Annotated in this window: 48 protein-coding genes, 1 pseudogene and 1 riboswitch; of the genes and pseudogenes, 26 read left to right on the forward strand and 23 right to left on the reverse strand. The window is 64.3% G+C overall.

The window, feature by feature from the left end; all coding sequences use genetic code 11:
• The first annotated feature begins 138 nt into the window (after positions 1 to 138).
• Positions 139 to 828, forward strand: coding sequence for a CBS domain-containing protein (locus tag U5A65_RS39065; RefSeq protein ID WP_321917308.1), 690 nt, complete (start codon positions 139 to 141; stop codon positions 826 to 828).
• A 122-nt stretch (positions 829 to 950) separates the two neighbouring features.
• On the opposite strand, the gene U5A65_RS39070 is transcribed toward U5A65_RS39065, so the two are convergent.
• Complete coding sequence (locus tag U5A65_RS39070; protein WP_321949576.1) at positions 951 to 1,814, reverse strand: universal stress protein; 864 nt, start codon at positions 1,812 to 1,814, stop codon at positions 951 to 953.
• Positions 1,815 to 2,068: 254 nt separating this feature from the next.
• On the opposite strand from U5A65_RS39070, the gene U5A65_RS39075 reads away from it, so the two are divergent.
• The 3 genes from U5A65_RS39075 to U5A65_RS39085 all read left to right on the forward strand — a co-directional run bounded on the left by U5A65_RS39075 (position 2,069) and on the right by U5A65_RS39085 (position 3,227).
• Entirely contained in the window at positions 2,069 to 2,503 is a 435-nt protein-coding gene (locus U5A65_RS39075) for an Hsp20/alpha crystallin family protein (RefSeq protein ID WP_321917312.1), read from the forward strand.
• A gap of 64 nt (positions 2,504 to 2,567) precedes the next feature.
• Entirely contained in the window at positions 2,568 to 2,807 is a 240-nt protein-coding gene (locus U5A65_RS39080; RefSeq protein ID WP_321917314.1) for a UDP-glucose 4-epimerase, read from the forward strand.
• 69 nt (positions 2,808 to 2,876) lie between these two features.
• Entirely contained in the window at positions 2,877 to 3,227 is a 351-nt protein-coding gene (locus U5A65_RS39085) for a hypothetical protein (protein ID WP_321949556.1), read from the forward strand.
• Between the two features lie 35 nt (positions 3,228 to 3,262).
• On the opposite strand, the gene U5A65_RS39090 is transcribed toward U5A65_RS39085, so the two are convergent.
• The 6 genes and pseudogenes from U5A65_RS39090 to U5A65_RS39115 all read right to left on the reverse strand — a co-directional run bounded on the left by U5A65_RS39090 (position 3,263) and on the right by U5A65_RS39115 (position 8,640).
• Positions 3,263 to 3,658, reverse strand: a complete 396-nt coding sequence (locus U5A65_RS39090; RefSeq protein WP_321949557.1) for a c-type cytochrome — start codon at positions 3,656 to 3,658, stop codon at positions 3,263 to 3,265.
• 76 nt (positions 3,659 to 3,734) lie between these two features.
• On the reverse strand, positions 3,735 to 4,508 hold the full coding sequence (locus U5A65_RS39095; RefSeq protein WP_321917319.1) for a helix-turn-helix domain-containing protein: 774 nt from the start codon (positions 4,506 to 4,508) through the stop codon (positions 3,735 to 3,737).
• 13 nt (positions 4,509 to 4,521) lie between these two features.
• Entirely contained in the window at positions 4,522 to 4,929 is a 408-nt protein-coding gene (locus U5A65_RS39100; protein WP_321917320.1) for a response regulator transcription factor, read from the reverse strand.
• Positions 4,930 to 5,054: 125 nt separating this feature from the next.
• Positions 5,055 to 5,708 (reverse strand): response regulator transcription factor, encoded by a 654-nt coding sequence (locus U5A65_RS39105; RefSeq protein WP_321949558.1) that lies wholly within the window; start codon positions 5,706 to 5,708, stop codon positions 5,055 to 5,057.
• Positions 5,705 to 6,931, reverse strand: a pseudogene (locus U5A65_RS39110) (PAS domain S-box protein); the annotation flags it as partial. The pseudogene U5A65_RS39110 and the gene U5A65_RS39105, both read right to left, overlap by 4 nt.
• A 269-nt stretch (positions 6,932 to 7,200) precedes the next feature.
• The gene (locus U5A65_RS39115) at positions 7,201 to 8,640 is read right to left on the reverse strand and encodes an MBL fold metallo-hydrolase (protein WP_321949577.1); all 1,440 of its coding nucleotides are present in this window, start codon (positions 8,638 to 8,640) and stop codon (positions 7,201 to 7,203) included.
• A 241-nt stretch (positions 8,641 to 8,881) separates the two neighbouring features.
• Between U5A65_RS39115 and U5A65_RS39120 the strand changes: the two genes are divergently transcribed.
• Positions 8,882 to 9,319, forward strand: coding sequence for a hypothetical protein (locus tag U5A65_RS39120; protein WP_321949559.1), 438 nt, complete (start codon positions 8,882 to 8,884; stop codon positions 9,317 to 9,319).
• 96 nt (positions 9,320 to 9,415) lie between these two features.
• Here U5A65_RS39120 and U5A65_RS39125 read toward each other — a convergent pair whose 3' ends face one another.
• The 3 genes from U5A65_RS39125 to U5A65_RS39135 form a co-directional block, all read right to left on the reverse strand.
• Positions 9,416 to 10,441 carry an Acg family FMN-binding oxidoreductase gene (locus U5A65_RS39125; protein WP_321949560.1) on the reverse strand — a complete coding sequence of 342 codons (1,026 nt, stop codon included), beginning with the start codon at positions 10,439 to 10,441 and terminating at the stop codon, positions 9,416 to 9,418.
• Positions 10,442 to 10,704: 263 nt separating this feature from the next.
• The gene (locus tag U5A65_RS39130; RefSeq protein WP_321939988.1) at positions 10,705 to 11,598 is read right to left on the reverse strand and encodes an amidohydrolase family protein; all 894 of its coding nucleotides are present in this window, start codon (positions 11,596 to 11,598) and stop codon (positions 10,705 to 10,707) included.
• Positions 11,599 to 11,658: 60 nt separating this feature from the next.
• Positions 11,659 to 12,942 (reverse strand): MFS transporter, encoded by a 1,284-nt coding sequence (locus U5A65_RS39135; protein ID WP_321949561.1) that lies wholly within the window; start codon positions 12,940 to 12,942, stop codon positions 11,659 to 11,661.
• A 140-nt stretch (positions 12,943 to 13,082) separates the two neighbouring features.
• Between U5A65_RS39135 and U5A65_RS39140 the strand changes: the two genes are divergently transcribed.
• From U5A65_RS39140 to U5A65_RS39175, 8 genes are all read left to right on the forward strand, one after another.
• Positions 13,083 to 13,970, forward strand: coding sequence for a LysR family transcriptional regulator (locus U5A65_RS39140; protein ID WP_321939985.1), 888 nt, complete (start codon positions 13,083 to 13,085; stop codon positions 13,968 to 13,970).
• A gap of 516 nt (positions 13,971 to 14,486) precedes the next feature.
• A riboswitch (guanidine-I (ykkC/yxkD leader) is annotated at positions 14,487 to 14,633 on the forward strand.
• Positions 14,634 to 14,689: 56 nt separating this feature from the next.
• Entirely contained in the window at positions 14,690 to 15,469 is a 780-nt protein-coding gene (locus U5A65_RS39145) for an urea amidolyase associated protein UAAP1 (protein WP_321949562.1), read from the forward strand.
• A gap of 16 nt (positions 15,470 to 15,485) precedes the next feature.
• Entirely contained in the window at positions 15,486 to 16,139 is a 654-nt protein-coding gene (locus U5A65_RS39150; RefSeq protein ID WP_321949563.1) for an urea amidolyase associated protein UAAP2, read from the forward strand.
• Between the two features lie 2 nt (positions 16,140 to 16,141).
• Complete coding sequence (uca, locus tag U5A65_RS39155) at positions 16,142 to 19,780, forward strand: urea carboxylase (protein WP_321949564.1); 3,639 nt, start codon at positions 16,142 to 16,144, stop codon at positions 19,778 to 19,780.
• Entirely contained in the window at positions 19,771 to 21,255 is a 1,485-nt protein-coding gene (gene atzF, locus U5A65_RS39160; RefSeq protein WP_321917332.1) for an allophanate hydrolase, read from the forward strand. The genes uca and atzF overlap by 10 nt, the downstream gene beginning before the upstream one ends.
• A gap of 56 nt (positions 21,256 to 21,311) precedes the next feature.
• The gene (locus U5A65_RS39165) at positions 21,312 to 22,370 is read left to right on the forward strand and encodes an ABC transporter substrate-binding protein (protein WP_321917334.1); all 1,059 of its coding nucleotides are present in this window, start codon (positions 21,312 to 21,314) and stop codon (positions 22,368 to 22,370) included.
• Positions 22,371 to 22,451: 81 nt separating this feature from the next.
• Positions 22,452 to 23,423, forward strand: a complete 972-nt coding sequence (locus U5A65_RS39170; protein WP_321949565.1) for an ABC transporter permease — start codon at positions 22,452 to 22,454, stop codon at positions 23,421 to 23,423.
• 77 nt (positions 23,424 to 23,500) lie between these two features.
• On the forward strand, positions 23,501 to 24,415 hold the full coding sequence (locus tag U5A65_RS39175; RefSeq protein WP_321949566.1) for an ABC transporter ATP-binding protein: 915 nt from the start codon (positions 23,501 to 23,503) through the stop codon (positions 24,413 to 24,415).
• Positions 24,416 to 24,477: 62 nt separating this feature from the next.
• Here the strand turns inward: U5A65_RS39175 and U5A65_RS39180 are convergent, their stop codons facing one another.
• The 5 genes from U5A65_RS39180 to U5A65_RS39200 form a co-directional block, all read right to left on the reverse strand.
• Positions 24,478 to 25,371, reverse strand: a complete 894-nt coding sequence (locus tag U5A65_RS39180) for a class I SAM-dependent methyltransferase (protein WP_415766428.1) — start codon at positions 25,369 to 25,371, stop codon at positions 24,478 to 24,480.
• Positions 25,372 to 25,541: 170 nt separating this feature from the next.
• Complete coding sequence (locus U5A65_RS39185; RefSeq protein ID WP_321917342.1) at positions 25,542 to 26,309, reverse strand: class II aldolase/adducin family protein; 768 nt, start codon at positions 26,307 to 26,309, stop codon at positions 25,542 to 25,544.
• 217 nt (positions 26,310 to 26,526) lie between these two features.
• Complete coding sequence (locus U5A65_RS39190) at positions 26,527 to 26,907, reverse strand: BON domain-containing protein (protein WP_321949567.1); 381 nt, start codon at positions 26,905 to 26,907, stop codon at positions 26,527 to 26,529.
• Between the two features lie 63 nt (positions 26,908 to 26,970).
• Positions 26,971 to 28,218 carry a porin gene (locus U5A65_RS39195; RefSeq protein WP_321917346.1) on the reverse strand — a complete coding sequence of 416 codons (1,248 nt, stop codon included), beginning with the start codon at positions 28,216 to 28,218 and terminating at the stop codon, positions 26,971 to 26,973.
• A 101-nt stretch (positions 28,219 to 28,319) separates the two neighbouring features.
• Complete coding sequence (locus U5A65_RS39200; RefSeq protein ID WP_321949568.1) at positions 28,320 to 29,507, reverse strand: M20 aminoacylase family protein; 1,188 nt, start codon at positions 29,505 to 29,507, stop codon at positions 28,320 to 28,322.
• 90 nt (positions 29,508 to 29,597) lie between these two features.
• On the opposite strand from U5A65_RS39200, the gene U5A65_RS39205 reads away from it, so the two are divergent.
• The gene (locus tag U5A65_RS39205) at positions 29,598 to 30,572 is read left to right on the forward strand and encodes a LysR family transcriptional regulator (protein ID WP_321949569.1); all 975 of its coding nucleotides are present in this window, start codon (positions 29,598 to 29,600) and stop codon (positions 30,570 to 30,572) included.
• Positions 30,573 to 30,773: 201 nt separating this feature from the next.
• Here U5A65_RS39205 and U5A65_RS39210 read toward each other — a convergent pair whose 3' ends face one another.
• From U5A65_RS39210 to U5A65_RS39220, 3 genes are read right to left on the reverse strand one after another with little or no spacing between them, the layout of a single operon-like run.
• Positions 30,774 to 31,892, reverse strand: coding sequence for a M14 family metallopeptidase (locus U5A65_RS39210; RefSeq protein WP_321949570.1), 1,119 nt, complete (start codon positions 31,890 to 31,892; stop codon positions 30,774 to 30,776).
• Positions 31,892 to 33,367 carry a CapA family protein gene (locus tag U5A65_RS39215; protein ID WP_321949571.1) on the reverse strand — a complete coding sequence of 492 codons (1,476 nt, stop codon included), beginning with the start codon at positions 33,365 to 33,367 and terminating at the stop codon, positions 31,892 to 31,894. The genes U5A65_RS39210 and U5A65_RS39215 overlap by 1 nt, the downstream gene beginning before the upstream one ends.
• A 16-nt stretch (positions 33,368 to 33,383) precedes the next feature.
• Positions 33,384 to 34,784, reverse strand: coding sequence for an MFS transporter (locus U5A65_RS39220; RefSeq protein ID WP_321949572.1), 1,401 nt, complete (start codon positions 34,782 to 34,784; stop codon positions 33,384 to 33,386).
• A 185-nt stretch (positions 34,785 to 34,969) separates the two neighbouring features.
• Between U5A65_RS39220 and U5A65_RS39225 the strand changes: the two genes are divergently transcribed.
• Positions 34,970 to 35,875, forward strand: coding sequence for a LysR substrate-binding domain-containing protein (locus U5A65_RS39225; RefSeq protein ID WP_321917353.1), 906 nt, complete (start codon positions 34,970 to 34,972; stop codon positions 35,873 to 35,875).
• A 153-nt stretch (positions 35,876 to 36,028) separates the two neighbouring features.
• Here the strand turns inward: U5A65_RS39225 and U5A65_RS39230 are convergent, their stop codons facing one another.
• The 5 genes from U5A65_RS39230 to U5A65_RS39250 form a co-directional block, all read right to left on the reverse strand.
• On the reverse strand, positions 36,029 to 36,535 hold the full coding sequence (locus tag U5A65_RS39230; protein WP_321917354.1) for a glycine zipper domain-containing protein: 507 nt from the start codon (positions 36,533 to 36,535) through the stop codon (positions 36,029 to 36,031).
• A 158-nt stretch (positions 36,536 to 36,693) separates the two neighbouring features.
• Positions 36,694 to 40,005: a hybrid sensor histidine kinase/response regulator gene (locus U5A65_RS39235; RefSeq protein ID WP_321949573.1), complete on the reverse strand. Its 3,312-nt coding sequence runs from the start codon at positions 40,003 to 40,005 to the stop codon at positions 36,694 to 36,696.
• Positions 40,002 to 40,664: a response regulator transcription factor gene (locus U5A65_RS39240; RefSeq protein WP_321949574.1), complete on the reverse strand. Its 663-nt coding sequence runs from the start codon at positions 40,662 to 40,664 to the stop codon at positions 40,002 to 40,004. The genes U5A65_RS39235 and U5A65_RS39240 overlap by 4 nt, the downstream gene beginning before the upstream one ends.
• A complete protein-coding gene (locus U5A65_RS39245) occupies positions 40,665 to 40,871 on the reverse strand; it encodes a hypothetical protein (RefSeq protein WP_321939964.1) in 207 nt (68 codons plus the stop codon). It abuts the gene before it with no gap.
• A 32-nt stretch (positions 40,872 to 40,903) separates the two neighbouring features.
• On the reverse strand, positions 40,904 to 41,752 hold the full coding sequence (locus U5A65_RS39250) for an EAL domain-containing protein (protein WP_321917358.1): 849 nt from the start codon (positions 41,750 to 41,752) through the stop codon (positions 40,904 to 40,906).
• 218 nt (positions 41,753 to 41,970) lie between these two features.
• Here U5A65_RS39250 and U5A65_RS39255 point away from each other — a divergent pair, with 218 nt between their 5' ends.
• The 11 genes from U5A65_RS39255 to U5A65_RS39305 all read left to right on the forward strand — a co-directional run bounded on the left by U5A65_RS39255 (position 41,971) and on the right by U5A65_RS39305 (position 50,909).
• Entirely contained in the window at positions 41,971 to 42,567 is a 597-nt protein-coding gene (locus tag U5A65_RS39255; RefSeq protein WP_321917360.1) for a hypothetical protein, read from the forward strand.
• Positions 42,564 to 43,049 (forward strand): DUF3302 domain-containing protein, encoded by a 486-nt coding sequence (locus tag U5A65_RS39260; protein WP_321917362.1) that lies wholly within the window; start codon positions 42,564 to 42,566, stop codon positions 43,047 to 43,049. The genes U5A65_RS39255 and U5A65_RS39260 overlap by 4 nt, the downstream gene beginning before the upstream one ends.
• Entirely contained in the window at positions 43,050 to 44,228 is a 1,179-nt protein-coding gene (locus U5A65_RS39265; protein WP_321939962.1) for an HlyD family secretion protein, read from the forward strand. It begins immediately after the preceding gene.
• A gap of 67 nt (positions 44,229 to 44,295) precedes the next feature.
• Positions 44,296 to 45,723: a TolC family protein gene (locus U5A65_RS39270; protein WP_321939961.1), complete on the forward strand. Its 1,428-nt coding sequence runs from the start codon at positions 44,296 to 44,298 to the stop codon at positions 45,721 to 45,723.
• A gap of 109 nt (positions 45,724 to 45,832) precedes the next feature.
• On the forward strand, positions 45,833 to 46,765 hold the full coding sequence (locus tag U5A65_RS39275; RefSeq protein WP_321939991.1) for a hypothetical protein: 933 nt from the start codon (positions 45,833 to 45,835) through the stop codon (positions 46,763 to 46,765).
• 181 nt (positions 46,766 to 46,946) lie between these two features.
• Complete coding sequence (locus U5A65_RS39280) at positions 46,947 to 47,303, forward strand: hypothetical protein (protein WP_321917367.1); 357 nt, start codon at positions 46,947 to 46,949, stop codon at positions 47,301 to 47,303.
• Between the two features lie 120 nt (positions 47,304 to 47,423).
• On the forward strand, positions 47,424 to 48,008 hold the full coding sequence (locus tag U5A65_RS39285) for a hypothetical protein (RefSeq protein ID WP_321949575.1): 585 nt from the start codon (positions 47,424 to 47,426) through the stop codon (positions 48,006 to 48,008).
• A gap of 582 nt (positions 48,009 to 48,590) precedes the next feature.
• On the forward strand, positions 48,591 to 48,935 hold the full coding sequence (locus tag U5A65_RS39290) for a hypothetical protein (protein ID WP_321939960.1): 345 nt from the start codon (positions 48,591 to 48,593) through the stop codon (positions 48,933 to 48,935).
• A 401-nt stretch (positions 48,936 to 49,336) separates the two neighbouring features.
• Positions 49,337 to 49,867, forward strand: coding sequence for a DUF4142 domain-containing protein (locus U5A65_RS39295; protein ID WP_321939990.1), 531 nt, complete (start codon positions 49,337 to 49,339; stop codon positions 49,865 to 49,867).
• A 44-nt stretch (positions 49,868 to 49,911) separates the two neighbouring features.
• Positions 49,912 to 50,196: a cupredoxin family copper-binding protein gene (locus U5A65_RS39300; protein ID WP_415766438.1), complete on the forward strand. Its 285-nt coding sequence runs from the start codon at positions 49,912 to 49,914 to the stop codon at positions 50,194 to 50,196.
• Between the two features lie 17 nt (positions 50,197 to 50,213).
• Complete coding sequence (locus U5A65_RS39305) at positions 50,214 to 50,909, forward strand: RNA polymerase sigma factor (protein ID WP_321939959.1); 696 nt, start codon at positions 50,214 to 50,216, stop codon at positions 50,907 to 50,909.
• Positions 50,910 to 50,985 lie beyond the last annotated feature (76 nt).

The raw sequence follows: 50,985 nt of genomic DNA on the forward strand, positions 1-50,985 counted from the left end.
AATGTGATTCGCCACGGGCAACCGCGGGCTTTCCGCTGCCGGATAGCAGGCCGCGCGGCTTGATTCAAGTCAATGCGCGCAGCCCGGCAATCTCTAAATTGAGTCATACCGGGGCGTTGGCCCTTAACGGAGGACCTCATGCAAGCATCAGACATCATGACGACGGACGTCATCACCGTGCGCCCCAATGCGTCGATTTTCGAGGCGGCGACGCTGCTCGCCGACCATCACATCAGCGGCATTCCGGTCGTCGACGATAGCGGAGCCGTTGTCGGCATTCTCAGTGAAAGCGATTTGCTACATCGCGTGGAAACGGGCACCGGCAAGCCGCAGCGAAGCTGGTTTGGGGAATTCCTCCATTCGACGCGCAAGCTCGCGGGCGAGTACCTGAAGGAAAACGCGGTGAAGGTGGACGACGTCATGACCGCCAATGTCGTTTCGGTTTCGCCTTCCACGCCACTCAGCGAGATCGCCGATGTGCTCGAACGCCTTCGAATCAAGCGGGTGCCGGTGCTGGATCAGGGCAAGCTCGTGGGTATCGTCAGCCGTGCGAACCTGATCCGCGCGCTGGCGAGCGCGGCGCGCCCCGATCAGGCAGGGCTCGTGTCGGACGAGACCATCCATCGCGACGTGATTCAGGCGCTCGCCGGGCATCGCTGGGCAATGCCGGCGGAGAACGTCGTCGTGAAGGAGGGCGTTGTCCACTTCTGGGGTACGGTGAACTCGGAGGAGGAGCGCAAGGCGATACTCGTCTCGGCGCAGCTCGTGCCCGGCGTGAAGGGTGTCGAGGACCATCTCGGCTACCCGGTGGTGTTCACGCCGATGTAAGAAAGGCGGACGCGTTCAGGCGTGGGGAAGGCTGGGCCAGCAACACGACTGGCCCGGTTTTTTTGTCGGGCTTCGCCGTCGTGCTGCTTCCCGTGTGTCGACGCTCGGCGTGTGGCGCTGCGTCAGTGCGACATGAGCACCGGCAGCGTCATCGTGGCCAGGATCGAGCGTGTGGCGCCGCCCAAAACGAGTTCCTGCAGGCGCGCGTGACCGTATGCCCCCATCACGAGCAGATCGTAGCCGCCGTCTGCCGCAAAACTGAGCAGCGCGTCGCCCGTGGCTGCGGCGGCGTCGCGGTCGAACCGGGTGATTTCGACCTTCGTTGCGCCATGGCGCGCAAGCATGGCCGCGAGGTCGGCACACGACGCTTGCCGCTCGGCAGGCACGATGGACGTAGAAGCGGACAGAGAAGCGGTTGCAGAAGCGGCCACGATGGTCACGTGGGCCGCCCGCGCGATGAAAGGCATGGCGTCGTGCACGGCGCGCGCGGCCTCGCGGCTGCCGTTCCAGGCCACGAGCACGCGCTCGCCCACCGACTCGAAGCTGCCTGCATACGGCACGACCAGCACGGGGCCGCCCGCGCCAAGCAGCACGGTCTCCGTAAAGTGCTCAGCAATATAGGATTCCGGATCGTCCCGATCGGTTTGCCCCACGATCACGAGGTCGGCGCTCCGGCTGCGCTGCATGACCGCCGTGACCGGATCCCCCTCGGCCGTCACCCAGGCGCCATCGACCTGCGCTCGTGCCAGTTCGGCTCGAAAGAGGCGTTCGATCGCGCCGCGTTGTTCGCGCCGCAGCTTGCGGTGCGTGTCGTAATAGTCGGCCGTGCCGGCCATCACGTAAAACTCGCGCGGGCGCGGCTCGAACGCCGCGAACAGTCCATCCAGATGCGCGCCAAACCGGCGGCCCAGCTTCAACGCAAGCGAGAGACGCGCGCTTGCGCGTGCGCTCGTGTCCATGTGCACCATGATCGTCTTGTAGCTCATCGTGATCTCCAGCGAACGGGGGCGTTCCACCGCCCCTCGAGGCGGAGAAAGTGATTCGAGTCTAGGGACGGCGGGCTCGTTGCGATTGATTTGAATCAACCATCTCTTCCTGGCGAAATAGGTCGCCCCTGGAACCCGGAAAAAAGGAGACATTGAGGCAGATCAATCGGAAACGGCAGTCCGTGCGTAGATTGAATACAGCGCGACGCTTCGCAGGGTTCGTGCGCCACGCAAGCCGAAAAGGAGGCAAGGCAATGAGCAATCTGACACGTTATGACCCGTTTTCCATGGAGCCTGTTTCGGACCTCTTCCAGGGGCTGTTCCGGCCAATGCGCGGCGTGCTGGCCGCCGAGGAGAGCGAACTCGCGACGATCAAGCTCGACGTTACGGAAAGCGAGAAGGCCTACACGGTCAAGGCCGAGATGCCGGGTGTCGACAAAAAGGACATCGACGTGAAGATCGACGGGAATGTGGTTTCGATTCACGCGAAGGTCGAGCGCACGACCGAGCAGAAGGAAGGCGAGCGCGTCATTCGCCGCGAACGGTACAGCGGCGCCTTCGCACGCACGTTCTCGCTTGCCAGCGATATCGACGAAAGCAGCGCCAACGCGCAGTATCAGGATGGCGTGCTCTCGCTCACGCTGCCGAAAAAGGCGCCTGCGGAACAGAAGCGACTGCAGATCCAGTGAGCCATGGCGCGCGCCATTGTGCCGCAGGCGCATTCGCTGCGCGCCTTCTTGGGAGAACGAAATCATGTCACTTACCGGCCATATCGACTCGGGCGCCTGGAGCGTTCAGGCCCGCACATCGCCGGCTCCGCAGGGCGGCTTTCTCTGCGAAGTCAGCGTCACGCACGGTCCACAAACGCAGTGCTTCTCCCACGCGTTTGCGCATCATCGCGTGTTTGAAACCGAGCGAGAGGCGGTGCTCGAGGGGTTGCGCGAAGGCATGGTGTGGATCGACCTGAAAATCCATCACGCGTTCGAAGTGTAGAAAGGCCTGCCTGGAGGCAGTAGCGAGCTTTCGGGTAGCGACGATGCCGACTTCTGAAGGGGCGCGGCGATGGGACTCGGGATGCAAATCGTCTATCTGGGTTTCGCCGGTTCATCTGCCCTTGAGGCGGAAGCCGGCGTTCAGTTGCTGCGCCTCGAGCGGTTCAGCGGCGTGCTGGCAGGGTGTCATCTCGCGATCGAGCGAATGCACTCCGTGCAGCCGGGAAGCTGCCGCCCGGCCTATGACGTTCGTCTCGACCTCGTTTCGACTTCGAGGCAACTCGCGCCGCTTGGCCATTGCGAAGGTGACGACCCTGTGGCTGCCATGCGTGCGGCATTCGACGCCGCCGAGCGCCAACTGGGTTCAGCCGCGTCCGCAGGCGCCGTTTACCGAAACGGTGCGCCGCGCGGCGATCACTGATCGACGCCACGCTGGAGGAGTCGCCCTATCGGGCTTCACTGGCTCAGTACCCACTGAACGAGCGTATGCGCGTCTTCGGCCGATAGCGGGCCGCCGCGGTCTGCGGGCAGCGGCATGGCCATGTCGCCCCAGTGGGGCTTGCCGCCGTGCCTGAGCTTGTCTTCGAGCATGACCTCGGCATTCGGCTTGTTGCGGTAGCGCTCGGCGATCTGGTGAAACGACGGCGCGAGAAATGGCGCATCCGACGTGTGGCAGAACATGCAGTGCTGCTGATCGACAAGCTCGGTGGGTTCGGCAAGCTGCGCGTGCGCAGCACCGGCATACAGCGCCACCGCGCATACCGCTGCGGCGTGAATCAGGATCGTGTTCGCGCGCGCGTGGAGCGACGCAATCACCGGGAGGCAAGCAACAGGTGCAGGACGGCGTGGCATCGAATGTCTCCTCGAGTGCGGCCGGGGAGCGCAGTGCCGCCGGCCAGATGCATGAATGAAATAAAAAGCGGCGCCGTCACACGCGCGCGAGCCCTTCCAGATCGACGAGGCGAATCTGCTTGCCATTGGGCTCGACGAGGCCTTCGCGCTGAAAGCGCGAGAACATCCGGCTCACGGTTTCGAGCTTCAGGCCGAGAAAGCAGCCGATTTCCTCGCGGCTCATCTTCAGGTTGAGTTGCGCGCCGGAGTAGCCGCGCGCCTGGAAGCGCGCGGCGAGATCGAGCAGAAACGCGGCGAGGCGCTGTTCGGCGGTCATCGTGCCGAGGAGCATCATCAGGCGCGACTCGCGCACGATCTCGCCGCTCATCAGCCGGTAGAGGTGGCGCTGCATGCGCCGGCTCTCGCGGCAAAACGTTTCGAGCTGGCCGAACGGCATGATGCAAACCGTGCTGTCTTCGAGTGCAATGGCGTCGCAGCGGTGTGTGCCGGAGCAAACGCCGTCGAGCCCGAGCGGCTCGCCCGGAATCTGGAAGCCCGTGACCTGCTCGCGCCCGTCCCGATGCATGACGACCGTCTTGAACGATCCGGTACGGACGGCGTAGAGGCTCTGGAAGGCGTCGTGCGCGCGAAACAGCGTTACGCCGCGGTGCACGGTGCGCGTGGTGAGGACCACGGTGTCGAGTTGCCGGAGTTCTGCGGCCGTGAGGTCCGGCGGCATGCAGACCGCACGCAGCGAGCAGCTCGAGCAGCGCGCAGCGGCGTCGCGCTCGGCGGGCTGCGGCGACACGACGAGCCAGGGCGGGGATAGCGGCGTGGACAGTGAGGATTCGCAGGCTGCCTCGGCATACATGATCGTCTCCCGTTCAGCGCGCGGGGGCGGCGCGCCGGTTCACTAGCGCTTCAATGGCTTCGCAAGCGGCTTCGAACTCAGACGTCTTGTCGAAGAAAAAATGGGCTCCCGCTCGTTGGCAGGCGGTGCGAAACGGTGCGGCGGAGTGATTCGTCAGCACGACCGTCACGACCGAGGGTTGCTCGTGAGCCAGCAGGGACAGCAATTCGATGCCGCTGCCGCTCGCAAGCCTCAAATCGACCACCGCGACGTCCGCACCGCTTTGCGCGATGCCGGTCAGGGCGCTGGCCGCATCCTCGGCTTCGCCAATCACGCTCACATCCGGAATGGCCGACAATGCCTCGGCGATCTTCCTGCGCACTGCGGTCGCATCCTCGACCAGGAAAACCTGCAGGCGCGTGCGGACAGGACTGGCTTTCATGTAGCCAGTATTGGCAACGCCGTCTCAAAAAAATATCGGCGGCGATGGAAATTGACGTACGCGGAACGGAAGGCCTGTAGGGCGATTCCTACAGTCATGCGGCAATCGGCCGCGACACCCGAGGGTCAGACTTCGTCGGGATCGTCGATGAGCTTGTGCCGCATCGCGTAGCGCACGAGCGCGGCTTCGTGCGGCATCTGCATCTTCTCGAGAATGCGCACCTTGTAGGTGCTGACGGTTTTCGTACTCACGCAGAGTTCCTGCGCGATTTCAGTAATGGTCTGGCCTGCCGCAATACGCCGGAACACCTCGAACTCGCGGTCGGAAAGCCGCTGGTGGGGAAGCGTGTCGGCCGGCTCCTTCAGGCTTTGTGCGAAGCGCTCGGCCATCGTCATGCTGATATAGACGCCACCGGAAGCGATCTTCGTCACGGCGGTGACCAGCTCCGTGCTGGCGCATTCTTTGGTGAGATAACCCGACGCGCCCGCCTTGAAGGCGCGCACCGCGTATTGCTGCTCGGCATGCATGGTCAGCACGAGAATGCGCAGTTCGGGCTTTTCGTCCTTGATCTGCTTGATGAGATCCACGCCGCTGCGTCCCGGCATCGAGAGGTCGAGCACCAGGACCTGGGCTGCGCGCTCACGCACGAGCGCGAGTGTGGTCGCGCTGTCACAGCCTTCGCCTACGACTTCGAACTGCGTGCCGCGCTCGCTTTCCAGTATGCGGCGCAAACCGTCACGCATGAGCGCATGGTCGTCGGCGATGATCACCTTGATCATGATGCGGCTCCTTCCGGAAGCAGGGCAGGGAGGGCGAACGTGATCGTCATGTCAAAGCCCTTTCCGGGCGCGGTGGCAATGGCAACGGTGCCGTCAAGCATGTGGGCTCGCTCGCGAATGCCGAGCAGGCCAAACGACTTGTCTCTCAAGGCGTTGCGCTGCGCGTTGGGTGGATCGGCGGGATCGGTGCTCGCGCCCACGCCGTCGTCGGCAATGCGCAGCACACAGCGTGGCCCATCCACCTTGAGCGTAATCTCGACGAAATTCGCTTCGGCATGGCGGGCGACATTGGTCAGGGCTTCCTGCACGATGCGAAAGAGCGCGGAGGAGGCGGCGTTCGAAAACATCGTGGCGTCCGCATCCAGGTCGCGCTCGACGGCGATCCCGTAGCGGTTCGTGAAGTCGTTCGCCAGCCATTCGATGGCGGGCACGAGGCCGAGGTCGTCGAGCATGACCGGCCGCAGGTCGGCCGCGATGCGCCGCAAGGCAGCCACGGTCGCGTCGATCAGGTTGCGCATGCCGGCGAGGCGCGCAGGCACGTCGGTGGCGTCATCCTCGCCGAGCCGGCGCTCGAGCGCGGCGAGGTCGATCTTGAGCGCGGTGAGCTGCTGGCCGAGGTCGTCATGCAGTTCGCGCGCGATGCGGGTTTTTTCGGCCTCGCGCACGTTCTGGAGATTGGCCGACAGCTCGCGCAACTCCTCGCGCGAACGCTTGAGCGCTTCCTCGGCGCGCACGCGTTCGGTAATATCGCGCAGCATGACCGTGAAAAGCTTGCCCGAACCGTCACGGATCTGCGAAATCGATGCTTCGATCGGAAACTCCTCGCCATTGGCGCGCACCCCGTAGAGCACACGTTGCGGGCGGCCCATCTGGCGTTCGGTGACGCCTGTCTCGCCAAACTGTTCGACATGCTGCGCGTGCGCCGCCCGGAACCGCTCGGGAATGAAGCGCGAGAGCGGCGAGCCGATCGCCTCCCTGGCGGACAGGCCGAACACCTGTTCGGCGGCTGGATTGAAGATCAACACACGCTGGGTTTCGTCGACAGTGACGATCGCTTCCATCGACGAACGGATGATCCCGAGCATGCGGGCCTCGTTGAGCCGCGCGTCGCCGGCCGCCCTCGCAGGCGCCGGGTTTGCGCGCACGAGGCGTTGCGCGAGAAGCGCGAGCGCGGCGGCGCCGAGCGCGCCCGCGAGCGCAATGGCCATGGCGCAGGCAGAACTTGCCGGGCCCGCGCCTTTTGCGGCGCGCGCGCGGGGGTCAGCGCGCGGGCCCATGACGACCGTCCGGAGCGCGATGCGGGCGCGAGATCGATGCGAAGGCCATTCGCATATGAAGTGTCGGCTTCAATGGGCGGGACACAAGTATTCCGTATCACAGGGATCCATGCCGATTTTATGAGCCACTGGAAACCGTGTCCCAAAAAAATTTCACGCTCGTCGTCCGTGCTTGCGAGGTGTGCCGGCGCGGCGTGCCGTGTTCCGGCAGCATTTCAGGGCGTGGCGCCTGCCTCCTGCTCGGGCGCCAGTTCGTCCGGCGGGCACGGCGGGCAGGGATACGGTCGCACGGCTTGCTCGGCAAGCTCGAACGACTGTCCGAATTCCGGCACGCAGCAATCCCAGTGCAGTGTCTCGGCGATGCGCCGGCGCAAGGCATCGGCCGCTGCGGGCTCACCGTGCGTCACGAACGTGCGAAGGGGCGGGCACGTCATGCCCGCGAGCCAGCGCAGGGTTTCCCGGTAATCGGCATGCGCAGAGAGCGAGGTGATCGAGGAGATCTCTGCGCGCACGCGCACGTAGTCGCCATGCAGCTTGATGGTGGGCGCATGGGCATCGAGCGCCGCGCCGCGCGTGCCGGGCGCCTGGTATCCGACGAGCGCGATCGTGTTGCGCGGGTCCGATGCGTACAGGTTCAGATGGTGCAGAATGCGGCCGCCAGTGGCCATGCCACTGCCGGCAATGATGACCATGGGGCCGTGGCGCCCCGCAATGGCCTTTGACTCCTCCACCGTTCGCGCCATGAACGCCGCATGATCGATGGCGTGCACTTGCGGGAGTGTCAGCCGATGATCGCTCATATGACGCCGGTACAGGTCGGTCACGCCAATCGCCATTGGGCTGTCGAGGTAGACCGGAACATTCGCCATGCGCCCCGACTGCTTCAGCCGCGCAATGTAGTAAAGGACTTCCTGCGCGCGTCCCACCGCGAAGCAGGGCATGACCACGATGCCGCCGCGGGCGAAGGTGCGCGCGAACATCGCTGCGAGTTCGTCCTCGGGGTTCAGCGCGTCGTGCAGCCGGTCGCCGTAGGTCGATTCGACCACCAGATAGTCCGCATGGACCGGTGGGGAAGGCGCGCGCACGATCGGATCGTCGGGGCGCCCGAGGTCGCCGGAAAACGCGGTGACCGTATGCCCGTTGCACAGCACCACGCTCGCCGCGCCAAGGATATGGCCCGCGGGCAGCAGCCGAAACGTCAATTGCTCGCCGAGCGCAACGGGTTCATCGAACGGGCGCGGCGCAATGAGCCGCAGTGCCTGTTCGGCGTCTTCCAGGGTGTAGAGCGCAAGGGCGGGATGGTGTTTGGAGAAGCCGTGGCGGTTTGCAAACGCCGCGTCTTCCTCCTGTAGCCGTGCGCTGTCGCGCAGCATGATGCCGCACAGGTCCGCGGTTCCGGGCGTGCAATAAACCGGGCCGCGATAGCCGTTGCGCGCCAGGACGGGCAGGTAGCCGCAATGGTCGATATGCGCGTGCGTGAGGATGACGGCGTCGAGCGAGTCGACCGGAAAAGGCAGTGGGTCCCAGTTGCGCAGCCGCAGGTTTTTGGTGCCCTGGAAAAGCCCGCAGTCGATCAGCACCCGCTTGCCTCCCGCCTCCAGCAGGTAGCGCGACCCGGTGACCGTTTGTGCCGCGCCCAGAAACGTCAGCTTCATCATGCTCTCCTCGCTTCACGCGCCATGTGCACGCCCGATATCGATTGGAACGCGCGCCTGCGGGCCGGCTTTGACTTGAATCAGACAAACAGGCATCGCCCCGGGCCGCCTCTCCTTGAGGCAGATCAATCGCAACGCGTCATCCGATTCGTACATTGGAGTCGGTGGCACGCGGCGCGCGGGCCGAGATTCCGGCGGGGGTGAAATGGGGAGCAGGTTGTCGTCTGGCAGGGCGCTGGTTTTGATCCCGTTGATTGCAACGCTTTCGGCTTGTACCGCTTACCGCGATACGCGCCGCGGAGAAAACGTCGCCTTCCGCCGTTCGGAAACCGAACTGGCAGCGCGACGCGAGCAGAGCGCGATCCGTTGCTCGGCCCCCGACGACTGCGCACAGGCCTGGACCCGCGCCCTGGTTTTCGTCCAGCGGCACTCGCCCACGCCCATCGAACGTGCGACCGACGATACGATCGAGACGCGCATGCCGCATGAATTCGGCATCGCCTACTTCTGGGCGGTGCGGCAGAGGGCCGCGGATGGAACCACGACGATACGGCTCAAGGGCTTGTGCCGCGGCATGTACAGCAGCGACAACGGCCCTGGCTGGCTCTATGCGCGCTGCGCCGAACAGCTTGAGGAGGCGCAGCTCGACTTCGTGCGCGAAGTGAGCGGCGTCAGATAAGGACGAACGTGGAGGCTCGCTGCGGTCCAGCGCAAGCGGGCGGCGGCTGAATGTTCAACGTCAGGCGAAGTGCCGCCCGAGGCGTTGAATGGAGACCTACGCCACGACTTCGCTCAACGGGCGGCGCGGCGACGGCGCATCGGGCGTGCCGTGTCCGATGCGCAGCAGGACCTGCGGACAAACGGCTCCCGGCATGCCGAGCAGCGCATTCAGCCGCGCACGCAGTTCGGCCACCTCGATCGGTTGGTTCAAGTAAGAAGCGCACAGTCCGTGCGAAGTCAGCACCAGCAGCACCCGCTCGAGCGCCTCGCCCGCCGCGAGCCAGGCCTGCGCATCGTCGACGCTCGTCGCGATGCTCAGCAGCAGGGGCGACGCCGCCGCCAGCTCCCGGTGGGTCGCCGCTACGCCGCCACCCACGTCGAATGTGCGTATCGCGGAGGCGGCAAGCGGTGTTGCGAAGTCGAGCAGGGAACCGAGTCCGGCCGCGTAGGACGGCATGCCGTCGCCAGTGTGGCGCGGGTGGATCCATTTCGCGAGTTCGCGGCGGAACCGGGGATCGGCGAACTGCCGTTGGTCGGCTTCGGCGACGAGGTCGGCGATCGCCTCGCGCGTTCCGGCTTCGGTTGCGCACGCAACTTCCACGCCCTCGGCACGGGCTGCGTCGATGAGTTCGCGTTCGACGGCCGCAGCGACCGGCACCGGAGAAAACGGGCGACGTGTGGTGACCCGCCGGGCAATGGCGCTCACGAGCGCAGCCAGCTCCGCGCCAACGGGACGCTCGCGAAGCAGGCGCACATCGGCGAGCAGGTCGGGATCGAGGCTCGCTGGAAAAAGCGTGATCGCATAGCCAATGCCCAGGCTCGCGAGCGCCACGCGCAGATTGAACAGCGCCGCACCGCAACTGATGATCAGCTCCCGATCGTACGGATCGACAACGGGCAGCGCCCGTAGCCGGTCGGCGCACAGCAGGATCCGGTCGCGGCTGGCGACGAAGCGCCACGGCTGGCTGTTGTGGCTCGACGGGGCGAGCGTTGCGTGGCGCACGGCGTAACGCAACGCGTAGTCGTCGAGCTTGTCGAGTGGCGTGGCGCTGGCGGCAGGGTCGTGTGGCTTGTCGAGCATGGTGTATCCCGACTCTCAATGGCGCGGGGCGCCCGGTGAAATCAGTGCGGCATGATTGAGAAAGCCGCCAACAAGGGCGGCGTGGGATCAGTCTAGGTGCCGAAGCGTGGTCGCGATTGACTTGAGTCAACCCTACGCGGATAGCGCTGGTTTCTGATGAGCAGATAGCCGTCCGCGCTGTGCTGCACTTGCGTGGTCTCTGGCGCGCCTGAGGTGTTTAGCGTGCGAAGCCAGGACGAACGCCGCGCGCTAGCAGCTAGAAGCTAGAAACGAAACAGTTCCACCGCCGACGTCGTGAGAATCGTCCGTCTGGCTGCCTCGTCGGGAATCCACCGCTGCAGCGCGTTCGCGGCCGCGGCGTAGTCGACGAGGTGGCGATGCTGCGTATGGGGCCAGTCGCTGCCCCAGACGAGCCGTTGCGCGCTGAATGCATCGAGCAGCGCCGCTGCGAGTGCGATTGCGCTTTCGGTGCCGCACGCGCCTTGCACGCTGCGATAAGCGGCGGAAAGCTTGACCCACACGTCGCCGGACGACGCCTTCGACACCAGATGGCGAAAACCGGGATCGTCTACGCCGCGCGCGGCATCTGGACGGCCGAAGTGATCGACCACGACCGTGCAGCGGTGCGCGAGCAGCGCGTCGAGCACATAGGGCAAATCGGCGGCGTGCACCTGCACTTCGACATGCCAGCGCAGCGCGTTGAGCCGCGAAAGCAGTGCCGACCATCGGCGGCCATGAAAATCGGGCAACGGCACACCGATCAAATTCAGCCGCGCCCCGACGACATGCGCGGCATTCAGCGCTTCGAGTTCCTCGTCGCCGACTTCCGGATCGACGACAGCGACACCGCGAAAGCGCCGCGCATAGCGCTTCGACACTGCCGCCAGAAACGAATTGTCGACGCCAAGAAAGCTCGGCTGCACGAGCACGCCGTGAGACATGCCGTGACTGGCGAGCTGGTCGACGTACTGATCGAGCGTCGCGTCGTAGTCGGGAGCGTGACGGCGCTGCGCGGCGAGCGGCAGCCCCTGCACGAATATGTGCGCATGCGAGTCGATGCCGGTCACGTACGATGCTTCTGTATCGAGCCACGCGGCGTTCTTTCCGGAGAGGCTCAGGAAAGGATCGGCGGCGGTTGCGGGCAAAGTGAGGTCCATCGTGTGTTCAGTCTGGGAGTCGGTTCAATGGTCGGCGCGTGGCGACGGGAAGGCGCGCACTCAGCTGCGCGAAGCGGCAGGGGCGTCGGTCCGCGCGCCGCTTTGCGCGGAGGTTGCCATGCGGCGGCCGCGTGTCTCGGGCAGCAGCAAGGCCGCGATAACGACGAGGCCATACGCCACGCCTGCGTCAATGCCGAGCGCCGCGCCGAGCGACATCGAACTGCTCATATGGCCGATCAACACCGGAAAGCCCGCCGATACGATGCGGCCGAAGTTGTAGCAGAACCCGACACCCGTGCCGCGCACGCCCTGCGGATACAACTCGTTGAAGAGTGCGCCGAGCGTCGCTGGAATACCCGCCGAGAACAGCCCGAGCGGGAAGCTCAGGATCAACATGGTGGTGTCGCTGAGCGGCAGGAACGTGTAGATGTTGACCATCACCGCGCAGCACACGGCAAAGAGGATCACGTTCCGGCGTCGCCCGATGCGGTCCTGCAGCCAGGCGCTCACGAAGCAGCCGACGATGAACGCGACAATGACAACGGCCAGGTAGCCGCCTGTACCCAGCACTGAGAGGTGGCGCTCGGTCTTGAGGTAAGTCGGCAGCCAGGTGGTGATCGCGTGATAGCCGCCATGCGCGCCGAGCCCGATCAGGGCGCCGACGAGGGTCGTGCGAATCACGGCGGGATCGAAAATGCCCGCGGCAACGCTGAAGACGCCGCGCTGGCCACGTTCGTCGCTCGCCGTCTGCGCCTCGCGAGGCGGCTCGACGATGTTGCGGCGCAGGTACAGCACGAGCACCGCGGGCACGAGACCGATCGCGAACAGCACACGCCAGGCCCATTGCGGCGACACGAACGAAAAGACCAGCATATACAGCAGCACCGCGCCGCCCCAGCCGAAGCCCCAAGCGCTTTGCACGATACCCATCGCCTTGCCGCGATGCTTCGGGTTCATCGTCTCGCTGAGGAGTACGGCGCCAGCCGTCCACTCGCCGCCGAAACCAATGCCTTGCAACGTCTTCAACACCAGCAACTGGTCGAAGTTCTGCGCGAACGCGCTTAAGAATGTGAACAGCGAGAACCAGACGACGGTGATCTGCAGGGCCCGCACGCGGCCCACGCGGTCAGCCAGAATGCCCGCGAGCAGGCCGCCTAGCGCACCGGCTACGAGCGTTGCGCCGCCGATCAGTCCGGCCTGGCCCTTGCTGATGCCCCACGTTGCCAGCAGCGACGGAATGACGAGGGAAAAGACCTGCGTGTCGACGCCGTCGAGCGCCCAGCCTGCGAAGCAGCTCCACAACGTTCTCTTTTCGAGGGGTGTGATGTCCCGGTACCAGCGCATGGTCGTCTCCTTGTGCGCGCCGCTGGGCGCGGCGGCCGGGGCTTGATCAGCACGGCCGCTGTTAATTGGTGGAGGTCATTCTAAAAAAGGCGGGAATGCGCGCATACTATGGAAATGTTGTTCTTTCATAGCATTTTGATATGGAATCTGTCCGCACGCTCAAGTATTTCCTCGCTGTCGTCGACGCCGGCAGCGTCACTGGCGCGGCCAGCCAGCTGGGCATGGCGCAGCCCGCGCTCAGTCAGGCCATCACGCGGCTGGAACAGGACCTTGGCGTGAAGCTGCTGGCGAGAACGCGCCGCGGCGCGGCGCTCACGCCAGCGGGCGAGGCGATCGTCGACGACATCCGGCTGAGCGTGTCGCGCATCGAGGCGGCCGAAAAGCGCGCACGCGATATCGGCGCGCAGCGCGGCGGGCGGCTCGCTATCGGCTTCGCGTCGGCGGCGCTGTTCGAGGTGATGCCCAAGGCGATCGCGGCGCTGCGCCGCGCGGTGCCCAACGTCGAACTGACGCTGCGCGAAATGAGCAATGCGGAGCAGGCCAGCGCACTCGATTCGGGCGAGATCGACATTGGCCTGCTGCATACGCCGGTTGCCGTGAGCGGTCGAATGCGCGAGAAGCTGATCGTGCGCGAGCGGCTGCTGGCGGTCGTGCACGAGTCGTATCCGCTCGGCGCCGACGGCAAGCTTGGCCTCGCGGATCTTGCACGCATCGGGCTGGTCTGGTTTCCGCATGGCCAGTTGCCGGTGGTGCGCGCGGGCATCCTGAGCGCGTTTCGCAAGTTCGGCTGCGAGGCCAATATCGTGCAGGACGCCAATCGGTCGCTAACCGTGCTCGCTTGCGTTGCGGCAGGGTGCGGCGCTTCGTTGCTGCCGGAATCCGTCAAGGCGCTCCAGTTTTCCGGCGTGCGCGTATGTGAAGTGCGCGAGGGCGGCGCGCTGCCGTTCTTCGAACTCAGCGCGATCTGGCCACACCGGTCTCGGCCCACGCTCGCCGACAAGTTCGCTTCGTTGCTCAGTTCGCGTTGAACCGATCAATCAGGAAAGGCGTGGCTGCGGCCGTGCCGTTGCGGGCGCGGGCCGAGGCCAACGGCGTGCGCGAAGGGGAACACGCCGCTATTCGCGCTTCGTGTTCGAAACCGCACGCGGCGCGAGTTCGATAAAGCGCGCGGCAAACACGACATAGAGGAACTGGCGCAGGCGCGCGGCGAAGTGCGGGACGGGTTGCATGGCGAGTCTCGTTGGACGCAAGGGCAAGCGAATGAGCGGATAGCGGGACCCACATGCAAACGCAATTCATATGCCATTGGTCAATAGAGCCATTGCAACGCTGCATGGGCAGGCGCGCCGCCCCGTCGCGGTGCCTGGCCCCGCAACATGGTGCACGCACTGCACTGCGATTGCGCGGACGTGGCGCGTTCTGGCGCGTGCCACGCGCCCACTCGCGCCGCGAGGGCGCGTCGAGGCGGGCTTCAACGCACCCAGACAGACTTGGCACAGAACTCGCTAAATAGCCTGGCGAGAGGTGCGAAGCAATTTGCATCATCTTAGGATCGCTAGGGTTCCGGTCGGCGCAACGCATGAGTTCATGCCGCGTGTTCGATGCCTGGTCCGAGAGCAATCCGGTCTCGTCTCCCACCTTGCCTGCAAGGCGGCGATGAGGCTCCACGGAGGGATAAAAGCCCGGGAGGTCGCGATGTCGTTCGGTCGCCCTCTCACGCTTTTTCCCTTCGCAAACCGGAGCCTCCATGCCGACCCGCTTCTCTTCTGCCTGCGCGCAGCCTGACCTGCCAACCGCCTTGCCACCCGTGGACGTGCTGTGGGAAACCGTGATTCCCGCCGGCGCGCATTGGTCGGGCATCCTGCGCCGTGGACTTGCGTTGCGCGTGATCGACCTCGAAGGCGGCGCGAATCTCGCCGCCGTGTTCCACCGCCAGGAAGATCCGCTGGAACGCTACAACATGGCCGACACGCTCAAGGCGCAGCACACGGCCCATCTCACGCGCGGCCATGCGCTTTATACCGACATGGGCCGCGTGATCGCCTCGATTACCGCGGATACGCTCGGCTGGCACGACCCCCTCGGCGGGGTGGGTGACGCGACGCTCTCCATGCGCAAGTATGGCGAGCGGCGCTACCAGGCACACCGAAACGACATGATCCGCAACGGCCGCGACAGCCTCGTGCTCGAACTCGCGAAATACGGCTTGGGCGCGCGCGATCTCGTGGCCAACGTCAACTTCTTCAGCAAGGTGGCCGTGGGCGAGGACGGCTCGCTCGAATTCGTGCCACGCCACTCGCAGGCGGGCGCGGCGTTCGACCTGCGCTTCGAGATGAACACGCTCGCGGCGTTTTCAACGGCCCCACACCCGCTCGATCCGCACGGCGAGTACAGGCCGAAGCCGGTGAAGCTCGTTGCCTGGCGCGCCTACGCGGCGGACGCGGCCGCCAGCGCCGACGACCTGTGCCGCACGGCCTGCGCCGAAAACGAGCGCGGCTTCATCAACACCGACCGTCTGTTCGCCTGAGCGCAAAGGATCTGTCATGCCGATCATCGAAAGCGCGCTCGACGAGCGCAATGCCCATACCGATTTCACTCTGCCTGCGGGCGAGCCGTGGATGCACGACATGAAGCGCGGCGAAACGCTGCGCATCGTCGACCTCGAAGGCAACCAGGCCGTGGACACGCTGTTCTACAGCAGCGCCGATCCCACCGAACGCTACAGCGCGCAGGACACCATTCGTGCGCAGCGCAACCTTTATCTGAGCGCGGGCAGCGTGCTCATGTCGAACCGCGGTGCGCCGTTGCTCACCATCGTCGCCGATACGTGCGGCCGCCACGACACGCTTGGCGGCGCCTGCGCGGCCGAGAGCAACACCGTGCGCTACGCGCTCGAAAAACGCCACATGCACAGCTGCCGCGACAGCTACCTCAACGCGCTTGCGCACTGCACGTGCGGCGTGGGCGCGCGGCTGGGCAAGCGCGATATCGTCAGCAACATCAACTTCTTCATGAACGTGCCCGTTACGCCGCTTGGCAAGCTCACGTTCGAAGACGGCATCTCCGCGCCCGGCAAATACGTGGAAGTGCGCGCGGAGCAGGACGTGACGGTGCTGATCTCGAACTGCCCGCAGCTGAACAATCCGTGCAACGGCTATAACCCGACGCCCGTGCGTCTGCTCGTATGGGGGGCATGACGATGGCGTTCGACAAGGTTCTCATTGCCAACCGCGGCGAGATTGCGTGCCGCGTGATCCGCACGCTCAAGCGTCTGGGCATCGCATCCGTCGCCGTGTATTCCGAAGCGGATCGCCACGCCATGCACGTCATGCTCGCGGATGAAGCCGTTTGCATCGGGCCTGCGCCCGTTGCGCAGAGCTATCTGAACGCCGAGGCCATTCTCGCGGCGGCGCAACGCACCGGCGCCCAGGCCGTGCATCCGGGCTATGGCTTTCTCTCCGAGAACGCCGCGTTCGCGGGGGCTTGCGAGCGAGCAGGCATCGCCTTCATCGGCCCGCGCGCCGAGCAGATGACGGCCTTCGGCCTCAAGCACACGGCGCGCGACATCGCGCGCGCCAACGAAGTCGCGCTGCTGCCTGGCACGGGTCTGCTGCCCGACGTGGCGGCGGCGCTCGAAGCAGCGCTCACGCTTGGCTACCCCGTAATGCTCAAGAGCACGGCGGGCGGCGGCGGTATCGGCATGTCGCTGTGCCGCGACGCCGCGCAGCTCGAAGCCGCGTTCGCCTCGGTTGTGCGGCTTGGCGAAAGCAACTTCGCTAACGCGGGCGTGTACCTGGAAAAGTTCGTCGAGCATGCGCGCCATATCGAAGTGCAGGTGTTCGGCGACGGCCGGGGCAACGTGATCTCGCTCGGCGAGCGCGACTGCTCGGTGCAGCGGCGCAACCAGAAGGTGATCGAGGAAACGCCCGCGCCGGGCCTGACCGACGACGAACGCCGCGCATTGCACGGCACGGCCGTGCGCCTCGCGAAAGCGGTGAGCTATGCGAGCGCGGGCACGGTGGAGTTCGTGTTCGACACGCAAACCCGCGCGTTCTATTTCCTCGAAGTGAACACGCGGCTTCAGGTGGAGCACGGCGTGACGGAAGAGGTGTACGGCATCGACCTCGTGGAATGGATGATCCGCCAGGCCGAAGGCACGCTTGCGCCGCTCGACGCGCTCGCACCCGCCGATACGCTCGCCCCGCGCGCGGCGAGCATCCAGGTGCGCGTCTACGCCGAAGATCCGAACCGCCAGTTCCAGCCGAGTTCGGGCCTGCTCACGCACGTAGCGTTTCCCGCCGGAGCGCGCGTGGACACGTGGATCGACGCGGGCACCGAAGTCAGCGCGTTCTACGATCCGCTGCTCGCGAAGATCATCGCCACCGGCGCAACGCGCGACGCGGCGCTCGCGAAACTCGGCGACGCGCTCGCGCACACGCAGCTTTACGGCATCGAAACAAACCTCGACTATCTGCGCGCGATCGTTGGGTGCGCAACGTTCGTGGCGGGCGAGCAGACCACGGGCTTTCTCGGCCGCTTTCTGTTCGCGCCGCATACGATCGACGTGCTCGACGGCGGCGTGCAAACCACCGTGCAGCAGACGCCGGGCCGCCTCGGCTACTGGGACGTGGGCGTGCCGCCCTCCGGCCCGATGGACGACCGGTCGTTCAACCTGGCCAACGAACTGCTCGGCAACGCGCCCGACGCAGCGGGGCTCGAGTTCACGATGGTGGGCGCGACGCTGCGCTTCAACACGGAAACGCTGTTCGTGCTGGGCGGCGCGCCGCTTGCGGCCACGCTGGACCGCGAGCCGGTGCCGTACTGGCAGGTGGTGCGCGCGAGCGCGGGTATGGTGCTCAAGCTCGGCGGCGTGACGGGCGCGGGTGTGCGCGCATGCCTCGCGGTGAAGGGCGGCTTGCAGGTGCCCGACTATCTCGGCAGCAAGGCGACCTTCACGCTCGGCCAGTTCGGCGGCCACGCGGGCCGCGCGCTGCGCAAGGGCGATGTGCTCCATCTCGCCCCAGGGGCGGGCAGGGGCGCGGCGACCGAAGTGGGCGCACGGCTCGCGGCGCAGCGCGTGCCGGCGCTTACCCACGAATGGGAACTGGCGGTGCTCGACGGACCGCACGGCGCGCCGGACTTCCTCACGCGCGACGACATTGCAATGCTCTACGAAGCGCGCTGGACCGTGCACTACAACTCCAGCCGCACAGGGGTGCGCCTGATCGGCCCGAAGCCGCAGTGGGCGCGTGCGGACGGCGGCGAGGCCGGCCTGCATCCCTCCAACATCCACGACAACGCCTATGCGATCGGCGCCGTGGACTTCACGGGCGACATGCCGGTGATTCTCGGCCCGGACGGCCCTAGCCTGGGCGGCTTCGTGTGCCCGGTCACGGTGATCGGCGAGGAACTGTGGAAGCTCGGGCAACTGCGCCCCGGCGATACGGTTCGGTTCGTGCCCGCTGCTGGTGCCGCTGCGACCGGCAGCGCGCACGAGTGCGTGCTCTATCGCGACGAACAGGCGGGCGAGGGCGTGGGCGTGGGCGTGGGCGTGGTCTATCGCCGCTCGGGCGACCGCAACCTGCTGATCGAATACGGCCCTTCCGTGCTCGACCTGAAGCTGCGCTTCCGGGTGCATGCGCTGATGAACTGGCTCGAAGCGCACCGCCTGCCCGGCATCGTCGATCTCACGCCGGGCATCCGTTCGCTGCAGGTGCATTTCGACCCCGCCGTGCTCACGCTCGACACGCTGATCGCACATCTGCAGGATGCCGAAGCAATGCTGCCAGCCGTCGATGCCATGCGCGTGCCGAATCGCATCGTGCACCTGCCGCTCTCGTGGGACGACCCGTCCACCCGCGTGGCCATCGAGCGCTACATGCAGTCCGTGCGTCCCGACGCCCCGTGGTGTCCGAGCAATATCGAGTTCATTCGCCGTATCAACGGTCTTGCGAGCATCGACGACGTGAAGCGCATCGTGTTCGACGCGCGCTACCTCGTGCTCGGCCTCGGCGACGTCTATCTCGGCGCACCTGTGGCGACGCCCGTCGATCCGCGTCACCGGCTCGTCACCACCAAGTACAACCCGGCGCGCACGTGGACGCCCGAGAACGCCGTGGGCATTGGCGGCGCGTACATGTGCGTGTACGGCATGGAGGGCCCCGGTGGCTATCAGTTCGTGGGCCGCACCGTGCAGATGTGGAACCGCTATCGCACGACAACCGAGTTCGCGCCGGGCAAGCCGTGGCTGCTGCGCTTCTTCGACGAAATCCGCTTCTTCGAGGTGAGCGAGGCCGAACTCGCGGAGTGGCGCAGCGAGTTTCTCGCGGGGCGGCGCAGCCTGCGCATCGAGGAATCGGTGTTCGACCTCGGCGAGTACGAGCGCTTCCTGCACGACGAAGCGGCCTCGATCGCCGCGTTCAAGACCACGCAGCAAGCCTCGTTCGAGGCCGAACGCGAGCGCTGGCGCGAAGCGGGTCAGGCCGAGTACGTCGCCGAAGGCGCAGCAGACGAAGCAGCCGGCGCCGCACGCGCCGCCGAAGCCCTGGCCGACGACTGCCGCGCGATTGGCGCCGACGTATCGGGCAGCGTGTGGAAGCTGCTCGTCGCCGAGGGTGAGCGCGTCGAAGAGGGCCAGGACCTGGCCATCCTCGAATCGATGAAGATGGAAGTGACCGTGACCGCAAGCGCGGCCGGCGTGATCGACGCGCTGGATTGCGCGGCCGGCGACGCCGTGGTGGCGGGGCAGCGTTTGATGGTGATCCGTGTGGCGTCCGAAGCATCGGGCGATCCCGCACAAGCAACCGCCGTGAGCGGCGAGGAGGCCGCATGCCAATGAATCCGCATAACGACGACCTGCCCATGACCCTCGCGGCGCTGCGCGCGCGCTACCTGGACGGCAGCCTCACGCCGGCGCAACTCGTCGAACGCATTGCCGCGCGCACCGGCGGCGACGATCCGCATCGCGTATGGATCCGTGCGCTCACGCGCGACGAGATGATGCGTTACGCCGACGCGCTGTCGCAACGTGATCCCGCCACGCTGCCGCTCTACGGCGTGCCGTTCGCGATCAAGGACAACATCGACCTCGCGGGCGTGCCGACCACGGCCGGATGCCCCGCTTATGCGTATATGCCGGAGCGCAGCGCGCCCGTGGTCGAGCGCCTGATCGCCGCGGGCGCGATTCCCGTGGGCAAGACCAACCTCGACCAGTTTGCCACGGGCCTCTCGGGCCAGCGCTCGCCCTACGGCGCGTGCCGCAACGCGCTGGACCCGGAGTACGCCTCGGGCGGTTCCAGTTCGGGCTCGGCCGTGGCCGTGGCGCTCGGCCTCGCCGCGTTCTCGCTGGGTACCGACACGGCGGGCTCGGGCCGCGTGCCGGCGGCGTTTCATGGTCTCGTGGGTCTCAAGCCGACCAAGGGCGTGCTGAGCACGCAGGGCGTGGTGCCCGCGTGCCGCTCGCTCGATTGCGTTTCGATCTTCGCGCACTCGGCGAACGACGCGCAGCGCGTGTTCGAGTGCGCGCGCGGCGTAACCGAGGACGACCCGTATGCACGCGCCTGGCAGCCAACCGGTCGCGAGCGCGCAACACTTGCCGGCGTGCGCTTCGGCGTGCCGCGTGCGGCACAGCTGAGCTTCTATGGCGACGCTTCCTATGCGGCGGCGTTCGACGCGGCGCTCGCGAAGCTGCGCGCGGCCGGCGCCGAACTCGTGGAGATCGATTTCGAGCCGTTCCTCGCCACGGCGCGGCTGCTCTACGAAGGCCCGTTCGTGGCCGAGCGCCTTGCCGCCATCCGGCCGTTCTTCGAGGCGCAGCCCGAAGCGCTGCATGCTGTCACGCGCGAGATCGTGGGCGGTGCAATGCGCTGGAGCGCGGCCGACACCTTCGCGGCGTTCGACCGTCTCGCGGCGCTGCGCATGGAAAGCGAGCGCGTGTGGCCGCGGATCGACGCGCTCGTCACGCCGACTTCACCCACCACATCCACAATCGCCGAACTCGAAGCGGACCCCATTGGCGTGAATGCGCGCTTCGGCTACTACACCAACTTCGTGAACCTGCTCGACTTGAGCGCGCTCGCCGTGCCAGCGGGCGTGTGCGCAAGCGGTCCGCACACGGGCAAACCATTCGGCATCACGTTCGTTGCGCGCGCACACGACGACGCGTACCTGCTCGACCTGGCCCGCGCGTGGCTGGGCGAGCGCGCCGCGCTGGCGCACGCCCCCGGCATCAGCGCTCAGGGCGGCTCGCACGCGTGTCGCGCGGCGCTGGCCGAGGCAGGGTCGCATAGCGCAAGCGGGAGCGCCGAAGCATGAAACCCCACGCCATTACGTCAAGAAAACCGTTGCACTTTCACTCCTGGAGATTCGCCATGAAGATGACGCACGTTCCGTTCGCAACCCACGCAGACAACGCACGCCACGCAACATCTGCCGCACCGCTGCGCCGTTGGGCGCTGCGCGCCGCCAGCGCGCTCACACTGGCCACGGGCCTGTTCGCGGCCGGCGTACAGGCCGCGGCCGCCGCGCCGCTGCGCATCGGCTACAGCGACTGGCCGGGCTGGGTGGCGTGGCAGGTGGCTATCGACAAGGGCTGGTTCAAGGAAGCGGGCCTCGACGTGAAATTCGACTGGTTCGACTACGCGGCCTCGATGGACGCCTTCGCGGCCAACAAACTCGACGCCGTGCTCGTCACCAACGGCGATGCGCTCACGATGGGCGCGAACGGCGCGAAGAACGTGATGGCGCTCATCACCGACTACTCGAACGGCAACGACATGGTCATCGCCAAGCCGCCCGCACGCAAGATCCAGGACCTCAAGGGCAAGAAGATCGGCGTGGAGTTCGGCGTGGTCGATCACCTCTTGTTGCTCGACGCGCTCCAGCGCGCAGGGATGAAGGAGGGCGAAGTCACGCTCGTGAACGCGAAGACCAACGAAACGCCGCAAGTGCTGGCTTCTTCCGACGTCTCGGCCATCGCAGCATGGCAGCCGAACGCGGGCGAAGCGCAGCGCGCGGTGCCGGGTGCGCGGCCCGTGTTCACCTCCGCCGACGAGCCGGGCCTCATCTACGACGTGCTTGCCGTGAACCCTGTGAGCCTCGCCGCGCACAAGGCCGACTACGAAAAGCTCGCTAAGGTCTGGTACCGCGTGGTGAAGTACATCGACGACCCGGCCACGCAACCCGACGCCGTGAAGATCATGGCCGCGCGCGTGGGCCTCACGCCGGCGCAGTATCTGCCGCTGCTCAAGGGCACGAAGCTGCTCACGCTGCCCGAGGCGCAACACGCCTACGTAAAAGCCGACGGATTCGGCTCGCTCTACGGATCGAGCCATGTCGCCGACGCGTTCAACGTGAAGTACCAGGTCTACAAGACCTCGCAGGACGTGAACACGTATGTGGACCCCTCCCTCACGAGCGCACTGAAGTAAGGCAGCGAGTCATACATGGCCTGTTCTCGACGTGAAATCAGCGTGAACAGGCCCTGGCAGCAGAACGTCAAGGAGAACATCATGGCCGAAATCAGCCAGACCGGATGGTTTGCCGTACGCCGCGAGCTTTCGCCGCGCGGCAAGTGGATGTTGGGCATCGGCTCGTTTCTGTTGCCGGTGCTCGTGTGGTGTCTCGTGAGCTATGTGCCGTTCGTCTGGCATCCGCAAGTGTTGATCACGCAGCCGGGCAGCGTGGACTATTTCCAGCCCGGCATGCGTGTCGACAAGGCCGTGTTCGCCGACGAACTCGACCATGCGCGCGAAACCCACGCCGCGCTGCCGGCGGGCATGCCCGCGAACCCGGTGTATCTGCCCGCGCCGCACGAAGTGCTGCGCGCGTTCTATACCGCGTTCACGACACCGCCCGTCGCTCAGGACGGCGTGTGGCTGCATCAGAGCCTCTGGCACAGTGTGCAGATCATCTTCTGGGGCTTTGTGTTCTCGTCGCTGATTGGCGTGCCGCTCGGCATTGTGTGCGGCACCTATAGCGTGCTCGCACGGCTGCAGGAGCCGTTCTTCGAGTTCTTCCGCTATTTGCCGGCGCCCGCGTTCGGCGCGCTGATGGTGGCCGTGCTCGGGATTTACGACGCGCCGAAGATCGCCATTATCGTGATCGGTACGCTGTTCCAGCAGGTGCTCATCATCGCCAACACCACGCGCAAGCTCGAATATGGCCTGCTCGAAGCGGCGATGACGCTCGGCACCACGCGGCTGAAACTGCTCACGCACGTTGTGGTGCCCGGCATTCTCCCCGATCTCTATCGCGACCAGCGCATTTTGCTCGGCTGGGCGTGGACCTACCTGATCGTCGCGGAACTCGTTGGCACGAGCTCGGGCATCACGTGGTACATCACGCAGCAGGCGCGTTATCAGCACTTCGACAACGTCTACGCGGCGATCATGATGATCGGCATCATTGGCCTCGGCACCGATCTCGTGCTGGCATTCCTCGGCCGCAAGCTGTTTCCGTGGGATCGCACGCTCAAGGCCTGACGCGCGGCGCAATCGCCTGCATGTGTGCGCAACGACACGCATTTCGAAACGCATTCTGGATCATCAAGGACCGCATCATGTTCAATCCGCAAACCGTTCCCGACTATCTCCTTCAGTCCGAGGCGGTGCGCGCGCGCTTCGAAAAACTGAAAGCGCGCGAGCCGATCCTGGAAGTGCGCAATCTCACGAAGCGGTTCGTCACGCCGCAGGGCGAGCACACGGCGCTCGCCGATGTGAGCTTCACCACGCACCGGCGCGAGTTCGTGTGCGTGATCGGGCCTTCGGGCTGCGGCAAGTCCACGCTGATCCGGATTCTCGCGGGCCTCGAAGCGCAAACATCGGGCGAGGTCCGCGTGAACGGCAAGACAGTGAGCGGCCCAGGCGCCGACCGCGGCATGGTGTTTCAGGGCTATACGCTTTTTCCGTGGCTCACGGTGAAGAAGAACGTGATGTTCGGATTGCGTATGAATGGGCAGGGCAAGGCCCAGGCCGAGCGCGAGGCGCTGCAATGGCTCGACCTCGTCGGGCTGGAGCCGTTCGCCAACGCGTATCCGCACCAGCTTTCCGGCGGCATGAAGCAGCGCGTGGCGATTGCACGCGCGCTCGCGAATCGGCCCGGCATCCTGTTGATGGACGAACCATTCGGCGCGCTCGACGCGCAAACGCGCGCGAAGATGCAGGCGCATTTGCTCGATATCTGGCGCAACGTCGACATTACGATTTTCTTCATCACGCACGACCTCGACGAAGCGATCTACCTGGCGGACCGTATCCTCGTGCTGAAGGCGCATCCGGGGCAGGTGCAGGAGTTGATCGAGGTGCCGGTGCCGCGTCCGCGTGGCTACGCACAGTTCAACACGCCGGAGTTCCTCGCCACGCGCGCGCGCCTCGACGCGCTGATTCATCCGCCGGCGCAGGTGGAACCCGAGGACGAGGCCCGCGTGCGCCCGCACATGATTCGCTTGACCGATGTGAACGACACGGTGGAGTGAGCCGTGCCGGTGCAGGCATGTATGCCTGAAGCCGCGTGCAGCGTCGGCGCTCGGCAAGGGCGTTATGGCTTGATGAACCTCAGCGTCATGCGATCCGATTCGCCGATCTCGGCATAGCGCGCGCGGTCCGCGTCGCCGCCCTCGTAGGTGGGCGGCAGCGACCAGACGCCGTGCGGATAATCCTTGGTGTCCTTCGGATTCGCGTTGATCTCGCTGCGTGCGGCCAGCACGAAGCCCGCGCTCTGCGCATGCTCGATCACGTACGCTTCGGTCACGTAGCCGGTATCGATCATCTGCTGCACGGTCGTGCCTCGCCGCGCGCGATGCTCCTCGACGCCAAGCACGCCGCCGGGTTTCAGTGCGACATAGAACGCGCGCAGGTTGTCGTCGATCTGGCCGTCCTTGATCCAGTTGTGGATGTTGCGGAACGTGAGCACCTCGTCGAACTGGCCTTGCGCCTCGAAGCCCGTGAATTCGCCTGCGCGCAAGGCGCCGACCTTGACGTTGCCATAAAGCGCCGGGGCTGCTGCGAGCTTGCGCAGGAAGGCGGCGTCGGTGTCGCGGTCTTCGGCGGCCAGTTCCGCCGACGTGCTGACATATTGCGCCTCGTAGAGATGGCCGCCAGCGTGCAGCCACGGCGCCAGGATGTCCGTGTACCAGCCGCCGCCCGGTGCGATTTCGAGCACCGTTTGCGTGGGCTCGACGCCGAAGAACTGCAGCGTCTCCTTCGGATGTCGATAGACGTCGCGCGCTTTGGCCCGCTCGCTACGCTGGGGACCGGCGATCGCGGCATCGAGTGAAGTGGCGGCCGCAGCTTGCGTCTGTGCGCCGTGTCCGGCCTGCTGGCTGGACGTCGCACATCCGGCTGCGAAGAGCGCGAGAGACGCTGTGGCAATGGCCGCAGTGCGTTTTAGCGCAAGACGTGTGAACACTCGATGACGTTGGACCGGAATCATGGGCGAGGGGTGCAGGTTGTGGATAGTCCACACGATACCCGGATACGTGCGCCTGCGCTGGCCAGCCCAATGTTTAGCATCATTGCCGTGGTGTCTTGCACGCCTCGCGCCATCGTCGTGAGGGCTTCACGCATTCGTGTGACGATGCGCCCGCCCCCGGCTCATGGGCACTATGCCGCGTATCCGGGATTGTGCCGGTCGAGCCGGCGAAGCAGCCCAGGCCAGGCGAGCGCGCCCGGGCTGACACCCCGCGTCACGGTGGCGATCTGCTGCCGGATGCCGTCGAGAATCGGCTGGGCGATCGGCCGAAGCTTCGAGCCCCCCGCCTGTGCGCGGACCTGAATCATGCACGCCGCTTCGAAGAAGTACATCGCGACGAACGCGTCCGCCGGCGTAGCGCCAACGGTCAGGAGCCCGTGGTTGCGCAGCATCAGATTGGTGTTGTTGCCGAGGTCGCGCACCAGCCGGGGCTTCTCCTCTTCGTTGAGGGCGATGCCTTCGTAGTCGTGATAGCCGAGCGAGGCGAGCACGCCAAGCGACTGCTGGGAGAGGGGCAGCAGTCCCGCTTCCTGGGCCGATACGGCCACGCCGTTGACCGAATGCGTGTGCATCACGCACAGCGCGTCGTCGCGCGCCTCGTGCACTGCGCTGTGAATCGTGAAGCCGGCCGGATTGATGTCGTACGGCGAGTCGGACACCTTGCGGCCTGCCAGGTCGATCTTGACGAGCGAAGACGCGGTGATCTCGTCGAACATCATCCCGTATGGGTTGATCAGGAAATGGTGCTCGGGTCCGGGTACGCGCGCGGAGATATGGGTAAACACGAGGTCGTCCCATCCGAACAGCGCGGTCAAACGGTACGCCGCCGCGAGATTGACGCGCGCGTCCCACTCGGCGGCGGTTACGGCATGCTTCAGGCTGAGATCAGATGCGGCCATATCGAGTCTCCTCAATCAATCGGTCTGAACAGCTTCGGTGACGCCCCATGGCCGTACATCCTGTCCGGGCACGGCACGCAGCGCAGGCGTAGACGAATGATCGCTCAAATCGGGCGCAGCAACTGTCGGCTAGTCGACAAGCCGCTCATGCTCTGAAGCGCTGAAATGCTCAATGCCTGAAACGATGCGCGGCGCCATGCGCCGCGCATCGAGGCGCTTACTGGTTGCCCATGGGCGCGCCCGCGCTGCCGCGGACTTCGATCTTGCTGTTCACGGTGCGCACGCCGCTCACGCCCTGCGCCACCGAAGTGGCGAGCGAGATCTGATTCTCGTTCGCGACCACGCCGCTCAGCGTGACAACGCCGTCATGCGCGCGCACGCGGATATAGGTCGACTTCAGTCCCTGCTTGCGCGCGGCGCGCAGCGCCTGGCGCACGTTTGCAGCGAGCTGCTTGTCGGTTGGCGCAGACGCGGCCGCAACGGGCGACGCTGTCGCGGTGGAAGCGCTCGAGGCGGCGCTGCCGCCTTGCGCATGCACGCTCGCGCAAACGGCGAACAGCAGGGCGGCGGCAAGCCGCACGGAATGGCGAATCGTCATGTCGTTTCTCCCCAGTCAATGGATCATGTGTCGTGGTGCTCGAATCGTCGTGCGTGAGCACGCTTAGAACTTGTGATACATGCCGATCAGCACGACGTGCGGCGTCTTGTAGAACTGCGTTCCGTTCGAGGTCGAATAGGCGTTGCTCACGTTGTCGAGCGTAGGCTGCTGCGTGTACGGATACGGGTAGTGGCTATAGGTGGGCGCGGTGCCGATATTGTGGATCACCGAGCCGCGCACATAGAGCGCCGTGCGTTTGGAGAGGTTGTAGTCGTAGCCGAGCGTCACGCCGTACGAGTGGTCGACCCAGCCGCCAACGGTGCGATACACCACTTCGGCGCGGAAGTCGTTGCGCTTCAGGTAGCGGTAGATGGCGCCGAGCGTATAGGTCGACGACACACGGTCGCCTTCAAGACGCGGCGCGAGGAAGCTGTAGCCCGCGGAAAGCACGTAGTGACCGGCGTCGTACAGCAGGCCGCCCGAGATGTTGTCGGTGCGCACGTATTGCGACGGGTTGAGCCCGTTCACCGCGTAGTTGCCGAAATAGCTGACCGTGCCGAACAGATGGCCGTCAAAGTAGTTCACGGCGATGGAGCGGTTGGTCAGCGTCGGCGCGGTCGAGTCCGCGCTGTGCATCTGGATCAGCGCCTGGGCATTGAACGGGCCATACCACGGCGACGAGTAGCTCACCGCGTTCGAGATGTGCAGCGGCTGGTAGCTGGCGCCTGGGCCGAGGTCATAGGTCCAGCCGGCCAGATAGGCGACCGTCGAAACCGACAGCACCTCGCCGAACACGTCGATGAAGAGCGGCACGCCAACGGCGTCCTGCAAACCGAACTTCACCTCGCCCGTTTTCGCCGAGCCGAGCGCGATCCACGCTTCACGGTTGAACATGGTGTTCGACGTGCCGAGCGACCCGTTCGATGCATCGAAGCCGTTTTCAAGGGCGAAGCGCACGCGGTAGCCGCCGCCGAGGTCCTCGACCCCATACATGCCGAACTTCGAGGTCCACTCGCCGCCGCTTTGCTGCACGAACGCGGTCTGCGCGCCCTTCGTGAAGCCGATCGCGTTGTCCACGACGCCATAGAGCGAGATGCCCGGCGTATAGGCGCCCGTGCTCGCGTACGGCACGCCCTGGAAGTAGTCGGTGAAGAACAGGTTCGACGGCATCTGCGCCGAAGCGGCCTGGCTCGCGGCGCAAAGCGCGGCAGCCATGCCGGCGCGGCGCGCGGCGAGCGCGAAGCGCGTCGGTTTCGAGTGGGGTCCCGTATTGTGTGCGGCGGAATGGGGCCGAAGGCTGCTTGCTGACATTTATAGGCTCTTTGGGTTGGTCAGAAACTGCAAAAGTGGCGGTGGTCACGCGCACGGCGAGAAGTGACGGGTTCGCGTTCCGCCGCCGGACTGGTTGGGGGTCATTCAGCGCGCAAATAGCGCTCGGTCAGCGCGACGAACCACGCCGCGCCCCAGCTGAGCGCCGCGTCGTTGAAGTCGTAAGCCGGGTTGTGGACGAGGCAGCCGCCTGTCTGGCCGGTGCCGTTGCCGAGCAGCACGTAGCAGCCCGGCAGGTGTTCGGACATCCACGAGAAGTCCTCGCTGCCCATGATGGCGTCGGGCAGCATGGTCAACGCCGCCTTGCCCGCGAGCGCCTCGATGGTCTCGATGGCGAGGTCGGTGGCCGCGCGGTCGTTGACGAGCGGACGCGAGATCGCGCGGTAATCCACCGTTGCGGTGACGCCGTACGACTGCGCCTGCAGCCCGGCAATGCTGCGAATGCGCGCTTCGAGCATGCTGCGCGTCTCGCTGTCGAGCGCGCGCACGGAAAGCTGCAACGTGACGGTCTCCGGTATCACGTTGCCGGCCTTGCCGCCCTCGATCGAACCGACGGTGACCACGGCCGCGCGCGTGGGCTCCACGTTGCGCGCGACGATGGTTTGCAGCGCCATCACGATGCTTGCGGCCGCAACGACCGGATCGCTCGCGAGATGCGGCATCGCGCCGTGGCCGCCGCGGCCCGTGACGGTGATCGTCACGCTGTCCGAGGAGGCCATCATGCAGCCGTGGCGGACCGCGAACTGACCCACCGGCAAGCCGGGCGCGTTGTGCAGCGCGAACACCTGATCGCAGGGAAAGCGCGTGAAGAGGCCGTCCTCGATCATGCGCGTGGCGCCGCCGAGACCTTCTTCGGCGGGCTGGAAAATCAGGTTCAGCGTGCCGTCGAACTGTCCTTGCGTCGCGAGATGATGGGCGGCGGCGAGCAGGATCGCCGTGTGGCCGTCATGGCCGCAGGCGTGCATTGTCTGGGCGACGGTGCTGGCGTAGGGCAGGCCGGTCGCCTCCTCGATCGGCAGAGCGTCCATGTCGGCGCGCAGCCCGATTGCACGGCTGGCATTGCCGCGCTTGAGCCGCCCGACCACGCCTGTGCCGCCGATTCCCGTCGTGACCTCATAGCCCCACTGCGCGAGTTGCTCCGCGACGATGGCGGCGGTGCGGGTTTCCGCGAAGCCCAGTTCGGGATGCGCATGGATGTCGCGGCGGATCGAGATGAACTTCGGTTCCGACTCGCGAAGGGCCGCGAGCAGGGTGGCGTAGTGCTGCGTCATGAGATCGTTTCCCCCGTAGCCGTTCAGTGCGACGGCATTCAGACGCAGAGCCTAAGGACGATCGGACGAAATAAAAAAACAATAATTGGAATGTCTATTACCAATGGTAATATCCCCCGCATCATGAAAATTCACCAGCTTCGCGCGCTCGTTGAAGTCGCCGCAACGGGCACGCTCAAGGGCGCGGCATACCGCCTTCATGTCACGCAACCCGCTGTCACAAAAGCGATCCGCGAACTGGAGGACGAATTCGGCGTGCGCCTGTTCGAGCGCAATCCATGGGGTGTGGTCCCAACACCGGAGGGTGTTGCACTGCTGCAACGTGCACGCACGGTCGTGCGCGAGATGGAGCGCGCCGAAGAGGATCTCGCCCACATGAAGGGGCGGCGCGAAGGCCGGCTCGTGATCGGGGTGTCGCCCATTGCCGGCACCGCGGGCCTTGCGGAGGCGTTTGTCGAATTCCGCCGGCGCTGGCCGCATGTCACGATCGAATTCGTCGAGCTCGGCCTGAACCAGTTGCGCGAGCAACTACGTAACCGCGCAGTCGATCTGGCATTTGCGGCGTTTCCCGTGAATCCGGTGAGTCCGGGGGAGGATGGCGCACAGGTCAAGGCGCTCCTTGCGTTCGATGCGGTCTTCGTCACGCGCGCGAACGGGCCGTTCGCGCGGGCTTCTTCGCTGGCCCAGCTGCAGGACGCCGAGTGGATCCATACCGACGTCACCGACAACTATCCGGGCTACATTCACGCGATGTTCGAGCGCGCCGGGCTCGAACCGCCGCGGCGGGTCACGCGTTGCACGTCCTACGGCCTTTTTTACGGCCTCACGGTGCGCTCCGACGCCGTGTTTGCGTGGACGCGCCATTCGCTCGAAGAGGCCGAACTGGGCCGCGCGTTCGTCGAATTGAAGGTGGAAGAGCAGCCGCCCTCGTTGCAGCTCTATTTGTTCTCCGCGCCCGAGGCGCAGCTTACGCGTCCCGCCGAATACTTCGTCGACTGCATCCTCGACGTTACCGCGCAACGCATGGGTCAACCGCGCACGGGCGGTTTCGCATCCGCCGATTGAGCGCGCAGCGGAGCGCGGCGATGCGGTTCGAGAAAGAGGGCGCCGTTTAGCGGGCCGGACGTGTCCGGCGCTTGAAAACGTGAAGACGTGAAAGCAGCCCGCTGCTATGCGCAGGGGCTGCCGGCCGTTCGGAAAAGATGGGGGCGCAAAGCCGGCGGCGGCAAGGTCTCGGCCCCGCGCGCCGCCAACCTCGCGCGTTTATCAAGCCGCTTGCGCTCGTGCCTGCGGCAGCGGCGTGCCGAGTCCCGCGAGGCTCTGATCCAGCACCTCGCGCGCCTGGGCGAGCACGGTGCGTTTCCAGTCGTCGGTCTCGACATAGAATGCCGCGCGCAGCCGTTGCTTGATGGCCTGCGAGCGCTCGATATCGGTCCCGGGATGCTGGTAGAGCCACTGCTCCGCACGCAGGGCCTCCAGCACCTGGCGTCCGGGCAGCGTGCCGTATTCGAGCGTGAGCCCGTTGTACTCCGCCTGCGGGCACTCGCTCATCACGGCGAGATCCAGCGTTCCGCCAACGACGGTCGAACTGGAGTTTCCTTCCTCGCTGCTTGTCACATCGCCCCACCATTGCCGGGCGCGCGCGATCGATGCCGCGTCTTGCTGTCCCTTGTAAATGCGCTCGCCAACGCCTGCCGGGCCGAGGCCGGTATGCACGTCGATCCAGGCGATGCGGCGGCACTGTCGAGCATGCTCGCGCAGAATCTCGCGAATGCGCAGATGGCTCCACGTCGGCGCATCGCCCACGTAGAAGAGCCCTTGAGGGTCGACCTGCTGGCCAGCGGAAATGGCCGTTTGAAGCTTGCGCCGGCCATGCCGCAGCGCATACCCGAGCAGGCCGAGCGTGCTGGCCAGCGTGGGAGGACAGCGGCGCGGCACGAGCAGCGAGGCGATCTCGCGATAGGCGCTGTTCTGAGTGGACGATGCGCCGAAGTCGCGGAAATTGCGATTGAGGTCGACGTTCTCGTGCGTCACGCGGCGCTCCCACGAAAACCCATAGGGATTGAGCGCGTGGATGTAAAGCACCGCCAGGTCGTCGCGTTTGCAGCGCTGCAGCCAGTCGGCGTCGCGCAGCAGATCGAGCTGCACGCCCGAGCCGCAGAACCCCTCTATGCCGTGGCAACCGCTGCTGATCACGAGCAGGTTGGCCGCATCGGGTGCGCCCATGCGCGCGACGTCGATGGCGAGTTCCTCGCCGTCACGGCCGACCATGGGGTGAATGTGGTGTTGCACCGCGAGGCCGGCTTGCGCGCAGGCGGCGAGAAAGCGTTTGCGCGCCTGAGCGTAGCTGAGCGAGAAACTGCCGGGGTCCAGGATCGCGCGCATCAGCCACCCACGCGCACGCGGCCGACGCTGCTCGTGCGTTCGCCAATCGTTACCGTGTCGATCTCGATTTGCGTGCCGAACTCGCTGGAAAGCGTCTGCAGCCGCTCGAGGATGCGGCGCGCCTGGCCGTTGTTCTCCACCGTGTCGAACGCGAGGCGCGGAATGCCGCGCTCGGCGTCGCGGCCGCCAAAGCCGAGTTCGATCGGGTGAAGCAGGAGCGCCTTGAGGCGGCCGTCGGCGTTGAACCGGCATTCGGCCACGACACTCTCGAACCAGATCGGCTCGGAGAAGATGCCGACCACGCGCTTCCACTCCAGGAATTCCGCAGGCGTGCCGACCTTGGGGTTGGTGACGCCCTTGGGACCGACGATAGCCTCGGCGGCCATCCATTCGATCTCCTCCCATTCGTCGCGCGGCACGATCTGCTGGCTGTTGTCCATGAAGCAGAAGTTGCCGAGCGAGTACAGCAGCGGCTTGCCGTTGTAGATTTCGATGCCGCGCAGCTGGTGCGGGCCGTGGCCGCACAGCATGTCGGCGCCGCCGTCCACCAGCTTGCGCGCGAGCGCCGGCAAATAGCTGGGGACTTCGGTGGTGAAGTTGTCCGGCTCGTGCGTGTGCTGGGCGACGATCGTGAAATCGCTGGTCTGCTTGGCCTGCCGCAGGTTGCGTTCGATGTCGGCCTGGTCGCGCTTATCGCACTCGTGGACGATGCGCAGCGACCCCGGGGCCGCTTCGGGATCGACGCGATAGTGCAGCGCCATGCCCAGGTGCACGCTGTGCTGGCCGTGCAGCGCCTTGAGGAGGAAGTGGTCCTGGAAGGCTTCCTGATCGTTCAGGCGCTTGAGCACCGCGAAATCCTCGGCGCTGACAAGACGGTGCGCGGTCGTGCGCAGCGGGTTCAGGCCTGGGCGCGGCGCAACGGCGCCGAGGCCGTCGTTGGCGGGCGCGTTGCCTTCGAAGGTGGTGGCGTAAGAGATCAGCGCCACGCGTGCCTTATCTGTATTCAGGAACGCCGGCGCGCGCGCGGCCGCGAGGCTCGCGCCGGTGCCGGCGTGAACGATGCCCGCGTCGTCGAGGAGGCCGTCGGTCATGTTCATGCCCGCCACGCCCCAGTCCAGCGCGTGATTGTTCGCGCGCGCCATCAGGTTGAAGCCGATGGAGGCGAGGTCCGCCGGGCACTCGGGGTCGCTCGTGAGCCAGGCGAAGCCGGACTGCGCTTCCGGGTGTCCGTCGAAGGTTTTGAGGTCGATCGCCGAGCCTTCGTAGTTGCCGACGACAGCGTCGCCGCGGGAGAGGATCGCGAGCAACTCGGGCGATTTGCGCGCGAGCTTGGCGCGGATCGCGTGGGTGATGATGATGTCGCCCACGGCGACGACGGTGAAACCGTCGTCCACGTCGGCTTCGCGCCAGCTGGCCTGTAGCTCGAGGGAGGCGGGGCGCTGCTGGGGCGCCTTGATGCGTTGGTGCAGAGTCATATTGTTGGAGTGCGCATCAGCGCGGTTGGGTATCGCAGTTGAGAAGGTGCGAGCGCGTACGCTCGGGATCGATCAGCGCCAGGCCCAGCAGGCCGCTCGCGACGAGGGCGAGGCCAAAGCCGCCGATCACGAGTTCGAAGCCCGGCGCGATCAGGCCGCCCGCATGCTCGACGGCGCGGCCGACCAGCAGCGGCGCGACCATGCCCGCGCTCGTCATGAGGCCGATATGGATGGCGAGCAGGCTGCCGCGCTGCCGGCTCGGCGCGAAAAACGCGACGATGCTGTTGGCAAAGGCGGGCAGCAAGTTGACGAGGATGCTGCCGAGCAGGAAGAGGGCGAGCGTGCCGGCCCGGCTCGGCGAGCCGAAGCCAAGCACGGCCATGGCGATGCCGCCCAGCAGGCAGGCGAGCATGGGCGGCGCGACCAGTGCGCGCCGCACGCTTGCGCCGCGCGTGAGCGCGCGCTGCGAAGCGGTGGAGACCACGAGATTGAGCACGATGACGCCGAGCGTCGCGGCCATCACCACGTAGCCCGACTGGATGGGCGCGAGCCCAAGTCCGCGCTGGAGATAGACCGGCACCCAGCTATAAATCAGCGCCGTGGGCAGATAGCTGCAGAAGCCCGCGAGCGTCACCAGCACGAAGCTGCGATTGAGCAGCAGGCGCGGGTAAGGGGCGGTGGCGGCGGCGCTCGTTTGCGCCGCATCGTCGTACGTGCCTTCGCGGCCATAGGCCATCCACACGAGCAGCCAGACGAGGCTCACGCCGGCCAGCATCAAATAACCGGCGCGCCAGCCGAAGCGCTGGATCACGAGCGGCAACATGAGCGCGCCGGCGATGGCGCCGAGCATGATCGCGACCTGGATCAGCGCCGCCGGCACGACACGCTTGCGCGGTGCGTACCACTTGAAACACGCGTGCTGAGTGACGGCCGTACCCGGTCCGCAGCCCGCACCGAGCAGCATGCGGCTGCCAACCAGCATGGCGAAGCCGCTGCTGCGCGCCGTGAGCAGTTGCGCGGCCATCCAGACCAGTGACATCGCGGCGAGGATGTACCGCGTGGGCAGCCGGTTCGCGGCGAAGCCCACCAGCAGCCCGGAAATCGAGTACAGCACGAAGAAGGCGCTGCCAATCGAGCCAAACTGCGCGGGCGTGAGCTTGAGCTCGTCGATGATCTGCGGACCGGCGAAGGCGAAGATCGATTTGTCGAGCACCGCGATGACCATGACGATCATGAGCAGCGCGACGACGATATATCGGCGGCCGCCGCCTGGGCTCGATTCGCTGGCACCTGGTTGCGGTGGCAACGACGTGGTGTGATCGAGCACGATCGGATCGGCTGTCTCTGTGTGCACGGCGCAGGGGGCGGCCAGCGGGCCGGCGCCGGCGGAGTGGGCTTCGGCAGGGTGCTTCTTCATGGGCGTGCGGTTGCGGTGAAACGTGTGACAAAGGTCCCGGCGCTGGGCGCCAAACCGGCGTGCCTGAGCGATGCGGTGCATGGCCATCCTCTTCAGGTGACCGCACTCTGCGGGAGCCAATATCAAACAACAATCAAAAATTTCTTATAATGATTACCAATGTTTATCAGTGAAGGCGGCCGCTCTTGAAGCATCACCAACTCATCGCGCTGGTCGCAGTGGCCGACCAGGGCAGTTTTCACGGGGCCGCCCGGGCCCTGCACCTCACGCAGCCAGCCATTACCAAGGCGATCAAAGACCTCGAAGCGGAACTCGGCATCCTGCTCGTGACGCGCCAGGCACGCGGCGTCGTGCTCACCGTCGAGGGGCAGGCGTTGCTGGCGCGGGCACGCCTGATCGTGCGCGAGGTGCGCCGGGCGCAGGAGGAGATCAACCAGCTCAAGGGCCGTCGCGACGGGGAACTGGCGATCGGCGTCACGCCACTGGCCGGGCTGACCATCGTGCCGCGCGCCTTTGCGCGCTTTCGCCAGGCGTGGCCGGAAGTGAAGGTGGATTTCATCGAATACACCTCGGATCAGCTCGTTACCCAGCTTCGCAGCGGCAGCCTCGACTTCGCCGTGGGCGCCGCCACGGGCAGCGCCGGTGGCGTGCCCGTGGAGCATGAGGAACTCTTTTCGCTGCCGACCTCACTCGCGGTGCACCGCGAAAGTCCGCTTGCGCACGCCCGGTCGCTGGCGGAACTGCATCACGCCGAGTGGATTCACACCGATCTCACCGAGCGCTTCCCGAGCTTTCTCGTGGAGCTGTTTGCGCGGGAGGGGCTCACGCCGCCGCCGCGCGTGACGCGTTGCACTTCACAGGCGCTTTTTCACAGCCTGGCGATGGCCAACGACGTGGTGTTCTTCTGGTCGCTCTTTGCCATCGGCATGCCCGAACTGCGCCAGCGCTTTACGGCGTTGCCGCTGGCGGCCAATCTGCCGCGCCTGAGCATGAGCCTTCTCGTGCGTGAGAACAGCTTGCTTACGCGTGCCGCGGCGTACTTTATCCGTTGTATTCGTGAGGTTGCGCAGAGCGAGTGGACGGCGCTTTGAGTGGGGGTCGTGGCAGCGCACGCGCGCGCCGAGGCGGCAACTGGATTCTGTCGAGTACAGCGATCTGCAGTCGTAGATGCTCGGGACGAAGCGGCCCAACTGGGCCGCTTTGCATTCGCTACCAACCTGCGTGCGATCGCGGCGCACGACGCGCTATTCAACCGTATAGCCCCGGCCCGTCATACAGGCACGCCATGCGTGCCAATAAGAAGACATTGCGTACTCGTTGTTCGCCTGGGCCTGTGCGTTGTACGCGGCTATCCCACGGCGTTCCTGACGCCGTTCCATTCCACCGGCCATTGCGCCGATCGCGGCCCCCGCCGCGGCCCCTTTGCCGGCGTCGCCGGCAATTGCCCCGGCTACGCTGCCCGCCGCCGCACCGCGCGCTGCGCCGACCACACGCTGACCGCCAGGCACCACGACGGGCGCCGGCACCGTCGCCGCGAATGCGGGATCGACGCCGCTTTGCTGCCTCGCCCAGCTATAGCAGGCCGCGTCGTCGTTCGACTGCTGGTAGGGTGACTGCCCCCTTGCGGGATAAATCACGGGCTTCGGGTACACGACCTGCGCCTGCGCAATTTCGGCCACGGCTGGCGCGATAACGGACGCCAGTGCGAACGCTGCCTGCGCGGCGAACATGAATTGTCGACGTTTGCTCATAAGTGACTTGCGGGAAAAAGTCGCCCGCACGAAGGCGGGCGAAAAGGGAGAATCCACATGAAGTGAAACGACAGATCCGCTGTTGATCGCTGCGGCTGTCATGACCATATTGCGTCTTCCCGGCAATGGCCACAATCATAGAAGTTGGAAAGTGCCAGCTACGTCGCCTCAGTTGATCTGGAATCGATATCGCTTCGCCTTACCCATTCGCACATGCGCGCGAGTTCCTGCAGGACGAACGCGGCCTGGTCTTCGATTTCGGCATTCCAGCTTCCCACTTCCGCGAGGTATTGACGCAACTCTTCGCAGAGCGCGAGCAGTTCTGAACGCTCGAGAACGGCGAGCGTGCCCGAGGTTCGGTGCAACGTTCGCTCGAGTTGTGGAACGTTGCGCTCGGCAATGACGCTTTCCAGTGTTTCAAGATCGCTTTCGGCTTGCTCCAGAAAAGCGCTTGCATAGGCTGATGGCACGCGCGGAATGTCTGGAATCTCGCTTTCGGGTGACGGGCGATGAAACGTCTTTTCCTTTGAAACGATGCCATTGCGTATCGAAGCGAGGACCGCGAGCGAGACGGGTTTCGTAAGATAGTCTGCGAAGCCCATTGCGCGCGCCTCAGAAACAACCGTATGTCGCGTACTTGCGCTGATCGCGTAAACCGGGATATCCAGAGCGAGCGTATCCATCTCGCGAAGCAGTTCGAACCCGTTCATATCGGGCATATCGATATCGGTCAGCACAGCATCGACACGACTGTTCGATAGTGTCCTCAATGCCTCGTAACCATTGTTCGCCTGGAGCACGCTGGCGCCCAAGACGGAAAGTTGATCGCGAAGCAGGCTACGGTTCAAGACATTGTCTTCGGCGATCAAGACGCGCAGGCCCTTTAGCGGTTTCTCGGGCGCCTGGCCGACGCACGCATCGATGAACGGTCCAGGCAGCGGACCACCCGATATCGCGCCCAGCAGCGCAGCCTGAAATCCTGCGCGACTGTATATCGAGACATCGTGGCCTTCGTCCGGCCGTATCGAGGCGATTAGCGGACCCTGCTGCTTTACCCAAACGATCGAGGCTGGCGCTGGCCACCAGCGAACAACGTCGTCTGGAGAAAATTCTTCGGTAACAACGAGGCATTCGAATGCCTCGCTGTCGAGCGGCTCGCAGGTGTCCCGTATGGCCGCGGGCGGACTGCCCGTCCAGTCGAGATGGTTCAGCAGCGTTTCATAATGCTCAGGTGCGCGAAATAAAATCGCAGTTCGGGGGACTGGCGCGCTCGCGAATGTATCGGCGTCGCTGCCGGCATCGGAAGCCCTGAGGGGCAGGTTCACCGTGACGCGCGTGCCTACTCCCGTCATGCTGTCAAGCTTGATCCGTCCGCCCATGAGTTCGCAGAGTTTCGCGCAGATCGAGAGACCCAGCCCGGTGCCCCGTGCATTGCCCAGGCGGTGTGCTGCCGCCTGCGAGAACGGTTGGAAAAGACGATCGCGCTGGTCCTCGGGAATCCCGACGCCGGTATCCGAAATCTCGATGGCAACGCCGTCATTCGACCATCGCGCACGCAGCACCACCTTGCCGGTGTGCGTGAACTTCAGCGCATTATTCAGCAGATTGTTGATGATCTGCGACACGCGCACCGCGTCGAAATAGAGCTCAGCGGGAATGCGCCGATCGAGAACGGCGTGCAAGGTCAGCCCGCGCTTGGCCGCCTCGCGTGCGTGCGACGCCGCGATCCCGTGCAGCAGGTCGGCGAGTGACCCAGGCGTTTCTTCAATACTCAATGCGCCAACATCGATTTTCGAAAAATCGAGTACGTCGTTGACCACCTGCAACAGACCGTCTGACGAAACCTGCATCGCGCGAACGCGTTCTCTTTGTCCGGCATCCAGTTTCCCCAAAGCAAGCAATTCGATATTTCCCACCAGCGAGGAAAGCGGCGTTCTTAATTCGTGGCTCATCGATGCAAAGAATGCGAGTTTCGCTTTCGCGGCTGCATCGCTGGCGAGCTTGGCTTGCCGCAACAACTGCCTCGAGTGGTGGTGCTCGGTCATGTCTACGATCGCACAAAACAGCACCGGCTCCTGCCTGACTTCGGCAGGCGCATAGGTGATCTCGAGGTGAACCGGATCACCGTCTGCCAGCTTCAGGGTAAATGGCATCTGGACTATGCCGGATTCGCTCGCGCTCGGCGTCTGCGCGCCGAAATGCGCGTCGAACACGGCGCGCAGACCATGAGGCAGGCGCGTTTCTCCCGGCGAAATGCCCAGAACCTCGCGCGCAATCTGGTTTGAAACGATGATTTCCAGCGTTTCGCGCCGCACGATGCACAACCCTACGGGGTTCGCATGCACGAGAAGATGGTTGAGCATTTCGCTCTCGAGCGCCCGCGAAGCTTCCTCGTACGTCACCGCGAGGAAGCGGTAGTTCCAGTGGCGGTACATGGCGAAAAGGAGAGTGAGGACCACTGCCGTTACGGCGCCGATCAACTGCAACTCGCCGGCCATTTTCTGCAACTGTTGCCCGGGCGGGAGCACGAAGACGAGGCGGCCGAAGTCGGCAGTCAGCGGTGTGAGCCGAAGCGCCCAGCCATAACCGGGAATCCAGTGAAATACACCGTCCTGACGGCCCTGCAGCTTGTGGTCGAGCAGTCCGGCATTGACCTCATCTCCGGAACTGGCCAATGGAGCGTCAAAGCGGTCAAAGAGAATCGCATCCGGAACGGCCAACCCCTCTCTTGCCGGCTGGAGCAAATCTCTCAGCGCGATGCGTGTTAGCGCAACGGCATAGATCCGGTTGCCTTTCGCGATCAGGGACGCGCCGATCATGTCCGGTCTATCCCGTGATTGCCCAGAAGGTATCGTTAGCCAGACGACACGTTTTTCCCGCGCCGCCTCCAGCAGATCGATTCTCGCGGCGCGGTACTGATTGAGCACTGCGTCCACGATCATCGAAGTCTGCGTCGACGAATACCTCGGTTCATCGCGCGATCGCGCCGAATAAGGGGTGACGTATCGGTACGCTGCCCCGTCAGCAACCGAAATCATTTCGATAGCTGGCATCTGCCCCGCCGCGAGCAGGATGCGCACCGCCTCGTCGCAGCTCTGCCGAAGCACAGCGTCCTGGCGCGATGACGGCGAAACGCGCACACACACACTGTTCGCACGATCTCCGGAGTCTGGATGGAAGGGATCGTTGGCGCGCAGGCCAAGTACGAGGTTGGAAGCCGTGAGGGCGCTGCGGCGCTCGAGCACCGCATCCACCACGCTTTGCTCATAAAGTCGTGCTAGTTGTTCCTGTGCGCGCAGCGAGGCGTTCAGCCGTACGGCGATCGCCACCGCCGCACAGGCGAGTGTGCATAGCGCGAGCAGGGCCACAACGATTGAAAAGACACGTCTTTCGCGCTGCAGGTTTTTCTCGACGGAATCGAAGGTGCGCAGGGGTGATTCATCGCGTCGAGGTGTCGTCTTCTTCGTCATACGAGACCATGGTCACGCGCATAGGTGATCAGGTCGGCGTTGTTGGCGATATTCAGCTTCTGCATGGCGGAGCGCTTCTGGGCCGCGATCGTCGCGAGCGATCGATGAAAGGAGGCCGCGATGCTCGTAAGCGAGTCGCCGTTCGCGAACATGCGCACGACTTCGATTTCCTTGGGAGACAAATTGCACGCATTTGCACCGGGGCGTCCACCCGCGCTGAGGATCCTGTTCGCAACGGCCGGAGAAAGATGCGGGCCAGCGCTGCCCGATACCGCGTTCAGACAGATTCGTTTCAGAATTTCCGGGTCTTCGGATTTGCCGACAATGCCAGCCACGCCTTCCGCCTTGATACAGGCCAGCAGACCGCTGTTAGTGAGCATCGTGAAAACGACAATGGGGGTGTCGGGATGACGGCCGCGCAGACGCTGGATCAGGCGCAGACCGTCTTCGCTGCCCGGTGCGCGCTCCATCGAAAAATCGGTCACGACGAGATCGAAGCGTTGCCGTTCGAGTGCTTCATAGAGCGCGTTGCCGGACTCGCATAGCTCAACGACTTGAAAACCGATGGTACTGAGTACATCTCTGATCGCGAGACGGACCATCGGGTGATCGTCGGCAATCGCTGCCGATAAGGTTTTATGTTGTAGTGGATGAGTCATCTACATGATGGCCGTGCAGATAACACTCTGTCCGGTAAAAATGGTGATTAAGACCGCATAAGCATCAAATGCGATCTGAGACGAAGTAGACATATCAACCAAATAAGGGTCGATACCCAGGCTGGGAAATATCGCTTCATTGCCATGTGACGATTTTTTTAGTTTACCTGAATGCGGGTTTTCCCGCACTTTCGGGAACAATGTCACGCTGCGCGCCGGTGTTTCAAGTGCCCCGTCTTCTATCGCGCCGACGCGCGCAGAAGTCCCTTGCTCGCGGATTGACCGCGTCGGCGAGCTGGTGCCGATATGCCAGACGAACGGAGTAGCCAATGAAGAAGCGCGGTAGATGAGAGCGGTCCCGAGATCAGATTGCCCTGTGCGTCGAGATCGCCAAACCGGGCGAGCCAGGCGAGTTGGCTGGGGTTCTCCACACCGTCGACGGCTACGCAAATTCCGAGGTCGCGCGCAAGGCTGACAACGCTTTTCAAAATGGCGGCCGATGTTGGATCGTGCGGAAGACTCTCCGTGAACCGACGGGAAAATTTCAGCCCGCTGACTGGCAATGCAATCAGGCTCGTGAGGGTCGAATGCTTGAGGCCGAAATCGTCGAGAACGACGGAAATTCCCATACGCCTTAGGACCGACAGTCGAGCAATGAGGTTGCCGGTGACGTCCCGAGCCGCGGGCTCGCGCATCTCGAACCTGATTCGGGCGGGCTGAACGGCATGTTGCCGGATACCGCGCGCAACCAAAGGGGTGAACCGGTCATCGAGAAGTTGATCGGTCGATATGTCGATGCATAGCGCCACCTTGTCGGGCGTGCAGCACTGCCAATGAGCGAGGTTGGCACATCCGTCGTTGAAGACGGTCTCGAAGTCCGGCACTGCCAGCACAGCGGGCTCAGCATTGCGCCGGGCAATGGCCTCGGCTCCCGTCAACACACCGGATCGCGCGGAAACGATCGGTTGGTATTCGACCAGCGATCTGCCGACCGAGGCGCTACTCGCACACTCAGGCGCATCGTTCCCGGTCGGACGCTCCCCAGACGAATATGCACGCTTTGCTTCGCGCCACAAGCCATTGATCATTCCCCGTCTCCCCTGTGTGGAATTTCATCTCGTCGGGAGAATAGGGCGAGCCCATCTTCCGGGCTATCACAGGAATCAGAAAGGGCGCTCCCGCACTTTCTGATTCCTGTGATAGCGACGCGATGCCGCGGCGCGTAATTTACCGACCTGATGGAACGATTGACACCACACATATTGCTATTCGCGATGTGTGTCCCAACGCAAGGGGAACGACTTAGATGAACGGGAACGATCATTCAGCGGCTTCGCGAAGGCGGACTGGCCGGCTCGCCGCGCTCCTGTCGAGCGTCCGCCACGCTTGCAGCCCTATTCGGCAGTGGCATCTCGCGCAGTGGAGCGGCAGGATCCGCGCCGCGGCGCATCAACTCACGCTGACACTGGCCGTGGCAGGCGCCAGCCAGGCGCATGCACAGCCACAGGCGATTCCCACCGACGGATGGGCTCGCATATCCCCGAATGCAGGCTATGGATTCGGTTTCAATATGGAGGTGGCCCGATCCAGGGAACATGGCGATACCGCACCAGACAAATACGACCTGCTCTATACAGAGCAGGCGCAAAGCATGGACGACCGGGCTTCGCGCCGGGAAACCGGAAGTCGTTCTGCAGTTGCACCACTGGGTCGCGCAAGAATTGACCCGGTGCTGAGCGACCTGGGAAACGCGGGGGTGATGACGATCACGCTGGGACTGAGGGAGGCGGTGCCGATGATGGTATTCACGGGCGCCGTGTCGAATCGATGCATGGGACGCTACCCGGATTGCGGCCAGGATCGCCTCAGCTATGAACCTCTATCGCAGCCGCAGATGCCATGAAATTCGAATCGAAGCAAATGCAATATTGGGCTGAGCGTACGCGTAGCGTCAACGCTTTAGCCCGCTCGGGGCGATATCTGGCGGCTGGCGTCGCACTTTTGGCGCTGAGTTCGCCAACTTTCGCCTCGGTTTCGCGAGGGACCCTCGAACATGCCGCAGATTTCATTTCGTGGGTGGTTCTCGCCGTCGTACCGATTGCCGGAATCTACGTATTTTGGGTTCTTCATATCTTGCCGGAAAGAGTGGCAAGAAAGAAGCAGCATCCGCAATTGGAGGCGATTCACGCGTTGTGCCTGCTGTCACTGTTCTTTGGCGGTCTTCTTTGGCCATTGGCGTGGCTCTGGGCGCATACCAAGCCGGTGTTTTACCGGGCGGCCTACGGCACAGACAAACTGCCACCGGAAGATGCCGATGCTCCGGCAACGCCGGTTTATGCGCGCGAGCAAGTCTGTGCCGTCGCCAATGAGAAGGACAAGGTTTAGATGGAAGTTTTGATTCTGGGTATCTACGCGTTCTGCGTATGGCTAATCTTCTTCAAGTTCAAATGGTTGCCGTGGAATCCGGTCTCCATGGTCATCGCATTCACGTTGCCTGTCATTGCGCTCGCAACGATCATTCTTTCCCTCAACGTCATGGCGCCATCGACGCATGACGTCAGAGTGGTCGGCAAGGTCCTGCAGGTCGTGCCGCAGGTCAAGGGGCGCATTGTCGAGCTTCCGGCAGAAGGTAACAGGCACTACCGCAAAGGCGATGTCCTGCTTCGTATCGATCCCACGCCGTATGAATTGTCGGTCGCGCAACTGGAGGGAAGACTGCATGCCGATGACGCAGCCGTTGCGCAAGCCGACGCTTCGAGCCGGCAGCTTGCGGAGTCCGTGCGCCGCGAAGCGGGGAAGGTGAGCACCGTGCAAGCCTCGTTGTCGCTCGCGAGGCAAAGAGTGAAGGAGCAGGACGCATTGCTTGCGGCGGGGGCGGGCTCGAAGTTCGATCGCGACGACGCCATGGCGCGGCAGAGCGAGCTGGAAGGCCAGTTGGTCAGTGCGCAGGCTGAGGAAGGCGAGGCAAAGGCGAAGCTCTCGGCGCAAAGCCAGGGTGAGTTCGCCGCCATTGCTGCCGCACGGGCACACCGCGCGGAAACCGTGAGCCTGCTCGACAACGCCAGGTGGGAGCTATCCCAGACCGTTTATCGCGCCCCGGCGGATGGCCGGGTCGTGAACCTGCAGGTACGCGTCGGCACGATGCTGGTCCCCCTGCCGTTGACGCCTGCGTTCAGCTTCGTTGAGGACGACCAGGAACTGATTGCCTTCTATGGTCAGAACGAGCTGTACAACGTGCGGCCAGGCGACGTGGCCGAAGTGTACCTCCCAACAATGCCAGGAGAGATTCTCGAGGCGAAAGTGGACTCGATCGTCTGGGCGCAGTCGCAAGGGCAATTCCCTCAAGGCGGTCTGCTTCCCAACACCGGTTCGGTCGCCGCAGCGCCGAATCGCTTCGCCGTCAAGCTCGCACTGGACGATCCATCGAAGTGGCCGCTCCTCCCAGTCGGCGCGCTGGGCGCAGGGGCGATCTATACGCAGCATGGTGAGGCGATCCAGCTCATTCGTATGGTGTTTCTACGGGTGAGCTCAAGGCTGAATTATCTCGTCCTCAAGCTGCATTGAAGGAATGATTGTGTCGTCGTTGATTCTTAAGAAAACCTGTTCAGTTCTGCTTGCGATCCCTTTTGGATTGCTTTCTGCTTGTGCGCTCGACACGCCACCCAAGACCAGCGACCTCGCCGCTCAGGCGGTTCCATCGCTCGACAGCCGGCGCCAATGGGCCAATCGTGGCACGCCCGGAGATCGCGCCGATGGATGGCTCGCCGGCTTCGATGACGCGCAATTGAACCGGCTCGTGCGCGAAGCGATCGACCACAACGGAGATCTGGCCATTGCCGCGATTCGCGTACAGCAGGCCGAGGCGCTCGCGACCGTGCAGAGCAGCGGGCTGCTTCCAGCCGCGGGCGCGAGGGGCAGGCTGGGTGAATCCGAGTCGCAGATCGTTTCGGTTGGCGCGAGCTGGGAACTCGATCTCTGGGGGCGTATCCGCGCGCAGTCACGGGCGGCGCAATCCGAACGCGCCGCGACGCAAGCCGATTATGTGTGGGCACAGCGGGTCGTGGCGGCAACGACCGCCAAGGCCTGGTTTTCACTCATCAAATGTACGGAACTCGAGAGCGCGCTCAAGCAGATCGTCGAGGTTCAGGCGCGGCTTGTCGGGATAGAAGGGCACCGCGTGGTCATCGGCGCAGCCCCGCAAATGGAGCTCGAGGAAGCGCGCAACGCGCTGAGAGTGAATCAGGATGCCCTCATCAAGGCGACTCAGGCGAGAGTCCGAGCCGCGCAAGCGCTGGAATTGCTGCTAGGCCGCTATCCGGGTGGGGAAGTCGAGGCCGAGCCGTCATTGCCGGCGTTGCCGCCCGCGCCACCTGCGGGCTTACCTGCGAACCTCGTCGAACGCCGGCCTGACCTTATTGCGGCGTCGCATCGTGTTGCGGAGGCGTTCGACCAGCGTCAATCGGCGCAGGCCGCGCGATTACCCAGCGTTTCCATCGACGTTGCGATCACGGGAATCCGAAGCGACGTGCTGTCGCTCATGGACTCGAGCAGTCCGGTCAAGGGCGTGAGCGCTTCATTCCTTGCACCGATCTTTACCGGAGGCAAGCTCAAGGCCCGGGCTGATTACTATACCGAAGCGCAAAAGGCAGCAATCGTCACCTATGACAACCGCGCGCTGGAGGCGCTGAGCGAAGTCGAAGCGGGGCTTCAGGCCGAGACGAGTTACAAGGCGCGGGTCGCGGAGTTGCAGGCGCGTGTCGAGGAATGCCACACGTTGCTGGTTCGGGAGGAGGCGCGTGTCTCAATCGGATCAGCGGATGAGCGCGGCGCGTTGAAGAGCCAGCAAACGCTGCTGCTCTCAGAGGCGGATCTACTCAGCGCGCGCGCAGACCAGCTCAACGCGCGTATCGACCTGGTGCTCGCATTGGGTGGCGACTGGCGCGAGGCGGGTGAAATGAGCGCGCAGGGGGGCGGCTTCTCGTCCCCGGACTTTCCAGATGCGAGCCTCGCGGCGAAATCGCAGAAGAGCGGGATTCATGAAAGCGATGCCGCGCAGTAAGCACCCAGGGATCGGGGAGCGCGGGATGCGCGGGGGAAGGCTCCGCTGTTCATTCGCAGTGCCGCGCATTGTGAACGTGGCGGTCGGGGCCGTCCTGCTATGGCTGGCCATGGCAACGCCGGCGCAAGCGCAGGAATTCTCCCTGCTCGGCGGCGGGTCGCGAGCCAGCAGCATCAACACCTATACCTGGGCTTTCAGCTACCAGGAAGGACTCGGCAAGTCCATGGCGACAAGCTTCACGTGGCTTAACGAAGGACATATCCCGAATCATCACCGCGACGGGCAGCTCATCCAGTTCTGGGCGAGGGTGCCGGTAGGCAGTCCGCAGCTCGTGCTGCAAGCCGGGCTCGGACCGTATCGCTACTTTGACACGACCACCGGGGAGCCAGGCGGCAGTTATTCGGATGTGCACGGTTGGGGCATCGTCTACAGCGTACGCGCTTCCTGGTATGCATCCAACCGCTGGGTCACGCAATTGCAGGTGAACCGTGTCCATGTGCAGCAAGGCCCGGACTCGATGGGCGTGATGCTTGGCGTGGCCTATCAACTGGACGCACCGGATGCGCCGGGACCCCGCGACTGGGCAGCGAGTTCTTCGAAGAAGGTGACCAGCAACGAGGTTGCCCTGTATCTCGGCAAGACTATCGTCAACTCGACCCGTTCGCCGGACGCATTCGGCGGCGCCATCGACTATCGGCGCAATCTCACGGACAACGTGGACTGGACGCTTGGATATCTGCATGAGGGCAGCACGAAAGTCGCCCGGCGCGATGGCGTGACCAGTCAGCTATGGCTCACGCGCGTGTTTCTCGACGATAAGGTTACGCTGGGCGTCGGGGCGGGTGCCTACTATGCGATCAACGAGAACGAAAACAGTGCGTCGCCGGGCCCCGGGGCCGGCAAATTCTCTGGAATCGTCACGATTGCCGGCTCCTGGCGCTTTAGCCCCAGGTGGGATGCTCGAATCGAGTGGAACCGCGTCGTGACGCGTTACGACCGCGACACCGACGTTATCCTGACTGGCATTGGCTACCGGTGGTGAAGTCAAATCTCAGACTGCGGTTTGTTGAATCAGTGTGGCCGGTTGCAGTTTCCATGAATCGAATCGCTGATCAATTCATGTAGGAATACTTGGTTTTATTTCATTGTGGACATCCCGGTCTGTTGAACTTTGGCGCACCTGGAGTGAAGCGCAGTCAACGAAAATTTTTCGGTAGAATTGAATGAAGATCCGTATTCTCCCTGTCTTGGCAGTCGCAGTATTTTTCGCCGGTTGTACGACGGCATCTCGTCCCGCGCACAATCTGGAAGCCGTCAAGTTGTCCCATGATCAGGTGGGCTGGGGCGTTCATTGCCACGGCCTGCTCGAAAGCAGCAAGACCTGTTTCAAGGTTGCCAGGAGGGTTTGTGCTGGCAAATCTGTGCAAGTGGTCTACGCATTCGATCGGCTCGAAAGCGGTTTGGGGCCAAAGGACGATGCTCGTGATCTCGTATTCATATGTGGCGTGCCAGCCCAGCCTGCAGTCGACAACCGCGAATGGGTGACGGTGGCGCCCAGTGCGCCGTCGAGCACGATGTAGCGCTTCAGAGCGGACAGCCGCCCGCAGCAAGGCGGCAAGCCGGACGTTTTTGGCTTTCCATATCAATTTTTCTGCGCACGTGCCGTAAGAAGGGGGTTGACTGTTCAAGGCTCGTGACCCATGTCGTTCACATCTCTGCGACGCACACTCATCGTTTCCGCTGGCGCACTCTGTCTCGCCGCCTGCGCTGTACCGCCTACGCCTCAATCGAGTACGCTGCCTCCTGAAGCGCGAGCGCGAACCCTCGCGGCAATTTCACATTTCATGTCGGACGGCGATGCGGACAACTTCGATTCTGTATCGAAGGGTTTCGATGCGCCCCTGTATGAAACGGAGCGCAACACCACGGTCGGAGGCACAGTCTTCGTTACATACCGCGGATTTCAGAAGAGAAGTGATGCCTTCTCCATCGATTCTACTTACCGGCAAATCTGGAAGAACGCTTATAGCCGGCATGCGACTGTGTCTTCTACTTTGCATTTGCTGATTAGCCACGATTTCTGCCTGACTCCTGACGGTTTCAGGCAAGCGTTCGGCAATCAAGTGGATAGGCTCGCCGATGGCAAAGGCAAGTATTCGGGCCTTGTGACGAGCAAGAACCTCGCGATGGTCGCATTCACCGACGACGGTAGTTGTGTAAAGTACATCGACATTTTCGCTCGCCACACGCCTGAACCCAAAGCGACGGCGACTGAATCGCACTGATTGGCAGGGATCCACGTCGGTTCGAACGACTGTAATTGCGCCGGAGCCGACGTTCGACGTCCCAAACCCCTGGCGTTGCGTTCACCGTGACGGCTAGTGCTTCAGGTTGTCGGAAAGCGGCCGGGCTCGGCGTCGTCGCGAGGCACCATGCGGCCCATCACGCGTTCCTCGGTGCAGTGGCAGCGACCGCCTGACTTGCGAAGGAAAACGCGAAGGCGTGGGCTAGTACCCGCAAGCACACAGCCTGTCGTGGCAAACGTAACTATTCCGTCGAACACGCCTTTGCCGCTCGCGCGTGGTTCCAGGGACCCGTTGAAGCTGCAGGTGCTGGACGATCCTGTAAAGGCGCCGGGTGGGCGCGTTTAGCCAAGCGCTAAATGGCCCGGACCGTCGGACAACGACGTGCGCACATTCGTCAGACTCATCAACCCGCGTTGGCCTCGTTCCGTTAGGCCGAATGTGGTCGCGCCAACACATGGCTGGAATAACGCTGCCCGGTGGCGCGTATAGCTGAAGCACTTCGCCAAGACGCGATGCTCGAGTCTTCGTATGCGCTTAGAGAGTGAAAAAAAGGGGCGTGCCATGAAGGAATCCAACGAACAGGAAGATATCCGGCTTCTCGTTGCGTTAAGGGCTGAAGCGGGCAAATATAACGGCATCAGCGAGCGCAGAATGTCAGGCTGCACGACGTTTGCGCTGCACGGGAGCATAGCGGCCTGCGTATGTGGAAATCTGATTGCCCTCAAGCTCCCTGAACTCTCTGTCGCCGCGTTGCTACTGACTCCCGGTTGCCGCTCGTTCCAGCCATTCGGGCAATTGGCATCACCACATTGGCTGGCTTTTACGGTGACAAGTCCCGCGTTCGAGGCGCTAGACCAATTGTTCGAGGAGGCCGTGGCCTTTGTGCAAGAATCAAGCGACGGCTGAAGGCACGAACCAGGGTGTAGACGGCACTACGTTCGCCCGGCCGACTTGCCCTCGTCCACGAGTGTGCCGATTTGTATAGACGGGCCTTATTCGGCGTTGACTGGTTGCCGCTCTTGTCCGCGCGTCCGCGAACGTGACAATCCCTCGGCGGGTGATGTAAAGCCTGAAGTCAATACCGACACCAAAAGTTGAGAGAGATCTCACTGATGAGACTGTCCCCGAATTCGGAACCTAATCAGCGATTCGCGATTCGCTCTATTCCAGCCGGTCGAATCGTCTAGCTCGATCGCGCCGAATTCGGGAACAGGTTTGCAGCTCGCGACATCTATTTCCGCGAGTGCAGGACGGTGACCAGGCGCTCTGTGCGCCGGGCGACCTTCCCGCCCCTTCAGGAGACTCAGATGAAAAGCATCCGCTGGCCGTTGCTCGCCGCGCTTGCGCTCGCAAGCGCTACCGGTTTGGCGCAGGGTTCTGGCCCGACCGATCCGCAGATTGCCGCTATCGTCGTTGTGGCGAACCAGGCCGATATTGATGCCGGCAGGCTCGCCGGATCGAGAACGCAGTCGAAAGACGTCAAGGCGTTCGCCGAACGCATGGTCGCCGACCATACCAGCGTCAACCAGGCGGCCGTCAGCCTCGTACAGAAGCTCCACGTTACGCCCGAGTCCAATCCGACCAGCGACAGTCTGAAGCAGGGCGGTGAAACCAATATTGCGGCCCTCAAGCCACTGCAAGGTGCAGAGTTCGATCGTGCGTATATCGATCATGAAGTTGCCTATCACGAACAGGTCATCGACGCACTCGACAAGACCCTGATCCCGAGCGCGAAGAACGCCGAACTGAAGGCACTGCTCGTGAAAGTCCGGCCTGCGTTCGTCGCGCATCTGGATCACGCAAAGCGCGTGCAGGCATCGCTGGTGACTGCGCAATGAGCGGCCTACGACGTATCTTGCCGGGCGTCTGGGCTATCCTGTGCATGGTTGACGCCGGGCCCGCGGTTGCGAAGACCTGGGTCGTGACGATCGAGCAGATGCGCTTCGTCCCGTCGACGCTGACCGTGCAGCGGGGGGACAGTGTCGTGTGGGTTAACAGGGACCTCGTGGCACATACGGCGAGCACCGATGCAAAGGCATTCGACTCAGGCAGCATCGCACCAGAAGCGTCCTGGCGAGATGTGATGAGCGAGCCCGGCCGTCACCCGTACGGGTGCCGCTTTCATCCAGCGATGCGTGGCACACTGGTCGTCGAGCCGACACCATGACAGAGCGAGGCGCTGCAATGGCCGACGTGCATCCGAGCGGATTGACGGATCCGGATGCGGATATCGTGCGCCGCATAATGGCGGGCGATCTCGCGGCTTTCGAGCTATTGATGCGCCGCCACAACCGGCGCCTGTACCGGCTTGCCCGCGCCACGCTGCGCAACGACGCCGAAGCGGAAGACGCGTTGCAGGACGCGTATCTGAAGGCCTTCAGGGCGCTCGCCGGATTTCGGGGCGACGCCGCGCTTTATACGTGGTTGTCGCGCCTCGTGCTCAACGAATGCCTCGGCAGGATGCGCCGTGCGGCTCGCCGCCAGAACGTCGTTCCCATGCTGCCGGATTGTCCCGACGACGAGCAGATGACTTCCGATATGAACCCGTTGAACACGCGTGACGACTACGCCCCCGACCAGTCGGCCTCGCGCGCGGAGATCCGTGCGCTGCTGGAGCGCAAGCTCGATGCACTGCCTGTGGGCTTTCGAACGGTGTTCGTGCTCCGGTCGGTTGAGGAGCTAAGCATCGAGGAAACGGCACAGAGCCTGGGCATTGCCGAAGCTACGGTTCGAAGCCGACACTTCAGGGCGAGGCAAATGTTGCGTGAATCGTTGGTGCAGGAACTGGAGCGGCTGGGCCCGGACCTGTTCGAGTTCGGCGGCCGGAATTGCGACCGAATCGTCGCAGCCGTACTCGCCCGGCTGCGACGATCAGGGTAGTGTGGAAATGCTAAGGAGTGCGGTGCATTGGCATCCGCTAACCGGGGAAAGAATCAGCTTCCGGTTCTGCAGCGTG

This window comes from Paraburkholderia sp. J10-1 (assembly GCF_905220165.1).
Classification (GTDB): domain Bacteria; phylum Pseudomonadota; class Gammaproteobacteria; order Burkholderiales; family Burkholderiaceae; genus Paraburkholderia.

Coding starts and splice junctions, on each gene's coding strand:
- U5A65_RS39250 (WP_321917358.1), bottom strand. CDS start 41,752: ATGATCAATGGCTTGTGGCGCGAAGCAAAGCGTGCATATTCGTCTGGG.
- U5A65_RS39240 (WP_321949574.1), bottom strand. CDS start 40,664: ATGACTCATCCACTACAACATAAAACCTTATCGGCAGCGATTGCCGAC.
- U5A65_RS39275 (WP_321939991.1), top strand. CDS start 45,833: ATGGCAACGCCGGCGCAAGCGCAGGAATTCTCCCTGCTCGGCGGCGGG.
- U5A65_RS39070 (WP_321949576.1), bottom strand. CDS start 1,814: ATGAGCTACAAGACGATCATGGTGCACATGGACACGAGCGCACGCGCA.
- U5A65_RS39190 (WP_321949567.1), bottom strand. CDS start 26,907: ATGACGATTCGCCATTCCGTGCGGCTTGCCGCCGCCCTGCTGTTCGCC.
- U5A65_RS39145 (WP_321949562.1), top strand. CDS start 14,690: ATGCCGACCCGCTTCTCTTCTGCCTGCGCGCAGCCTGACCTGCCAACC.
- U5A65_RS39170 (WP_321949565.1), top strand. CDS start 22,452: ATGGCCGAAATCAGCCAGACCGGATGGTTTGCCGTACGCCGCGAGCTT.
- U5A65_RS39100 (WP_321917320.1), bottom strand. CDS start 4,929: ATGAAAGCCAGTCCTGTCCGCACGCGCCTGCAGGTTTTCCTGGTCGAG.
- U5A65_RS39090 (WP_321949557.1), bottom strand. CDS start 3,658: ATGCCACGCCGTCCTGCACCTGTTGCTTGCCTCCCGGTGATTGCGTCG.
- U5A65_RS39260 (WP_321917362.1), top strand. CDS start 42,564: ATGAAATTCGAATCGAAGCAAATGCAATATTGGGCTGAGCGTACGCGT.
- uca (WP_321949564.1), top strand. CDS start 16,142: ATGGCGTTCGACAAGGTTCTCATTGCCAACCGCGGCGAGATTGCGTGC.
- U5A65_RS39130 (WP_321939988.1), bottom strand. CDS start 11,598: ATGGACCTCACTTTGCCCGCAACCGCCGCCGATCCTTTCCTGAGCCTC.
- U5A65_RS39215 (WP_321949571.1), bottom strand. CDS start 33,367: ATGACTCTGCACCAACGCATCAAGGCGCCCCAGCAGCGCCCCGCCTCC.
- U5A65_RS39115 (WP_321949577.1), bottom strand. CDS start 8,640: ATGAAGCTGACGTTTCTGGGCGCGGCACAAACGGTCACCGGGTCGCGC.
- U5A65_RS39135 (WP_321949561.1), bottom strand. CDS start 12,942: ATGCGCTGGTACCGGGACATCACACCCCTCGAAAAGAGAACGTTGTGG.
- U5A65_RS39295 (WP_321939990.1), top strand. CDS start 49,337: ATGAAAAGCATCCGCTGGCCGTTGCTCGCCGCGCTTGCGCTCGCAAGC.
- U5A65_RS39140 (WP_321939985.1), top strand. CDS start 13,083: ATGGAATCTGTCCGCACGCTCAAGTATTTCCTCGCTGTCGTCGACGCC.
- U5A65_RS39210 (WP_321949570.1), bottom strand. CDS start 31,892: ATGCGCGCGATCCTGGACCCCGGCAGTTTCTCGCTCAGCTACGCTCAG.
- U5A65_RS39175 (WP_321949566.1), top strand. CDS start 23,501: ATGTTCAATCCGCAAACCGTTCCCGACTATCTCCTTCAGTCCGAGGCG.
- U5A65_RS39150 (WP_321949563.1), top strand. CDS start 15,486: ATGCCGATCATCGAAAGCGCGCTCGACGAGCGCAATGCCCATACCGAT.
- U5A65_RS39305 (WP_321939959.1), top strand. CDS start 50,214: ATGGCCGACGTGCATCCGAGCGGATTGACGGATCCGGATGCGGATATC.
- atzF (WP_321917332.1), top strand. CDS start 19,771: ATGCCAATGAATCCGCATAACGACGACCTGCCCATGACCCTCGCGGCG.
- U5A65_RS39095 (WP_321917319.1), bottom strand. CDS start 4,508: ATGTATGCCGAGGCAGCCTGCGAATCCTCACTGTCCACGCCGCTATCC.
- U5A65_RS39180 (WP_415766428.1), bottom strand. CDS start 25,371: ATGATTCCGGTCCAACGTCATCGAGTGTTCACACGTCTTGCGCTAAAA.
- U5A65_RS39105 (WP_321949558.1), bottom strand. CDS start 5,708: ATGATCAAGGTGATCATCGCCGACGACCATGCGCTCATGCGTGACGGT.
- U5A65_RS39265 (WP_321939962.1), top strand. CDS start 43,050: ATGGAAGTTTTGATTCTGGGTATCTACGCGTTCTGCGTATGGCTAATC.
- U5A65_RS39205 (WP_321949569.1), top strand. CDS start 29,598: ATGTCTATTACCAATGGTAATATCCCCCGCATCATGAAAATTCACCAG.
- U5A65_RS39165 (WP_321917334.1), top strand. CDS start 21,312: ATGAAGATGACGCACGTTCCGTTCGCAACCCACGCAGACAACGCACGC.
- U5A65_RS39185 (WP_321917342.1), bottom strand. CDS start 26,309: ATGGCCGCATCTGATCTCAGCCTGAAGCATGCCGTAACCGCCGCCGAG.
- U5A65_RS39280 (WP_321917367.1), top strand. CDS start 46,947: ATGAAGATCCGTATTCTCCCTGTCTTGGCAGTCGCAGTATTTTTCGCC.
- U5A65_RS39065 (WP_321917308.1), top strand. CDS start 139: ATGCAAGCATCAGACATCATGACGACGGACGTCATCACCGTGCGCCCC.
- U5A65_RS39230 (WP_321917354.1), bottom strand. CDS start 36,535: ATGAGCAAACGTCGACAATTCATGTTCGCCGCGCAGGCAGCGTTCGCA.
- U5A65_RS39085 (WP_321949556.1), top strand. CDS start 2,877: ATGGGACTCGGGATGCAAATCGTCTATCTGGGTTTCGCCGGTTCATCT.
- U5A65_RS39125 (WP_321949560.1), bottom strand. CDS start 10,441: ATGCTCGACAAGCCACACGACCCTGCCGCCAGCGCCACGCCACTCGAC.
- U5A65_RS39300 (WP_415766438.1), top strand. CDS start 49,912: ATGGTTGACGCCGGGCCCGCGGTTGCGAAGACCTGGGTCGTGACGATC.
- U5A65_RS39200 (WP_321949568.1), bottom strand. CDS start 29,507: ATGACGCAGCACTACGCCACCCTGCTCGCGGCCCTTCGCGAGTCGGAA.
- U5A65_RS39285 (WP_321949575.1), top strand. CDS start 47,424: ATGTCGTTCACATCTCTGCGACGCACACTCATCGTTTCCGCTGGCGCA.
- U5A65_RS39220 (WP_321949572.1), bottom strand. CDS start 34,784: ATGAAGAAGCACCCTGCCGAAGCCCACTCCGCCGGCGCCGGCCCGCTG.
- U5A65_RS39255 (WP_321917360.1), top strand. CDS start 41,971: ATGAACGGGAACGATCATTCAGCGGCTTCGCGAAGGCGGACTGGCCGG.
- U5A65_RS39290 (WP_321939960.1), top strand. CDS start 48,591: ATGAAGGAATCCAACGAACAGGAAGATATCCGGCTTCTCGTTGCGTTA.
- U5A65_RS39080 (WP_321917314.1), top strand. CDS start 2,568: ATGTCACTTACCGGCCATATCGACTCGGGCGCCTGGAGCGTTCAGGCC.
- U5A65_RS39075 (WP_321917312.1), top strand. CDS start 2,069: ATGAGCAATCTGACACGTTATGACCCGTTTTCCATGGAGCCTGTTTCG.
- U5A65_RS39195 (WP_321917346.1), bottom strand. CDS start 28,218: ATGTCAGCAAGCAGCCTTCGGCCCCATTCCGCCGCACACAATACGGGA.
- U5A65_RS39235 (WP_321949573.1), bottom strand. CDS start 40,005: ATGACGAAGAAGACGACACCTCGACGCGATGAATCACCCCTGCGCACC.